The sequence below is a fragment of the Haloterrigena salifodinae genome, assembly GCF_003977755.1.
GTDB lineage: Archaea > Halobacteriota > Halobacteria > Halobacteriales > Natrialbaceae > Haloterrigena > Haloterrigena salifodinae.
Genome location: NZ_RQWN01000005.1, coordinates 111,714 through 167,962, shown reverse-complemented (window position 1 = coordinate 167,962; position 56,249 = coordinate 111,714). Strand labels below are relative to the sequence as shown.

Below are 56,249 nucleotides of genomic sequence, written 5' to 3'. Positions count from 1 at the left end.
ACCGGTCTGGAGACTGTCGACGACGCCGTTTCGGACGACGAGACGGAGCAGTCCAACGACGAGCCGACTGTCGACGCGGCAGATCCGCTCGCCGGCGACGTGGCCGCCTTCGAGTTCGACGACGAGGACCTCGAGGACGTGACGGTCGAGGAGGCCGTCGACTCGATCAACGAGGAGGCACCGGCGCCGGAGCTCTCGAGCCACCAGTTCGACGTCTCGGCGGAAGTCTACGGGACCGATGAGAGCGGCGACGGATCTGCTTCCGACGGCACGGAGCGCGACGACGGCGGCGAAAACACCGTCCTGACCTACGAATTCGAGACGGACACCGTCGAGATCAGCGGCTCGACGAAACGGCTGCTCCAGTACCAGCTGCGGAGCTTCGCCGACCGCGACGCGACGCCCGAAGCCGACGTGACGATCGGTCGGAACCGCATCGTCATCGAAATCCCCGACTCGGACGGCGACGCCGTCCAGCGCTGGAGTGAGGCGGCCGTCGACATCATCGACCGGACGCTCTACCTCTCGGACAACAGCTCCGACGACAGCTGATCTACGCGACGTTCCATCTTTCTCGAGCTGGCGACGCCCGATTCTCGGCCTGGCGCGTCGTCGATCCCGCTGCCGAACGGCCGTTCGATCGAGCCGTCGCCGTCGATCCAATCGCTTTTAGTTCGCTCGTCCCCCTCGAAGTGGTGTGCGAATCGAGAACAGTTTCATTCCCGTCCGCGGTGTCGGGGAGACCACCGAACGCAAACTCTGGCAACACGGAATCACCCACTGGGACGAGTTCGACGGCAGCGTCGTCGGCGACACGTTGGCCGACCGCATCCACTCGTTCATCGAGGAGGGGCGGACCCACCTCGAGCGCGGCGACGTCGCCCCGTTCGCGGAGCAGCTGCCGGCCGCGAGCCGCTGGCGGTGCTACGAGAACGTCCGCGAGGAAACCTGCTTTCTGGACATCGAGACGACCGGACTCGACGCATCCTGCGAGGACGTCACGACCGTCAGCGTCCACCGCGGCGGCGAAACCGAGACCTTCGTCAAGGATCGGGATCTGACCGCTCGTCGGCTGGCGGACGAACTCGAGGAGTCGTCGCTGTTGGTCACCTTCAACGGCCAGCGGTTCGACGTCCCGTTCCTCGAGACGTGCTACGACATCGACGTGACGACGCCCCACGTCGATCTCATGTACCCCTGTAAGCAACTCGGGCTCGACGGCGGGCTGAAGGCGATCGAGCGCGACCTAGGCATCGATCGGGACATGCCCGACCTCAGCGGCCGGGACGCCGTCCGGCTCTGGCACGAGTACGAACGGGGCGACGAGGCCGCCCTCGAGACGCTCGTGGAGTACAATCGGGCCGACACCCGAAACATGGAACCGCTGATGGAGATCGTCGCGGACCGTCTCCACGAGACCGTGTTCGAAGCGGCCTGCGCCGACGAGTAGCGACGTCGTCGGCCTCGCGCTGACCGAAGACGGACCCGTTTTTCGTGCCCGGAAATCGTCGGTACGTAGTCGAACGGCTAACTACGCGGAGCGAGTCGGGACCGACGCGGCCAGCGACCGATGCTCGCCGCTGACGGGATCGCGATCAGCTTCGATCGAACGACTGCTTATCGGCCGCCGGTTTTCTCGAGAACATCGACGTTGCCGTCGCTGGTGACGACGACGCGGTAGCCACAGAAGACGAATTCTACCCGGCCGGAGCCTCGACTCGAGCCATCCTCTCGGGGCGCAAAGAGGGAATCGAGGGCTTCCGGATTGATGACGTCGTACAGCGCGTCGTACTCCGGCGGTTCGATCTCCACCGGATCGATGCCCTCCTGTTCGGCGACAGCACTGATAACTTCAAAACTGAGCGAGTCTGCAGCGGTCGCCTTCGATGAATCGGCTGAGAGTAGCATTGCCCGGACGGTTACAGTCGTCGAATATAAATCCACCGGCCCTAATGGAGTGTTGCTGTACATCATTGGTCGGTAGAGTACAGAAATAAACATCAACCCTCATTTTTAGTAGTAATTATAGTTTAATATTATTATAGAGCTATGATCTGGAACGATTCAGGGAGTAATTTTCGCGGCGCAGGCGTCCCTTGCGAATGTCTAGAATTCGTTTTCAGGTAAGAATTGTGAGGAGGGACGTACGGTCTCGAACGGACGAAACGCGGCTACCGGACACCACACTGTCGGTCGCACCGGTGGCGACAACGGGGAATATGTTCGGGAGAGGGTTCTGGGCCGACGCGGCCGTTTTCGCTACTGTGATGAACCCCTTCACCCGGTCTACGACGCCCGGCGGCGACGGATTCGATTCGTGGGACGCGTTCGATCCGGACCGCGCACCGGCGCCCGGCCCGTTCCTCGAGGGCCATGACGTGCTCGCGGGCGACGACCACCTCGCCTTTCACCGGCTCACCCGCGAGTTGTTCGAGGAACGGGGCGTCTACGACGCGACGTTCGGCTACAACCTCGCGCGGCTCAACCTCGATCGGCGCCATCCCGACGCCGGGTTCCGGTACGCGGTCGACGCCGACGAGCCGTCGGTCCTGCGCGCAGAGTTCACGCCGACGACCGAGTTCTGCCCGCAAGCCGAGGCGCTCGTCACGGGCGCGTTCCGAGCGTGGAACGGACTCGCGGATCGCCACGAATACGATCTCGTGCGCGTGCGCGCCCACCCGACACACCATCAGTCCGACGCGCTCGACACCGAACTCGAGCGACTCGAGACCGAGTTCCGCGAGACGGGGACCGTTCCGGGTGCGGAGTCGGACGCCGACGCGGCTACGGGCGACGGAACGACCGCACAGTCGCCGTTCTGATCGGACTCGTCCCGAAACCGCCGTTTCGGGTCGCGCTCTCCTCCCTCGAAGGAATCAATCCGATCCGATGTCGCTCGCGACAATTTCTGCCGCTGATCCTCGACGCGGGCAACCGAGCCCGTACCGGACTTGCGAAGGACGGGAAGACGTTGATACGATTACTTCTGGACGATACGGTAAACCGGTCGCGAGATCGGAGACTCCGAGACGCGGCCCGTCACCGCCCGCACGGGCTACTCGAGGAGGATACCGACGGCTCGACCGGTTGCACGCGCAGTCGCGGTACGGGTCCCCGATCTGTGCGCGCGAGTCGACCCGGAGTTTCAACGATGTCAGACGACGACTCTACGCCCACCGAACGAGACGAAGAGCAGCCGCAAGCGACCGACGGCGGCGAGACCGACGAGTCCGACGAGTCCCGCTCCGACGCCGAATCCGGCCGGACCGGAACCAGCCGCGACGACGATATCGACGAGAACAGCAAACAGGAGCAACTCGACGACGTTCGCGAGAACCCCGAGGGTGAGCAGCTGACGAGTGACCACGGGGTCAAGATCAGCGACACGGACAACTCCCTGAAGGCCGGCGAGCGCGGGCCGACGATCATGGAGGACTTCCACTTCCGGGAGAAGATGACCCAGTTCGACCACGAGTCGATCCCGGAACGGGTCGTCCACGCCCGCGGGACGGGCGCACACGGCTACTTTCAGCCCTACGAGGATCCCGACCTCGGCGAGTACGACGATCTCTCCGAGCTGACCAAAGCCTCGTTCCTGCAGGATCCCGACCAGAAGACGCCCGTGTTCACGCGGTTCTCGACGGTCGTCGGCTCCCGCGGCTCGGCGGACACGGTGCGGGACGTCCGCGGCTTCGCGACGAAGTTCTACACCGAGGAGGGCAACTGGGACCTCGTCGGGAACAACATCCCGGTCTTCTTCATCCAGGACGCGATGGAGTTCCCCGATCTGGTCCACGCGATCAAACCCGAACCCGACGACGCCATCCCGCAGGCGTCGTCGGCTCACGATACCTTCTGGGACTTCGCCTCCCTCAAACCGGAGATTACTCACATGATCATGTGGGTGCTATCGGGACGCGCCCTCCCCCGCGCGTATCGGATGATGCAGGGCTTCGGCGTCCATACCTTCCGGCTGGTCAACGAAGAGGGCGATTCGAAGTTCGTCAAGTTCCACTGGACGCCGAAACTCGATACCAGTCAGTTAGTCTGGGACGAGACTCAGAAGATCGCCGGGAAGAACCCCGATTTCAACCGACAGGAGCTCTACGACGTCATCGAGGCCGGGTACGCGCCCGAGTGGGAACTCGGGGTCCAGATCTTCGACGAGGACGACGCCGCCGAATTCGACTTCGACATCCTCGATCCGACGAAGATCGTTCCGGAAACGGAGGTTCCCGTACGGCCGGTCGGAAAGATGGTGCTCAACGAGACGCCGGACAACTTCTTCGCGGAAGTCGAGCAGGTCGCGTTCCACCCGGGTAACGTCGTTCCCGGCATCGACTTTTCGAACGACCCCCTCCTGCAGGGACGGCTGTTTTCCTACCAGGACACCCAGCTTAACCGGTTCAACAGCGCCAACTGGGACGAGATTCCGATCAACCGTCCCGTCGCCGAACGCCACAACAACCAGCGGGCCGGATTCATGCGCCAGGAGATCAACGAGGGCAAAGCCTCGTACAAGCCCAACTCGATCGGCGACGATGACCCGCGAGAAACATCCGAGAACGAGGGCGGTTACGAGCACTATGCCGAGAAAATCGAGGGACAAAAGATCCGTAACCGGAGCGAGAGCTTCGAGGACCACTTCTCGCAGGCTCGGCTGTTCTGGAACAGCATGACCGACCCGGAGAAACAGAACATCGTCGACGCCGCCCGGTTCGAACTCAGCAAGGTCGACCGCATGGAAATCCGCGAACGGATGGTCTACGATCTGTTCAACAACGTTGATCACGGGTTCGCTAAACAGGTCGCCGAGGGGATCGGCGTCGAACCCCCAGAGGAACCCGGCGACGAGCTACCCGACCACGACGCCGAGGACCCCGCGCTCAGCATCAACGAGCGCCGAGACGCCGACACCATCGAGACGCGAACGATCGCCGTCCTCGCCGACGACGGCTACGATAGCGACCATCTCGAGACCGTCACGTCGACGCTAGAAGACCAGGGCGCTCGCGTGAAGGTCGTCTCGAAGATGCTCGGCGACGCGGAAGCCGAGAACGAGTCCACGGTCGAGGCCGACGAGAGCCACGCGACGGCCGAATCGGTGCTGTTCGACGCCGTCTTCGTCCCCGGCGGCGCGGACAGCGTCGACGCGCTCGTCGAACAGGGCGAGGCCAAACACTTCGTCACGGAGATGTTCAAGCACAAGAAGCCGATCGCCGCCGCCGGCGAGGGGACGGAACTCCTCGAGGCGGTCGACCTCCCCGACGTGGAGATCGCCGACGATGGCAAGACCGTCTCGTCGGACGGCGTGGTAACGGGGCAAAGCGACGACCTCGAGGAATTCGCCGAGGCGTTCGTCGACGCGATCGCCGAACACCGTCACTGGGAGCGGAGTCCGAAGGAAGTACCCGCATAGCGGGCGCTTCGACGAACTATCGACGGGAGCAACTCACTCGCGGGCTTCGGCCCGTTTCTCGAGCCAGCGGACCGCGGGCGTCGCGGTGATCCCGTGGACGAGGATGGAGATGAGGACGACGGCGCCGACGACCGCCCACAGCCGGTCGGCGTCGGGGAACGCGGCCTGGTTGAGGCCGTAGGCGAGGTAGTAGAACGAGCCGATCCCGCGGACGCCGAAGGCGGCGATCGTCGCCCGTTCGGCGATATCGCGGTCGAAGCCGAGGAATCCGACGATGCCGGCCAGCGGTCGAACCAGAAAGACGATCGCGACCGCTGCGGCGACCCCCTCGATCGTCAACGGCTCCAGGAGGCCGCCGACGATGGCGCCGCCGAAGAAGAGCATGATCAGTCCCATCATCACCTGTTCGGCGAACTCGCTGACCTCGTGGAGCGAGCGGTTGTAGTCGTGGGTGCGCTCGTAGTGGCGGACCATCAGCGCCGCGACGAAGACCGCGATGAAGCCGTAGCCACCGAGGAGTTCCGTCGCCCCGTAGACCAGCAGGGTACCGGCGACGGCCTCGAGTCCCTGCACCGACTCCGCGACGGGGGTGTCGGGCTCCGTCGCGAAGACGAGCCGCGCGGTCAGGTAGCCGAGGACGACGCCGACGATCACGCCGACGACGATCTTGTAGCCGACGTCGATCAGAAGCCACTCGCCGACCCAGTTGCCGGGCACGAAGCCAACGAGCGCGAACGCGATCGCCAGATTCGTAAAGGGAAAGGCCAGCCCGTCGTTCAGCCCGGCCTCCGAGGTGAGCGCGAATCGAACCTCGTCTTCCATCCCGGCCGTCTCTTCGGCCTCCTCCGCCTCGCTGCCCATTCCGGGACCGCCAACCTGAACCTCCGAGGCCAGCACCGGGTCGGTCGGGGCGAGACACGCACCCAGCAGAACGGCGGTCGGGATCACGAGGCCCAGCCACCAGCCCAGCAGCGCCGCGCCGGCGATCGACAGCGGCATCGTGATCGCGAGTAGCCGCCACGTCGACGCCCACGCGCGCAATCCCGGCGGTCTGTCGATCTTCAGCCCGACGCCCATCAGGGCGATGATGACGCCCAGTTCCGTGAGATGTTCCGTCGTCGTCCCCTGCTCCAGGGGATCCGGCGCCGGGAGCCCGATCGGCAGTCCGAAGGCGAGCATCCCGAAGCCGACGAAGAAGATCGGCATCGAGATCGCTCGGTCGGAGACGAACCGGGGGAGAACGGCGATGCCGAACAGCGCGATCCCGACGACGACGAGGCCGACGTTGTACAGCTCGAGTGCCATCTGGCTCGGTCGTGGACGTGCGTACGAGCAATCGATCCTTTAGCCCGGTGCCGGCGTTTGCCGAACGAATCCCTTTGCCACGAGGCGACGAGGACAGATGTATGAAGGGGTCACCGTCGGAGTCGACGGATCGGACGAGCCGACGGCGGCTGTTGCAGGCGAGCGCGGTCGCCGCGACCGTCGGCCTCGCGGGCTGTATCGAGGAGATGGGGACGGAGTTCCCGCAGAATACGAAGTGGCCGGTGTCGGAACGGATACCCGATCTCCCCGTCCGCGAGCGGGTCGAGATCATCGAGGAGCGGATTCACGAACTCGCCGAGGCGGATATCGCCGGCCCCGACGAACTCGTTTCGACGCTCGGCGAGTACGATCTGGCGGTCGAATCGATCGACCGCGAGCGAGACGTGCTGACGCTCGAGTACGTTAACACGGACCGCGCCGACGAGGGGAACCTCCACGACGTCGGGCTGCTCGCGGGCGGCTACGCGGCGCTGATCGATAGCGGGTTCGAGGCCGCCGCGCTGGGGGCGACGATCCTCGACGACGCGCCGGCGTCGTATGGCTCGGCGACGATCGAGACGCCGTGGGCCGTAGAGTACAATCAGGGTGAGCTGACGGCCGCCGAGTACGGCGAACACGTCGCGGGCACGATCGAATCGCAGCGGTACGAACCGGAAGTCGGAGTCGACCCCGAGGAGTAAGATCTCCGGAGTCACGGCGGTCCGCGCCCGGGAACGGTCACCGCTCCGGCGCGGGATCGACATCGGGTTCAGGATCGCCGCCACCAGTCCCGGCGCCGCTCGTCGACTCGCGGACGCCCGTCAGGACGCCCGCGAGGCCGTTCGGCCCGTGGCGGTGAATCGTCAGGAGCACGTTCGCTACGAACAGACAGAGCCCGAGCGCCGCGAGCGCGGTCCCGGCGGTCGCGACCGACTCGGGGAGATCGAACAGCGGAGCAGCGGCGATTCCGAGGAAGCCGACCGCGGTCAGCCCGAAGTCCGCGCGCTCGAGGCGGTCGTCGTAGAGGTCGTCGATCATCGGCACCTGCTCGAAACCGAGCCGGTCGCTGTAGCGCTCGTGCCAGATGATGAAGGGGACGATGTGGTACAGCGAGCCGACGACGACGAAGGCGAAGACGCCGACGACCAGCACGGCGCCGCCGTCGGGGTGGCCGAACAGCGTGCCGTACTCGAGGGGCTCGAGCCACCATGCCGGCGCGGTCAGCGCCAGCCAGGCCCACAGCGACGCGACGACGACCCAGTAGCGGTCGATCATCGGCGAGCGATCGACCGTCGCCCCCAGAAGCTGGCGGGCGACGACGACGGTGAACGCCGCGAGGCCGACGAGTACGGCGACGGCACCGACGCGAGCGAGCGGGAGCGACTCGAGCCCGCGTCCGGCGGCGAAGAGGACCACGCCGGCCGGGAAGGTCAGTTGCTCGAGACCGAGCAGCCGCTCGTCGACCGCGCCGCGCTCGGTCTGGGTGAACATCGTGACGAGTTGGGCGAGCGCGCCGACGACCGTCGCCGTGATCGCGCCGAGCAGCGCCAGCGTCGCGTGGACGAGCAGGATATCCCCCCGCGTCAGCGCGGTCGCGTCGAAGACGGGCGTCGTGAAGTCGACGGCCAGCAGGAAGCCCAACGGGACGACGAGCGCGAAGGCCCCGAGCGCGACCGCGAAGTGGCGCTCCGTGAAATCGAGCGGGCGGGCCCGCCACAGCGTCCGGCCAACGTTGTAGACGAACGTCCAGATCCCCAGCAGCAGCGCCGCGCCGGCGACGGGGAGGACGGACAGCGCGCCGGCTAGCAGCGCCGCGCCGAACCCGACCAGTCCGGCGGCGACGAGGGCGAGTTGGGCGACCGCGAGCCGTCTCGAGTAGATCGACACGCCGGACCAGACGGGGACGAACTGGGTCATCGCGCCCATGATGGTGATCGCGATCCAGCCGACCAGGAGGACGTGGACGTGCGCGAGGCTCGCGAGCACCGGCAGCGTCGTGACCGCCGTCGCGAGCTCCGCGCCGATCCCGATGACGAGGAAGGCGAGCCCGAGGACGAAGTGCCCGAGGGGGATCGCCATTGGGGGCTGCTGGTCGGTACGGAGACCGCCCGGAATTCGGTTCATATCTATCGGTACGCGCTCCACCGCCGTCCCGTTGAACCCGAACACGTTCGCACTAGAACGGTTGCTCGTCGCGGCCGTACGATCGCGTATGACCGCCGAAACCACCGAAGCGATCGAGACGGCTGCAGGCGAGAGCCGAGAGCAGCAAACAGCGCAGGAAGAGTCAACGGGGACGCGCCCGCAGACGACCGTCACCGTCCGCTGTACCGGCCACGTCCGCGACGCCGTCGGCGCCCACGAACTCGAGTACGGCTTCGCGGGGACGCGTCTCCGGGACTTCCTCGAGGCCTTCTTCGACGACTACGACGTCGAGGAGTTGCTGATCGCGGAGACTGAAGCGGACGCGACCCACAGCGGCTGGGCGCCGGTTCCCGACGACCTGCCCGGCACGTGGCGCAAGAACCCCGAGGGCGAACAGACCCGGCCGTTCGCCCGCGTCTGCATCAACGGCCGATTCAACGAACATTTCGAGGGATTCGAGACGGAACTCGAGGACGGCGACCGCGTCGCGCTGATCTACCCGTTCATGTTCTGCTGCTGAGCGGGGGCCGCGTCCGATCGCGCCGGGACCGACGACCGCCGTCGATGGCGGGCCGAACGTGTTCGTCTCAACCCTCACGTCCGCTCGAGCCCGACGAACGCGTATGAGCAACGGTAGTGCGGATTCCGACATCGAGCCCGTCACCCGCCGCGAACACGACGTCTCGTGGTCGGCGAACCTCGAGAAACCCCGCCACGCGGCGGACCGCGACCTCGTCGTCTCGCAGGCCAAAGGCGCGGTCGAGGCGACCGCAGCGGGCACCCACGTCAACCTCGTCACGCACGGCGACCACGGTCGGCCCGAAAACTACCTCTGGGACGAACTCGAGGCCGCGTTCGAGGGGATCGATCTCGAATACGTCGACCGCTGTGGCTGCGGCGGCCACGTGACTCGAGTCCACGTCGGCGACTGAGTCCCGATCACGTCGACGGCGACCGGGCGGACCGACCGTCGGCGATCGATTTCTCGGCCCGCGATTGCGAAATCGCGACAGAAAACGTCGAGCCCTCGCCAGGTTCGGAGTCGACGCGGATCTCCCCGCCGTGGCGCTCGACGATGCGTTTGCAGACCGCCAGTCCGATCCCCGAGCCGACGCTCTCTTCGACGGAGTGGAGCCGCTGGAAGAGCGCGAAGATCCGGTCGATGTCCGCGGGATCGATTCCGATCCCCTCGTCGCGGACCGAGATCACCCATTCGGAACCGGTCTCTTCCGCCGACACGGCAACGCGCGGTGGGTCGTCGCCGCTGTACTCCAGCGCGTTCGACAGCAGGTTCTGGAACACCTGCCGCAGTTGGCCGGCGTCGCCGGTCACCGTCGGGAGCGGGTCGCGAGCGATCGCTGCGTCGGTCTCCTCGATCCGAAACTGGAGGTCGGTGAGCACGTCATCGAGGACCGCGTCCAGATCGACGGACTCGAACGGATCGCCCTGCGTCTCGACCCGGGAGTACTCGAGTAAGCCGTCGATCATCCGGCGCATTCGGTCGGCGCCGTCGACCGCGAAGTCGATGAACTCCTGACCGTCCTCGTCCAAGGCGTCCGCGTACCGGCGCTCGATCAACTGCAGGTAGCTCGATATCATCCGCAACGGCTCCTGGAGGTCGTGGCTGGCCGCGTAGGCGAACTCCTCGAGGCGTTCGTTCGAGGCCTCGAGCCGGGCGTTGGCGCGCTCGAGTTGCGCCTTGGTCGCCTCCAGTTCGTCGTTGCGCCGCTCGACGGCGTGTTTCTCTTTGAGCTCCTCGTTCTGTCGCTCGAGCGTTCGGGAGTGGGTGATCGCGCGAGCTTCGTGGACGCCGACGGCCAGCCCGGCGATCGACCCGGTCGCGACCGACGCCGTCTGCGTGCTGACCGTAAACGTCACGTCGACGGCGGGATCGGCCGCGCGCAGCGCGATCAGGCCGACCATCACCGCGATCCCGCCGACGATCCACGCGGCGATTCGCGGATGGAGATCGGGGTCGATATCGGTCCCCGGCAGCCAGACGCCAACGGACAGCAGCACCAGCCCCGGGGCGCTGATCAGGAAGACGTCGAGTACCGCCTCGAGAGCGGTCCCGCCGTCGGCGAGCGTCGCGGCCGCGGTGGCGAGTGCGACGACGGCGAGGACGACCCCGGCTACGGTAATCACGCGGTGCCAACGAATCATCGTGGACGGTAGGCGATCCGGAGGCATCAACGGCGCGGATAGCGGGGATGAACGTCGCGAAACCGAGAGTATCGGCGCCGGTGCTCAGTCGGCAGCGCCGCCAGCGACCGATCCCGGGTGCTCGCCGCGGACCTCCTCGTCCCGGAGGTAACACTGCGGATCCGGCGCGAACAGGTCCCTCGTCGTCGCGAGCGCGCGCAGCCGCGACGCGCCCCGGCAGATCGACTTGTACCGACAGTCCGCACACTTCCCGGTGAGCCGATCCTCGCGCTCGCGCAGCGCCGACAGCAGCGGGTTCGACTCGTCCTCCCAGATCTCGCCGAACGGCCGGTCGCGGACGTTTCCGTGGCTGTAGCCCTGCCAGAACTGCGTCGGATGGACGTTGCCCGCGTAGTCGACGTCGGCGATCCGCTCGCCGGTCGGGTCGCCACCGTTTCGCTCGAGGTAGTCGTAGACCGCCCGCGCCTTCGCCTCGCCGAACTCCTCGCGGGCGTACTCGACGAGGAACGCGGCGTCGGCGTAGTTGCCCACGAGCAGAGTCTCGATCTCCTCGCCGCGGTCGTGGTACTCGAGCGTGAGGTCAGCGACCTGCTTGACCGCCTCGCGTTTCTCCTCGGGGGAGAGATCGGCGTCGACGATCTCGGCCCCGCGGCCGCCGTAGTCGAGGTGGTAGAAACAGAACCGGTCGAGCCCCTTCTCGGCCAGTAGATCGACGACGCCCTCGAGGTCCGGTGCGTTTGCTTCGGTGATCGTGTACCGCAGCCCCGTCTTGAGGCCGACGTCGAGACAGTTCTCGATGCCGCGGACGGCGGCCTCGAACGCGCCGTCCTTGCCGCGGAACTCGTCGTTGCGGTCGGGTAGGCCGTCGACGGAGATACCGGCGTACTGCAGCCCCGCTTCGTCGAGCGCTTCGGCCTTCTCCCGCGTCAGGAGGGTCCCGTTCGAGGAGAGCACCGGACGCAGGCCGAGGTCCGCGGCGTAGTCGACCAGCTCGATTAGGTCGTCCCGAACGAGCGGTTCGCCTCCGGAGAAGAGAATGACGGGCGCACCGAAATCGGCCAGTTGCTCGAGGAAGGTCTTCGCCTCGCTCGTCGAGAACTCGCCGGGAGCGGCCTCGAGGTCGGCGCCGGCGTAACAGTGCGAACAGTAGAGGTTGCACCGCCGCGTGGCATTCCAGACGACGACCGGCCGGCGCTGTTTCTCCTCGGTGATCTGGGGCTTCGAAGAGCCGTCGGCCGCGTCGTAGCGCAGGCCGTCCCCCTCGGCATCGAGATCACAGAGGAGTTTACTGATCGAGATCACAGGCTGTTCACCTCGGAGGCGCCAGCGGTTTCCTTGTAGACGCGGGGTTCTCCGTCGCCGCCGTCGCGGTCATCGTCTCCGTCGCCGTCGTCGGCATCGGTACCGTCGCCATCGTCGTCGGATCGCTCGGCCTCGGACTCGAGACCGCGCGTCGAGTACCGCCCGACCGCGTCGGCCGGGCAGAGCCAGACGTCGACGGCGTACCAGCCGAACAGCCGCGAGGCGTGTTCGTGGGCCTCGCTCTCGCTGGCGGCCGCGACGCTGCCGACGTGTCGCAGCGGATCGCCGAGCTCCTCGCGCAGGAACACTTCCCACTGCGGCGTCGGGTTCCCCCGTTCGTCGGCCTCGACCCGATCGCGTCGTGCTTTCTCGACCATACCGGCTCGTAGGAACCGGTGCCGTAGAACCGTCCCTCAAACTCCCAGGCCGTGGGAACACCTGCCCGCGCTGCCGAACCCGTTCGTCGCCGTTCCCGTCGTCCGGGAAATCCGGCGACCTTTTCGACTGTTTGGCGCCGACTCCCGATAATGCGCCCCGGCACGCTCGATACGTCCGACCGACCGATGGTCCTCATCTGGGAACTCACCCAGGCCTGCGGGCTGGCCTGCGATCACTGTCGGGCCGACGCCCAGCCGAACCGCCACCCCGACGAGCTCTCGACCGCCGAGGGAAAACGCCTGCTCGAGGATGCCGCCGAGTTCGGCGACGGACAGCTGGTCGTCCTCTCGGGCGGCGACCCCCTCGTGCGCGACGACGTCGAGGAGTTGATCGCCCACGGCGATGACCTGGGACTCCGGATGACGATCACGCCGAGCGGCACCGGCTCGCTGACTGCCAACCGCATTCAGGCGATGGCCGACGCCGGGCTCAAGCGGATGGCCGTCAGCATCGACGGCGCGTCCCCCGAGAGCCACGACGCGTTCCGCGGCGAAACCGGCAGCTTCGAAGAGACAATCCGCGCCGTCGAGGACGCCAAGGCGGCGGGCCTCCCGGTCCAGGTCAACACCACGGTCTGTCGCCAGACGGTCGGCGAACTCCCCGAAATCCGTGATCTTCTGCGGGAGATCGGCGCCGTGATGTGGAGCGTCTTCTTCCTCGTCCCCGTCGGCCGTGGCCGCATCTTAGAGCCGATCGATCCCGACGAGGCCGACGCCGTGATGGCCTGGCTCGACGAGGTCAGCGACGAGGAGCCGTTCGGCCTCAAGACGACGGAGGCGCCCCACTACCGCCGCGTCTCGATGCAACGACAGCGTGCTCGAGCGGACGAGAACGGCGAGGGCGGTGACGACGACGGCGGACCGCCCTCGCAGGGACTCAAGCGTCGCGGCGGGATCGTTGCCGGGGACGGCTTCGCGTTCGTGAGCCACACCGGCGAGGTCTTCCCCTCTGGCTTCCTTCCGGAATCCGCCGGGAACGTCCGCGAACAGCCTGTTACCGACCTCTATCGCGAGTCGGAGCTCTTCCGAAACCTGCGCGACCGCGATACCCTCACCGGCAAGTGCGGAGCCTGTCCGTACCGCCACGTCTGCGGCGGGAGTCGCTCGCGGGCGTTCGCGACGATCGGCGACCCGTTCGCGAGCGACCCGCTCTGTCCGTACGTTCCCGACGGCTACGACGGGGAGCTCCCGTGGGACGGCGACAGTGAGTGGGACACTGCAGTCGGGGACTGACCTCGAGTCGACAGCCGGCGGCGAGCCGTCGCCACATCGGTTCCGTTCGGCGCAGGCGCATATTCTACTACGGAGAGGGTATCATAGAACTGGTCTCATACCCACTACGCGGGCATCCTGATTCGATAAGTACAGGCGAAGGCGTTACCGGAGCAGCTCCCCATCTCTCGGATAGGCGTCAGAAACGACCTGCTGAATATAGAGGGTGAATGTAGTAAGCGGTCTTCGGTTGGTTCTAACAATCGGTGACCGGCTTATCGTTCGGCCGGAGAGGAAAATTGCTGCGTTAGGCCTGACTGGCCTGCTGACCATAGGATGTTAATATCTAGGGAGCGTCCTTCGAGACGATGACCATCACTACCGAGTTCGTTCTCCAGTCACCTTCACTTCCGCTTGTCAGCATCCCAAATACACTACAACCTGACGAAGTCGAATGTCTCCACGCACTCTGCCTCCAGCCGGACGTGCAAGTGTTCACTGTTCAGTTAGATCGAGACGATGGTGTCTCCAAGGAAGACCTGCTAACGCTTGATGAAGTTGTGGAGGTTGATTCGATCGGAGAGACGAGCGACAAGACGGTCTATAAGGTCATTGTTGAGTTGGAAGACGCCGTATCGGAGGCGTTCGCCCCAGACTTTGAAGGTGTACAACTTGAGCCAACGGTCATCACCACCGAGGGGTGGTACGAAACAAAGGTGTTCAAGCATTACGAGGGCTTCAACGAGTTCCGAAAGAGTTGCGAGAAACACGATATCTCTCTCGATCTTACCTCTATTTCACCTGATCCATCTACCTCCGATGACTCGTCACAAAATGGACTCACAGAGCGGCAACGAGAGGCACTCACGCTTGCGATTTCTCGCGGCTACTACGAGAGTCCGAGGCAGGTCACCGCCGAAGAGCTTGCCAACGAGCTTGGGATTTCGCAACCGTCGCTGTCTAGTCTCCTCCGCCGTGGGGAACGACGACTCATTACATCCTCGTTAGGCTCTGAGGCGCAATTACAGACGATCACCAGATAGCCAGGAAATCTCTAAGCCAACACTACGAGTGTTATCCTTCAGAGGCAGGTCAAGAGTTGGGTCTATATAAATGCCCTATCTGGATAGCATCAGTCCCATCCTGTCCAAAGGCGCACAATAGACTGTAATGAAAACAGCAGTCTACGGCGGCCCTGGCGAGATTCGGATTGAAGACAAACCCGAACCGGAACTCGAAGACTCGACGGATGCGATCATTCGTGTCACGCACACCGCGATCTGCGGGTCAGACCTCTGGTTCTATCGCGGCGACGACGAACCCGAAGTCGGCTCGCGTGTCGGTCACGAACCGATGGGCATCGTCGAAGAGATCGGCGACGATGTCCGGCATGTCGAACCTGGCGACCGTGTCTTCGCACCCTTCGCTATCAGTTGTGGTGAGTGCGAGTTCTGCCGCAAGGGACTCCATACCGCCTGTACGAACGGTGGGTTCTGGGCACCAGAAGGACAGAACGGCGGCGCACAGGCCGAGAAGCTCCGTGTCCCCCAGGCGAACGGCACGTTGGTCCGCGTCCCCGACCGGTACGCCGACAACGAGGAGGTTCTCGAGGCGTTGCTCCCCCTGACGGACGTGATGGGAACTGGTCATCACGCAGCCGTCTGTGCGGACGTTGAGGCCGGCGACACCGCCGTTGTCATCGGGGATGGCGCGGTCGGTCTCTGTGGCGTCCTCGCCTCCAAACGGCTCGGTGCTGAACGCATCATCGCGGTCGGCCATCATGAGGACCGCCTCGAGCTCGCCGAGGAACTCGGCGCAACTGACATCGTCTCCAGCCGTGGTCAAGAGGCTATCGAGGAGATCCAAGAACTCACGCACGGTGGCGCGAACCACGTCCTCGAATGTGTCGGCGCGGAGTCCTCGCTGGAGACTGCCGCGGCCGTTGTCCGTCCCGGTGGCAACATCGGCTACGTCGGCGTCCCGCACGTCGAAGACCCGTCGTTCCTCCAGCCGCTGTTCTTCAGCAATGTCTCGTTCACCGGCGGCCCGGCGCCCACGCGAGAATACGCCGAGGAACTTATGGAGGACGTACTTCAGGGCACTCTCGATCCGTCCCCGATCTTCACGAAGACCGTTAACCTCGACAACGTTCCCGAGGGGTACGAGGCAATGGATGAGCGTGAGGCAATCAAGACGCTGGTGAAGATCGACGAGTAAAGAGTCAGGGTCGAAACCTGTCAGGGGGTTCTTGTTTTCGGCTCGTACTGTCGGTTGAGATGTTTTCGCGGATGGTCGAGAACGTCCATCTCTCCAAAGAAGAGTCTGCGTCAGATGCAGTCTCTTAAACAGGCTTTCTTGATAGCATCGTTCTAAAGGAATTGACTGCGTCAATCATAGATGAGCTATGGATGTGACAAACCTTCCGTCCGCAAGTCGAGAAGAATCCGACCACCCGGTACAAGAGGGCTCACCGCTCGTATCCACAGGGGTCGAAAGTGCGTTTGACGAGACCAGTGTCACCGCTGCAGAAGTGACCTTTCGTCCGGGAGAGCGAACCAAGTTCCATGCCCACGCCGGCGTCCAGATCCTCTACGTCACCGCCGGTGTTGGGATGGTCGGCAATCGTAAGGGTGAACAAGAGGTATCTGAGGGCGATCTTGTCGTCTTTGACCCCGGAGAGGAACACTGGCACGGCACCGCTGAAGATGCTGACGAGCAGTTCAGTCACGTATACTTCCTCGCGGAGCCGGACGACGGCGAACTAACTATTCAAGAAGCTCGGTAGATGGAATATACGCCGAACGACTTGACCGAGTTGGGGAGGAGATGTCTTAAATACGCTTTCTAAATAGGACTGGAGTTAATCGATATGAGGGGTTGGTTTACATTGAGTACAAATCATGGATTATCCGATTGTCGAACTCAACAACGGCGTAGAGATGCCCATTCTGGGCTTCGGCACGTATCAGATAGACGACCTCGATGTGTGCGAGCAGAGCGTCTCTGAGGCGCTGGATACCGGCTATCGGCTGATCGACACGGCAGCGGCCTACCAGAACGAAGAGGCCGTCGGCAGCGCTATCGAGAACAGCGACGTCCCCAGAGAGGACATCTTCGTCACGACAAAGCTCTGGGTTCAAGACGCCGGCTACGAGAGCACGAAGAACGCCTTCGAACGGTCGCTGGACAGGCTGGAGCTCGACTACCTGGACCTGTACCTGATCCATCAGCCATACGGCGACGTTCACGGGTCGTGGCAGGCTATGGAGGACCTCTACGAGGAAGGCAAGGTCAGGGCAATCGGTGTCAGTAATTTCCACCCCGACCGCGTGATGGACCTGATCGTCCACAATGACGTCGTCCCCGCGGTCAACCAGATTGAAACCCATCCCTTCTACCAACGCGTTGATGACGCGGAGTTCCTCGATCAGTACGACGTCCAGCACCAGTCTTGGGGGCCGTTCGCTGAGGGGAAGAACGACATCTTCGAGCACGATGTTCTGACGTCGATCGGCGACCAGTACGGCAAGACAGCCACCCAGGTAGTGCTTCGATGGCTGATTCAGCGGGACATCGTGGCGATTCCGAAGTCCGTCCACGAGGAGCGAATTACTGAGAACTTCGATGTCTTCGACTTTGAACTGAGTTCCGAAGACATGGAGACGATCGCGGAGCTAAACGAAGGTGAGAGTCTGTTCTTCAGTCACCGCGACCCGGAGATGGTGAAACAACTGAGCGAGATCGAATACGACATCTAATCCACTCGCCCCATCTCCCACCGCGGCACCTCACTATGACGATTACCACCAACCTCCATCTCAGCTCGCCGTCGCTGCCCCTCGTCAGTATCGCCGAAGCTACTCATGCCGGCGAAATCGAGTGTATACACGGACTCAGCCTCCAGCCGGACCGCCAGCTATTCATTATCCAAATCGACACCGGGGAAGACCTGTCCGAAGAGCGTCTCGTGACGCTCGACGAAGTCGTGGAGGTGACGACACTCGGGCAGTCGAGCGGGAAAATGATCTTTAAACTGACTGTCGAGCTCAACGAGAAGATTGCGGACGCGTTCGACGGGAGCACCGATGGAGCGTTGATGGATTCGATACTCGTCACCTCGGAGGGGTGGTACGAGGAGAAGCTCTTTAAGGACTACACCGCGCTTAAGGAATTTCAATCGACGTGCGAGGAGAACGGTATTACAGTCGAGATCATCGCTCTCACCCACGATTCGATGTCCTTCGAGGACGACTCACCGTACGGATTGACAGAGCGACAGCACGAAGCACTGTCCCTCGCACTCTCCCGTGGCTACTACGAACGGCCACGCAAGACCACCGCCGAGGAACTCGCCGACGAACTCGGCATCTCACAACCTTCCATGTCGGACCTCCTCCGTCGGGGTGAGCGCCAACTGCTCACTGCAACGCTCGACTCATGCGGGTACATAAAGACGCTTTCCAGATAGTATCGAACCCAAGTGAATCGCACTCATTTCTCTTTCTGTCTTTAACCATGGAATACACAACCCTCGGTTCGACCGGAATGGAAGTCAGCCGTATCTGTCTTGGCGGCATGAGCTTCGGGTCGAATGGTCATCACGAGTGGGCCCTTGACGAGGAGAACTCGCGCGAGATCATCGAACGAGCGATTGACCTCGGGATCAACTTCTTCGACACCGCGAACGCCTACTCGAACGGAAGGTCCGAAGAGATCATCGGGGATGTCCTCTCGGAGTACGACCGCGACGAGCAGGTCGTTGCGACGAAGGGGTTCTTCCCCACGAATCTCATGTCTGACAAGGACGAACCCCACCCGAACGCGTCTGGGCTCTCTCGGAAGGCCATCGAGCAGGAACTCCAGAACTCTCTGGACCGGTTGGGGATGGACACCATTGACCTCTATCAGATTCACCGTTGGGACTACGACACGCCCATCGAGCAGACACTGCGCGCACTTGACGACGCCGTCCGCCGAAACCAGATCCGGTACACTGGGGCGTCGTCGATGTGGGCACACCAATTCCAAGACGCGTTACATACTAGCGACTGTCTTGGCCTCGAGCGGTTTGCGACGATGCAGAACCACTACAACCTCTTCTACCGCGAGGAAGAGCGGGAGATGCTTCCACTCTGTCGGAAGGAAGGAATTGGTTGTATGCCGTGGAGCCCGCTGGCCAGAGGATACGGGGCTCGTCCCCACGAAGAATACGAATCGACCGAACGCGGGAGTGACGATGCAGACTCTTGGAGCGACCGGTTAGCGATCTATCGAGCGGGTGGTGGCGTCGAAATCAACAATCGGATCGAGGAACTCGCCGAGGAGAAAGGCGTGACGATGGCACAGATCTCGCTAGCCTGGTTACTGCATCAGGATGCTGTCGATGCGCCGATCGTTGGCACGACAAGCGTCGACCACCTAGAGGACGCCGTCGAAGCCATCGACATTGGTCTCTCAGACTCGGATATCGAGTACCTCGAAGAGCCCTACGAACCGGTGCCGATCGAAGGACACGAGTAGCTCCTAATTGTCCCATTTCGAGAGCGCGTAAAGGACTCTCCTCCCGCGGCACTCAATTCTCATAATGACCAACGTCCACATCCTCAGCAAGCATGGGCAAATCGCACGTATCCCTACCAAACTCTTCCTCGAAGAGACTGATGTTAAACTCACCCTCTACCTCCGTCGTGCCGAGTGCCTCAGTGCGCTCCGTGATCACGATACCTTAATATTTCTCCGATCACCGTTCTCGTAGATCGGTCACGATCCCGTGCCGCATTCGCGCTCTGTATTCAGCAAGGCTCTGCCAACATCCCAGATATATAATGGAATTATCAGTATTAGATTCGCATACCTACGCGTCAATCAATTCAACACCGAAGTGAGTGTGATAAAACCGAGAGAGGAATTCTATGACACCCTCGTCCGGAGCCAAGGGTCGAGACCGAAAAAACCGGAGTCGCGGGCGAAAGCCCAATGACTGACCAAAGTCCGTCGGGTTCGGGCACCACCCCGAACCGACGCGGCTCCACCCTGCAAGTCGTCCGGCTCGAGACCGCATCGACGCGCCGACCGTCCCGTCGTCGATCCGGTCGCGCGGCCCTGTCACGGGAGCGGTCCCGAACGCGTCGGCGCCGCGCATGGGACCGTTCCGAGGGCGGCTACTTGGCGGTTCGTCCGCACATATTCACCGATGTCGTATGGTGCCGACGTGGATGAGCGAGCGTCGGCAGCGCCGCCGCTCGATCTCGAGGCGAAAACGGAAAAGTCGACCGCGCGGGCTTACTCGAGGACGACCAGCGTATCGCCCATATCGACGCTCTGGTCTTCCTCGACGGCGATCTCGGTGACAGTGCCGCCCTTGGAGGCGACGATGTCGTTTTCCATCTTCATCGCCTCGAGGACGACCAGCACGTCGCCGGCGGCGACCTCGTCGCCGACCTCGACCGTGACGTCGAGGATGGTGCCCTGCATCTCGGCATCGACGGTCTCGCCGCTGCCCTCGAGTTCGTCGCCACCGCTGGAGCCGCCGCCGGGTTGTGGTCGTTCGGCCTGTCCGCCGCCGACGTCGACGTCGCCGGCTGGGATGGCTGGCGCGCCGTGTTCCTCGAGTTCGACCTCGAAGCGCTTCCCGTTGACCTCGACGGTGAACTCGCGTTCGACGGACTCCTCGTCGTCGCCGGCTCCGTCGCCGGTGTCGCCGCCCCACTGTTCTTGGGCCTCCTCGATGCGGGTCTCGTCGAGTTCCTCGTCCAGGTATTTCGTCGTGTGCGTGCTCGCGACGAACTCCTCGTCGGTGAGCATCAGCCGGTGGAACGGGATGATCGTCGGGATTCCCGCGATCTCGTACTCTCGCAGCGCGCGCAGCGAGCGCTCGATACACTCGTCGCGGTCCTCGCCCCAGACGACCAGTTTCGCGATCATCGAGTCATAGTCGGTGACGAGGTCGTCGCCCTGCCGGAGGGCGTCGTCGAGTCGGACGCCGATCCCGCCCGGCGGGTCGTAGGTCTCGAGGGTTCCGCCGGTCGCGGGTGCGAAGTCCTCGGCCGCGTTCTCGGCGTTAATCCGGAACTCCATCGCGTGACCGTCGATGTCGACGTCGTCCTGTGCGAAGTCGATCTCCTCGCCGGCGGCGACTTGGATCTGACGCTTGACGATGTCGTAGCCAGTGATCTCCTCGGTGACCGTGTGCTCGACCTGGATGCGCGTGTTGACCTCGAGGAAGTAGAAGTTCGCGTCGGGACCGAGCAGTTCGCCCGCCTCACGGTCCTCCTCTTCGACGAGGAACTCGACGGTGCCGGCGTTGGTGTAGTCGGCCGCGGCGACGCCGCGGCGGGCGGCCTCGCCGATCTTCTCGCGGAGTTCGTCCGAGAGGGCAGCCGACGGCCCCTCCTCGATGACCTTCTGGTGACGGCGCTGGAGCGAACAGTCCCGCTCGCCGAGATGGCGGACGTTACCGTGTTCGTCGGCCAGAATCTGGACCTCGATGTGACGGGGTTGCTCGAGGTAGCGCTCGAGGTAGACCGAATCGTTATCGAAGTAGGCCTCGCCCTCGCGCTGGGCGCTCTCGAGTTGGTCCTCGACTTCGCTTTCCTCCCAGACGACCTTCATCCCGCGGCCGCCACCGCCGCCCTCGGCCTTGATGGCGATTGGGTAGCCGTGTTCCTCGCCGAAGGCCTTGACCTCCTCGGGGTCGGTGACGGGGTCCGTGGTCCCGGGGACGATCGGCACGTCGGCCTCGCGCATGATCGTGCGGGCCTTGGTCTTCTCACCCAGCGACTCCATCGCCGAACTCGAGGGACCGACCCAGGTGATCCCCTCGGCGTCCTCGACCTTGCCCGCGAACTCGGCGTTCTCCGCGAGGAAGCCGTAGCCGGGGTGGATGGCGTCGGCGTCGGCCTTCCGAGCGGCCTCGATGACGGCCTCGTGATCGAGATACGAGTCGGCCGCGCGGGCCGGCCCCACGTTGTACGCCTCGTCGGCGTAGCGGACATGCCCCGAGTCCTTGTCGGCCTCGGAGTAGACGGCGACGGTCCCGATGTTCAACTCCTCGCACGCCCGCATCACTCGAACGGCGATCTCCCCTCGGTTCGCCACGAGGACCTTCCGAAACATTCCTGATTAAACCACATGCGAACCCACTACGTTACTTTTTCGCAACGGGTCGTCTACTGATGAGGGTTCGCGAAACCGACAGTCGTCGCCGCCGAACGCGCCGCTTCTCGAGCGAGGTGAATCACTGAAAGGGACGTGGACGAGGGAGAGGCGGAGATGTGGACGCGGGCGAGAGGTGCTCGTTCCCGGGAACGAGCATGCGACGGGCCGGAGCGACGCGCAATGCCGGTCGTGACGTGAAAAGCGCCGTAAACCGGCATCCGGACAAATGCCGCGACGGAATAAAAAGTCAGCGGTCGGCGAATCGCTGAAAGCTCTGCGACGAAGAGCTACTTACCATGAGCACGGATGCGTGGCGCTACGCGCCGCGGAACGACGAGCGGCGCAAGCCGCGAGTCAGTGAGCGAGCGGGCCGACGACTGATGTGAACGAGCGACGACGGGACGCGAAGCGTCGCTACCGAGCGAGTGAACGGAAGGAGGAGGCTTTTCATCAACGCTAAGCGGGATCTTCGATCCCTCGCTGTCCGAGAGAGCGCGTCGCGCTCTCTCGAGATGTTGCCGAGTGCGGTCGCGAAGCGACCGTACGTGGTTCGAGACGCCTTCGACGTCTCGTCATCAATCGAGACCGAAGGTCTCGCGGACCTCGCGAATCTCCGATTCGCTCAGTCACGGAAGACGCTTTGCGTCTTCCGAACGACAGCGCAAAAGGGTGGCTAGAGGCGACGGTCCCGAAGCGCCGGAAACTCCTCGCGAACCCGATCGACCGCGCCGAGGTCGAGGTCGGCGACGACCAGCGTCGGATCGTCGCCGCTCGAGGCCAGCGTCGTCCCCCAGGGGTCGTAGACTGTCGAACGACCGAGCAGCGTCGCGTCTTCGTCGGGGAACCGACCCGAGCCGTTGATCGTCGCGACGAAGGCCTGGTTTTCGATCGCTCGCGCGCGCGAAAGCGTCTCCCAGTGTTCGGTCCGCGGATAGGGCCACGCACTCGGGACGAGGACCAGTTCCGCGCCGGCGTCGATCAGCCGCCGGTACAGTTCCGGAAACCGCAGGTCGTAACAGGTCGTCGCGCCGACGGGGACGCCGGCGACGGTCGCCGTCTCGATGCGCTCGCCGGGGACGAGCAACTCCGACTCGGCCGACTGGTAGCCGAAGAGGTGGTGTTTCCGGTAAACCAGTTCCAACTCGCCGTCGGCGTCGAACAGCGCCGCCGTGTTGGCGAGCCCCTCTTCGGCCGGGGTGTCTGCGGTTTCGGTGGCCGCGAGATCCTCGACGATACTCCCCGCCAGGACGGCGATCTCGTGGTCCGCCGCGGCCTCGCGAAGTCGCGTGAGTGTCTCCCCCTCGAGAGGTTCGGCGAGACGGTTGTAACTGTCGAACGCGAAGTAGCCCACGTTGAACAGCTCCGGGAGCGCGACGAGGTCAGCGCCCCGCTCGGCGGCCCGGGAAATCGCCTCGAGCGCCCGCTCGACGTTCGCGTCGACCGCGGTCGGTTCGACCTCGAGCTGTGCGAGCCCGAGCCGCAGCCGCTCGTCGGTCGCCCCGGTCATGGTTCCTCGGAGGGGGACGACTGCAGATCGCGTTCGAGCGCCCGCTGGAGGTTCCGGAGCTCGTCGTCCAGGTTGCGCTTGAAGAACTTCTCGACGCCGGGCAGTTTGCCGTCGACGACGAAGTGGTTCTCGAGGCGGGTACCGTCGTCGGTCTCGACGATCTCGTGTTCGCCGGTGACGTCCAGCACCTTCGACTTGCCGACGAACTTGACGTACGACGGCGGCTCCCGCGCGACGTCCTCGGTGTTGACGGCGACCGTCTTGCGGATGAGCGGGATCGGGAGTTCGACGTGCCAGGTCACCCGCCGCGCCGCCGAATCCTCGACGGTGTAGCGCTGGACCACGCTGATCGCCTGGGCGCGGTTCTCCGGATCGGCGATGAATTCCCAGACGCGCTCGGGCGAGGCCGCGAGTTCGAACGAGCGGTCGACACGTACAGTCATGGCACTAAGTGAGAGAGTCGGTAATAAAAAGACCGCGGACCGGGAGGCAACCGCCGTTCGGGTCGGCTACCGCTCCCGACGCGAGCGGGCCGCGGGCGAGCTCAGCTGAGGGAGACTCTCCAGGTCGTCGACCGAGCGCGTCCCCATTTCTCGATGTCGACGTCGTCTGATTTCTCCGCCAGGTGTGGGAGTCGCACGCCGACCTGTTTCGACGAGAGTCCGATCGCGTCCGCGATATTCTTCGCCCGGAAGTACTGTTCACCACGGGCGGCACTCTCCCGGAGGTACGAGAGAATTCGTTGCTCTTCGTCGGAGTAATCGGTCATCGTCCGTACGTCCCCTAGGGCGTCAGTGCTCTTAACTGTTAACGGTCGTTTCAGTCTCGATGGCGCTCGAGACGTCCCGACTCGAGTGCGATCAGTCCCAGTAGAGGTGGATACCGACGACGGCGAGTGCGCTAAAGCCTATCGCCGCGGCGAATCCCCAGGCGGCGGTAACGTCCGGAGCGCCGGTGAACATCACCAGCGCACCGATCGTCGCGACCGCGCCGAGTGCGAGCGCCAGTCCAACACCCATGTCCGTCGTTGACTCGGTTTCGGTGGCCATGTCAGGGGATTGCGTACGGGGTCTCTTAAGCGCGTTCATTCAGCGTCGGCGAAACGAACGCCGAGTCGGCCACAGAAAACGACGCCGCTCTCGAGGGGACAGCCGGGCGACGGGGATGAGAGCAGTGGCGACCGGTGAAATCGCAGCCGCGGCGATCAGAACCGGTCGGTGCGACCGGCGGCCGTCCACGGATCGGTCGGCGTCTCGCGCGGGACGCGGACGGTCCGGTGTTGCTGGGAGCGGACCCGACCGGCGAACGACCAGCGTTTGTCGTCCCAAGTCTCCGCCCCGTCGGCCGCCGCTGCGGCGGCCGCGAGCGCCTGATCGTGGAGGTGGGCGCCGATCGCGGCCGCGATCGCCGCGGTCTCCTCGTCGTTCGCATCGTCGGGAACGTCGAGTTCGACGTCCGAGAGGAGATCGCCCGCGTCGGCGGCCGCGGCGTCGCCCGGCGTCGCCTGGGTCGCGTCGGCCGACCCCTCCTCGAACTCGACGTTCGACTGGTTGGTGGTCATTGGTTACAGCGGGATGTTGCCGTGTTTCTTGTCCGGGTTGGTCTCGCGTTTCGTCTCGAGCATCTCGAGGTCGTCGATCAGCCGTGGCCGCGTCTCCGTGGGAACGATTACGTCGTCGAGGAAGCCTTTGTCCGTTGCAGTGTACGGGTTGGCGAACTCCTCGCGGTACTCCTCGATGAGTTCGTCCCGGAGCTCGTCGGGGTTGTCGGACTCCGCGAGCTCCTCCCGGTAGAGGATGTTGACCGCGCCCTGTGGCCCCATGACCGCAATTTCGGCGGTCGGCCAGGCGTAGTTGACGTCGGCGCCGAGATTTTTGGAGGCCATGACGCAGTAGGCGCCGCCGTAGGCCTTCCGGGTGATGACCGTTAGCAGGGGGACGGTCGCTTCCGCGTACGCGTAGAGGAGCTTCGCGCCGTGGCGGATGATCCCGCGGTGTTCCTGATCGGTGCCGGGCATGTAGCCGGGGACGTCGACGAAGGTGACGATGGGGATGTTAAAGGAGTCGCAGAAGCGGATGAACCGCGACCCCTTCATCGAGGAGTCGACGGTGAGCGTGCCGGCGTTGACGCGGGGCTGGTTGGCGACGAGGCCGACCGAACGCCCGTCGAGGCGGCCGAAGCCGACGACCAGTTCCTTGGCGAAGTTCTCCGCGACCTCGAAGAACGAACCCTCGTCGACGACACTGTCGATGACGTCGACCATGTCGTAGGGTTTCTGGGGACTCGGCGGGACGATCGACTTCAGCTCCTCGGCCCGGCGGTCGGGGTCGTCCCACGGCTCGACGCGCGGCGGATCCTCCATGTTGTTCTGCGGGAGGTAGGAGAGCAGGCGTTTGATGTCGTCCAAGGCCTGTTCCTCGCTCTCGCAGGCGAACTGGGCGACGCCGGTCCTGCCGGCGTGGGTCATCGCACCGCCGAGTTCCTCGTGGGTGACTTCCTCACCGGTGACGGTCTTGGTGACGCCGGGCCCGGTGATGTACATGTGGCTCGTGTCCTTGACCATGAAGATGAAGTCGGTAATCGACGGCGAGTAGACCGCGCCGCCGGCGCAGGGGCCCATGATAGAGGAGATCTGAGGAACGACGCCGCTGGCTTCCTGGTTGCGCCGGAAGATTTCGGTGAACCCGGCCAGACTCTTGACGCCCTCCTGAATGCGTGCGCCGGCGGAGTCATTGAGCCCGATGACGGGGGCTCCGACCTCCATGGCCATGTCCATGACCTTGCAGATCTTCTCGGCGAAGACCTCGCCGAGCGAGCCGCCGAAGACCGTGAAATCGTGGGCAAAGACGAAAGTGGTCCGCCCGTTGACCTCGCCGTAGCCCGTGACGACGCCGTCGCCGGGAATCTTCTTCTCTTCCATCCCGAACTGGCTCGTCTGGTGGGTCCGGAGCTGGTCGAACTCCGTGAAGGTACCCTCGTCGAGGAAGTAGTCGATCCGCTCGCGGGCGGTCATCTTCCCCTTATCGTGTTGCTTCTCGATGCGGTCCTCGCCGCCACCCAGCTCGGCCTCCTCGCGAAGGTCCTGGAGTTCGTCGATGCGATCTTCCATCGTCATTGTTGATGAACCCTCCCGCTCATTGCCCGAGGAAACGACCACATCCCCCAAAAACGTTCGGTAAATCTGAGTGATATCCCGCCGGAGGTGTGTGAAATTATGCCACGATAGTTCGGTTACGCTTACCGTCGGATTCGGTGACTCGTGAACGGACGCGATTGTCGCCGCAGACTCGTTACAGCACAAACATCTATATAGGATAGCTTGTCACTATTACCCATGGTAAGGCAAGTCAAGCGGAGGTGGGTGCTCAGTGGGATCGGTAGTGCAGGTGCGATCGGTCTCGCCGGATGTATCGGCGACGAGGGGAACGTCGAAGGAGGCGGTCCGGGCGTCCTGAACGTCATCGGCTACCCGGAGAGCGGCATTCAGATCTTCCGGGACTTCTACGCCGACTTCGACACCGGAACGGAGATCATCGTTCCCGACGGTCTGCAGGACGGCGATCTCCCCGACGAAGTCGGGAACGACATGACGAACGTTACCGGAACCGCGCCGGCGTCCCAGGGCCCCCACGAAGACGCCTTCGCAGAGCTCTACGAGGACGAGTACGGCGAATCACCGGGCGTGTTCACCTCGCACACGTTCGACGCCATCGCGGTGTGTACCCTCGCGAACGTCGCGGCCGGCAAGAACGACGGCCAGACGATCCGAGATCAGATGCGCCGGGTCGCGAACCCCAACGGCGACGAGTACGGACCCGGAGAACTCCAGGCGGCCGCTGAAGCCGCCGCGGCCGGCGACGAGATTACCTATCAGGGCGCGTCGAGCGCGGTCGACTTCGACGACGTCGGCGACCCCGCGGAGGCCGCCTACGACGTCTGGGAGTTCAGCGACGGTGACATCGAAACGGTCGATACGGTCACGTTCGAGGGGGACGGCCCCGGCGGCGAGATGGCCGACAAGTCGCCCGGCGGGACTGGTCGCGACGTGATGGTCGCGATGTTGCTCCCCGAGACGGGGGACCTCGGCGAACTCGGCACCCCGATGATTGACGCCGGCCGCCTGGCTATTCAACGGATGGAGGGAGTCGACCTCACGTTCGATCTGCAGATCGAGGACACGGAAACCGACGAGGACACGACCCTCAGCAACGGCGGGGCGCTCATCGACGCGGGGTATCCCGCGATCGTCGGCGCCGCGTCGTCCGGCAACTCCGTCCCGCTGGTCGGCGAAACCAGCAGTGCGGGCGTCGTCCAGTGTTCGCCGGCCAGTACGGCGCTGTCCCTGTCGAACGTCGAAGACGACGGCTACTTCTTCCGGACCGCACCGAGCGACCTGCTGCAAGGGCAGGTGATGGCGGCGGTCTCCGCGAATCGCCTCGAGGCGGACCAGGTGGCCACGCTGTACGTCAACAACGACTACGGGCAGCAGCTCTCGGAGCAGTACGTCGAGTCCTTCGAGAACGATCAGGACGGCGAGGCGCTCAACGAGGTCTCGTTCGAGCCCGGACAAGGCACGTACACCGGCGAACTCGAGTCCGCACTGGCCGAGTAGTAACGCGGCGCCGCGGCGGCCGGTCGCGGCCGGACTCCGCTTTCGTCGCCCGCTGATACGCGTCGATACCATCCGACGACCGCCGAGTCGCGCGCGGACCGCGAGCTACCCGCCGAGGAACTGCTGGCGGACCTCGTCGTCGTTCAGCAGGACCTCACCGGCGTCCTCGTATCGGTTCGAGCCCTGAACGAGGACGTAGCCCCGGTCGCAGCGGCGCAGCGCCTCCTTCGCGTTCTGCTCGACGACCAGGACGGCGGTGCCGCTGGCGTTGATCGCGTCGACGTGGTCGAACATCTCGTCGACAAGGTCGGGGGCCAAGCCCGCGCTAGGTTCGTCGAGCAACAACAGGTCGGGATCGAGCATCAGCGCGCGCCCCATCGCGACCATCTGCTGTTGGCCGCCGCTCATCGAGCCTACCTTCTGGTCCTGTCGGTCGCGTAGTACGGAGAACTGATCGAACACGTTCTCGAGCGCCGCTTCCGGCACCTCGTCGAGGATGTACGCGCCCATCTCGAGGTTCTCGCGGACCGTCAGCGACGGGAAGACGTTGTCGTTCTGGGGCACGTAGCCGATTCCCTCGTGGATGATTTCGTCGGGCGAGCGGCCGGTGATGTCCCCCCTTTTGAACTCGACCGTCCCCCCCATGTACGTCGTCAGTCCGAAGACGGACTTCATGGCCGTCGACTTCCCGGCGCCGTTGGGGCCGACGATAACCACGTACTCGTCTTCGGCCACCTCGAGATCGACGCCGTGCAGGATCTGTAAGTCCCCGTAGCCGGCGTCGAGGTCCCTGACGTCGAGCATCGCCATCAGACCTCACCCCCGAGATAGGCCTCGATGACCCGCTCGTTCGAGGTGATCGCTTCCGGGGCGCCCTCGGCCAGCACCGACCCCTGGTGCATGACGATGACCCGTTCGCAGTTCTCCATGATGAGGTCCATGTCGTGTTCGACGATCAGGAACGTGTACCCCTCCTCGCGGAGGCCGTGGACGTGTTCGAGCAACTTCTTCTCGAGCGTGGGGTTGACGCCCGCGAACGGCTCGTCGAGCAGGAGCATCTCCGGGTCGGTCATCAACGCGCGCGCCAGTTCGAGGAGCTTCCGCTGGCCGCCCGAGAGGGTCCCCGCTTTCTCCGCCGCGAGGTGCTGAATCTCGAAGAACTCGAGGGTATCCCACACGCGCTCTAGGAGTTCGCGTTCCTCTCGGACGACTTCCCGGCGGGTGACCGGCAACACCGATCGCCAGAGCGCTTCGCCCCGCTGGCGCTTCGCCGGCAGCATCAGGTTCTCGAGGACCGTCATGTTCGCCATCTCGCGGGCGATCTGGAACGTCCGAACGAGCCCGTATTCGGCGCACTGGTAGGGCCTGATGCCCGTGATATCCGCTCCCTGAAACGTCACCGTTCCGGCGTCGGGTTCGTGGATCCCCGTGATGCAGTTGAACGTCGTCGACTTCCCGGCGCCGTTGGGACCGATCAGTCCGGTCATCGATTCCGACTCGACCTCGAACGTCGCGCCGTCGACGGCCGTGATCCCGCCGAAGCGCTTGACCAGGCCGTCGACGGCCAACTCGACGCCGTCCGTCGGTCGATCCGGACGCTCGTTCGTCAGGGAGTCGGTCGGTTCGGCGGTCGTATCGCTCACTGGGAATCACCGCCGTGATCGGAATCTGTCCCTTCGGGACGGGGTCCGGCTCCGGTCTCGGCGACGGGTCGATCCGTCAGGGGGATCGCCGCCGCCGTCTCCTCTCGATGGCCGAGCAGCCCGTCGGGCCGTCGATGCATGAGGAGGACGAGCGCAACGCCCATCAGCACGAACTGCAGCGTCAGGAACTCGTCGAAGGTGTACCGCAGGAACGGCGCCGGGTTCGCCGAGAGCAGCGGCGCCACGGCGCCGGCGAACGTATTCGGCGCGTCGCCGACCGTGATGACCTCCTCGATCAGGCGGCGCACGTAGCGTGGTCCCTCGAACAGCACCGCGACGAAGAGCCCGGAGCCGAGGACGCTGCCGGTGTTCGAACCGGCGCCACCGATTATCAGCGCGATCCAGATGTAGAACGTGACGTGCGGTCGGAACGCCGTCGGCGTCACGCCGGTGCGGCGGAACCGCCAGAGGATGCCGGCCAGGCCCATCAGGGCACAGCCGAGCACGAACACCTTGATCTTGAATCGGTTCGTGTTCTTCCCGAGCGATTGGGCGGCCTCCTCGTCCTCGCGGATCGCTTTGAGGACGCGTCCGAACGGCGACCGACTGGTCCGCTGGATGAGCCAGTAGAACCCGATCAGGACGAGCACGAGCACGATCGAATAGGCCAGCGCCCGCGCCTGCGTCGGCCCGAACCCGAACAGGGCGTTCGTGAGGTCGACGAACGAGGAGAACGCCTCGAGCTCGAAGATGACGTTCATTGGATCGCCGTAGTTTCGAGTGAGACCGCGACCGCCGCCGGTCCCCAGTTCGGCCCCGAAGACGCTGAACTGCTGGGCCATACCCGAGGTGAGCCCCAGCCGGACGATCTCCGCAAAGGCGATCGTCGTGATCGCGAAGTAGTCGGCCCGGAGGCGCAACGCGGGGATCGCGACGACGAGGCCCGCAAGGCCGGCGGCGACGACGCCGCCGGCGATCGCGATCGGCATCGGGAGCCCGAGTCCCGGGTACTGTGCGGCGCCGGTCGGGTCGACCGGTTTCGCCAGCATCATCGTCACGTACAGACCGATCGCCATGAACCCCGCGACGCCGATGTTGAACAGACCGGTGTACCCCCAGTGGAGGTTCAGCGCCAGCGTGACCATCCCGTAGACGGCGATCAGGTAGGTCATCCGTCGCAAGGTGTTGACGATTCCGTCGAGGGAGTAGCCGAGCGCGAGTCCGATCGCCGCGTAGACGAGATAGATCGCCGCAAAGGCCACGAAGATCTTCACGACGTCCCGTTCCCAGAGCGCTTCCAATCGGGTCCGTTCGTCCGTCGCGTTCGCGGTCGTATTCGCGCTCATGCCGTCGTCTTCCCTCCGAAGAGTCCGGACGGTCTGATCAGCAGGACGAGGATCATCAGCAGGAACGCGGTGATCGTCGTGAAGTCACCGCCGGGGAGCCAGATCATCGACATGTGCATGCCGACGCCGATGACCAGGCCGCCGAAGATGGCCCCGTAGATCGAGCCGATCCCGCCGAGGATCACGGCCGCGAAGATCAGCAACAGTAGCAACCACCCGAACTGCCAGTCGATGGTTCCCGTCCACAACACCATGAGATAGCCCGCGGTGCCGGCGAGGCCGCCGCCGATCATCCAGGTCCACCGGATCACCCGTTCGGTCGGGATGCCGGTGACGAGGGCCAGGTCTCGGTTGTCCGACATCGCTCGCATCGCTTTCCCGAGTTTCGTCCGCTGGAGCAGGAAGTGAACGCCGAGCATCAGCGCAACCGCGGCGACGATCAACGTTGCGTCGTGGGCGCCGATCGACACGTAGCCGTCGACCAGGAGGAAATCGACGGACGGTACGCTCGCGGTCGTGCCGCGCGTGCTGCTCGAGTAGACGAACACGAGGACATACCGGAGCGCGAACGCCACGCCGACGCTCGTGATCAGCAGTGGAATACCGCCCGAACCGCGGACCGGTTTGAAAGCCAAGCGGTCGATCAGCAGCACGAAAAGTGCCGTCGCGACGCCGGCTACGAGGAGGCCGGCGAGGACGGCGATCGGCGTCGCGGTGATCGCGACGTCGAGTTGCGCTCCGGAGACCTCGCGTTGAGGTGCGACGAGGACGAGCGGACCGACGCTCGCGACGCCCCAGCCAGCGACGAGGTACGTGACACCCCACCCGAAAAACGCCCCCGTCGTCACGTAGTCCCCGTGAGCGAAGTTCGCGAAGTTGAGGATGCTGTAGGTCATCGAGAGCCCGATCCCGGCGAGCCCGATAATCAGCCCGTAGAGGATCCCTTCCGTCACGTATCGGGCGACACGTGAGATGCTGTACGTCCCGCTCGCGAGGCCGAGAACTAGGTCCCCCAACAACGCCACGGCACCGATCCCCACGACCAGTAACAGGAGCTGCTCGGACGAAAGATTTCGACCCCGATTGACCGCCTCATCTACTGTGGACATGCGCAGGCCTCCGTACGAGTCGATACTTTCAGCGCACCGTGTTATATGTTATGGAGGACCTTGGTAATGTATGCCGACCTGGCGACGAGTGAGAAATTTGCTCACAGATACGCCCGTGAGAAAACGCTCGAGAAGGACCGCGGTCGGTGTTTCCCCGCTACTGCCTAGATGCAGGCCTGTCGAAGTGTTCACTGACAACCCCATTATTTATAATGATTGATGTCCATTATCAGCGATGATAAATTCGGGCCGCGAATGTAAGTCTTTAGGACCCCGGGGGGCAGTCGCATAACGTATGGCACAACGTGAGTCATGGGCAACGAGAGCAGGGTTCATCCTCGCTGCGGTCGGGAGCGCAGTGGGGCTCGGAAACATCTGGCGGTTCCCGTATCAGGTGGGAGAATACGGCGGCGCAGCGTTCCTCGTCGTCTATCTCCTGTTGGTCGCACTGATCGGATTCCCGGTGATGCTGGTCGAATTTACGATCGGGCGACGCACAGAACGCAATCCCGTCGGGGCGCTCAAACAGATCGGTGAAGGTGCGTGGACGAAAGTCGGATGGGTGTTCGTTCTCGCCGGATTCGTCATTCTGTCGTACTACAGCGTCGTCGCCGGCTGGATTCTCCGGTACACGGCTATCGGACTGCAGGGCAATTACGCGGCCGGCGGCGCCGGCGCACAGTTCATGTCGGTCGCCGGTGGGATGGATTCCGTCGTGACCCACGCCATCTTCATGGCTGCCATCGTCACCGTCGTCGCGTTCGGCATCCAGCAGGGTATCGAGTTCTCCGTGAAGCTCATGGTCCCCGCGATCATCGCGCTACTGATCGGTCTGGCGGTGTACGCCGGAACGCTCTCCGGTGCCGGAGAAGCGTACGCGTACTACCTCTCTCCCGATCTGGGAACGATCGCGGCGAACTGGACCGAGATCCTCCCCGCGGCGGCCGCACAGGCGTTCTTCACGCTGTCGCTCGGGATGGGCGTGATGATTACCTACGCGTCGTATCTCGGCGAAGACCGAAATCTCGCCAAGGACGGCACCATCATCGTCGCGCTCGACACGGCGATCGCGTTTACCGCCGGTCTGGTCGCGTTTCCGGTGCTTTACACCGCCGAGTTGACGGACGTCGCTGCCGGACCGAGTTTCATCTTCGTCAGCCTCGCCCAAGCCTTCAGTAACATTCCGTTCGGCGGGCTCATCGGCGCCATCTTCTTCGCCATCGTCACGATCGCCGCGCTCTCGAGTGCGATCAGCATCATGGAGGTTGTCGTCTCGTACCTGATCGACGAACACGACGTCGCCCGGCTCCCGGCGACGGTCGCGCTCGGCGTCGCGATCTTCTTCGTCGGCCTACCGGTGGCCTACGAACCGGAGGGGCTGAACTGGCTTACCATCTACGACGGGTTCGCCAACTCGATTCTGCTCATCCTCGGCGGCCTGCTGCTCGCCGTCTATATCGGGTGGGTCGCGACCGACCTCGGGCTCACGGAACTCGGCAAAGGGATTCAGAACCTCGGATCGTGGGGAACGGCCTGGATCTGGACGCTCCGAGTGCCGGTAATCATCGTGTTGCTCGTCGTCCTCGCGCAGAACACGATCAACTATTACGAGAGTCTCGTCGGTATCTTCGGCTGAGCGGCGGTCGGCCGCCGAGCCGCTTCGGTATCGACTTCTACAGTTTTCAAAATCTAGTGACCTTCGTGTGCCGCTCGCACCGAGCGATTGCCGTTCGCGGCAGTGTCGGATCGATGATCGCACGTCGCGCACAGTCCGTCTGCCGTCGACGCGGCGCGTTCTCAGGCCTCGCCGTACACCGGCACAGCGGCGCCGCTCGTCACCGCCGCGCCGTCGCTACAGAGGAAGGCCATCACGTCCGCGATTTCGGCGGGATCGACCCACGAGTCGTGATCCGCGTCGGGCATCATCTCGCGGTTCATCGGCGTGTCGATCACGCTGGGCATCACGCAGTTCGCGCGGACGGTACCCTTGTTCTCCTCGGCCAGCGTCTCCGTCAGCAGCCGGATGCCGGCCTTCGTGATCCGGTAGGGGCCGTCGCCCTCGCCGCCCTCGAGCGAGGAGCGCGCGCTGACGCTCACGATCGAGCCCTCGCTGTCCTGGAGGTGTGGGAGCGCGTGTTTCGAGGCCAGAAACGCCGTCTTGAGGTTGATATCGACGAGCAGCTCGAACGTCTCGAGATCGGTTTCCTCGACGTGGTCGCCGCCGCGCCACGTCCCGGCGATGTTCACCAGGTGATCGATCCGGCCGTGATCGTCGACGACGGCGGTCACCAGTTCCTCGACGTCGCGCTCGTCGGTCAGATCGGCCTCGTAGAAGTGCGTCTTCGAATCGGGCTCGAGCAAGCTGTCCTCGTCGTCCGGCGCGACGATGTCGACGGCGCAGACGGTCGCGCCGGCCGTCCGGAACCGCTCGACGGCGGCGCTGCCGAGCGCGCCGCTCGCGCCCGTAACCACGGCGACGGTATCGTCAAAGTCGACGGAGTACGCTCTCGTCGGTGCCATGTCTTCCCGTGCGACGGCGAGCGACGTAATAGCTCGGCCTCCGTCAGTCGGAGACGAGAAGCGGCGGCGAGGGTGTCGGCACGATCACGCCGACATCGGCGGCAGCGCGGCCCGCTGGAACCAGAAGTCCGCGACGGCCTCGACCATCTCGGTGTACTCGATCGGATCGGTCGGTTTGGTCAGGTAGGCGTTGGCCGCGAGTTCGTAGCTCTCGTGGATGTCCTCGACGGCCTCGGAACTGGTGAGGACGAGGACGGGGATGCGGGCGAGTTTCGGCTCCTCCTGAATCGATTCGAGGAACTCGAGGCCGCCCATCCGCGGGAGGTTCAGATCGAGGAGCACGAGGTCCGGCAGCGGGGCGGAGCCGTCGTCGCAGCGCTCCGTGAGGAACTCGACTCCCTCGTCGCCGTCGGTCGCGACGTGGATTGTCGTCTCCGTGGACAGTTGCCGGAACGCTTCCTGGGTGAGGCGGACGTCGCCGGGGTTGTCCTCCACCAGGAGGATGTCGATCTGCTCGTCGCGTCGATCGTTCATGGGTTGGTTACCTCCAGCAGCGGTCTTGTCGCAGTCGGTGAGAATACGGTCGGGACACTAACGAATGCTCCTAACGGAAGTACCCGTATAACAGTACTTGCTAAAGGCTTTGGAACCTTCGCCGATTCCGTGCCGACAGGAGCTATAAGTCTCGATTCTCGCGACCGCCTCGACCGCTGGTTGGGAACGCGAGCGAGAATCGGCGACCGACTGAAGCCCCTCGCCGCTCTTTCTCCCACCGAATGCGTCTGATCGCCCACCGCGGATTCGCCGCGACCGCGACCGAGAACACGATCCCGGCGCTCCAGTCGGCCGCCGACCGCGCGGACGCCGTCGAGTTCGATGTCCGCCGCTGTGGCTCGGGCGAACTCGTCGTCGTTCACGACGAGACGATCGACCGCGTGACCGACGGAACCGGCGCAGTCGCCGACAGCAGCCTCGCCGCGCTCAAATCCCACACCGTCCTCGACTCCGGCGAGCGCATTCCGACCCTCGAGGAGGTGCTCGAAGCGCTTCCGCCGACGGTCGAACTCAACCTCGAACTCAAGGACGACGGCATCGCGGCGGACGTCCTCGAGGCCGTCGACGGCGCGGAGAGCCGGATCGTCGCGACGTCCTTCCTGGCGTCGGAACTGCGGACGATCCGCGACCTCGATCCCGACCAGCCGATCGGACTGCTGGTCAGTCGGCGCCTCGAGACCCCGGTCACGACCGCTGTCGAACTCGACTGCGACGTCCTCGGCGCGAGCTACTGGCGCTGTCTCGCGACGGGCGTGGTTCCCCGGGCGAAATCCGTTGGTCTCGAGATTCACGCCTGGACGGTCGAGCGGCCCACGCTGGCGCGGCTCCTCGAGTCGCGGGGGGTCGACTGCGTCTCCGCGGATCGGCTGCTCCCGGTGTGACGACGGAGAGACCGCAGGCTGATCCGACTACTCGCCGACGGTCGTCACGGAGACCGTCCGCGACCGTGGTCCGTCGCACTCGACCAGGAAGACGGACTGCCACGTGCCGAGCGCCAGCTCGCCGTCTTCGACCGGAATCGTCACATCTGGTCCGACGAGCGTTGCCCGGAGGTGCGAATCCGCATTCCCGTCTAACCGGTCGTGGGCGTGGCCCTCGTCGGGAACGAGATCACGGAGGAAGGTCTCGAGGTCGCCGCGCAGCCGCGACTCGTTCTCCTGGACGGCGAGTCCGGCCGTCGTGTGCCGGACGAACGCGGTCGCGGTGCCCGACTCGAGGTCGTCGGGGACGGCCGCGGCGACGCGATCGGTCACGTCGACGGTCGTCAGGCGCGCGTCGGTCTCGACGGAAAACGTCGACTGGCTCATACCCGACTCGAGGCGGGCCAGCCACCACTGTCTTGCGGTCGCGCGCCTCGCCTACGCCGACGAGACTTGATCCAGCGCCCAGCTCGCCCGCTCGCGAACGTCCGGATTCGGATCCTCGTGGGCCAGCGTCGAGAGTCGGTCCGTGGCCGCGTCGACGCGGCCGTAGCCGAGCGCGACGGCGGCGTTGGCCCGCACGCGGTCGTGGTCGTCGTCCAACCGCTCGAGCAACGGCTCCCGGACCGGCTCGAGAACCGACGTGAGCTCCGCCGTCACGCGCGCGATCGCGACGGCGGCGTTGGCCCGGGTCTCCCCGTCGTCGTGCTCGAGTGCGGTCGCGAGCTCCGGGATGGCCGGTTCGACCGCGGTGGGCGTCCGGCGGGCGACGTCGGCCAGACAGCCGACGGCGTTCCGGCGGAGGGGGACGGCGTCGTGGTCGACGAGTTCCAGCGCCGGGTCGACGAACTCGAGGGTCGGCAGCGGCGTCTCCGACCGGGCCAGTCGGCCGACCGCCGACAGCACCGCCACGCCGTGGCGCTCCGGATCGTCCTCGAGGGCCGCGGTGAGAACCGGGACGGCCGACTGAATCGCGCCGGGTTGCGCCGCCGATAGCTGCTGGAATATCTTCAGTCCCCGGCGATCGTATCCCGGGCGGCGGTCGATCACGCCGGCGACCGCGTCGGCGTCACCGACGACGGCGGAGGGCTGGTCGGCCGCGATCGTCGCGAGGCAGCGAAGCAACTCGGCGGTCGCCGGTCGTTCGGGGTTCTCGACGGCGAATGCGGCGATCTCGTCGGTCGACGGTGCGACGTCGGCGGTCGATTCGGTCGCGAGTTCGGCCAGACAGTAGGCGACCTCCCCGTAGAAGTCGACGTCGGCGTCGCCGAGCAGCCGGCGCAGCTTCGGGACAGTCGGGAGACAGACGGCCGGATCGTCGGCCAGCGTGTCGCGAACCGCCGCGACGGCGGCCCGCTGTTCGTCGCGGTCGTCCGCATCGAGTCGTGCGAGGACGGCCGGCAGTTCGAACGCGCCGTCGTCGGCCTGCGGCGTTCCGACTGTCCGGCCCCCTTCCCCATCCATTGTATCCCGAGGATGTGCGATGGAGAGTAAAAGCCTTCCGAGTGTTTCGTGCTCTCGTGAAAATGAGAAACGAATATCAGGCGAGCCATTCGTCCGGTTTCGTGTCGTAATCGACGTCGTCGGCGGCGAGGTGGTCGACCTCCTCCCAGGGGACGTCCTCGACGGTCACCTCGTCGCCATCGTACCGGATCAGTTTCCCGCGCTCTTCGGGTTCGGGCTCGCGGTTCCGACGCTTGGCGACCTCGATGTCGTGGTCGTCGATCTCCTTGACGATCGTCAGCAGGTTCACCGGCCGGCCCCAGAGCTCGAAGATCCGTTTCAGGGTCTCCCTGGCCTGACCGAGGTCGAGCATGACGCCGTTGTACTGGTGGCCGATCAGGAGTTCGTTGGCGTTGTTGTAGTTGCCGTCGTAGACCGCGATCGTCGGCTTCCCGAAGTTGGTGAACTGCAACAGGAGTTTCTTCTTGACGTCCTCGGCGGCGTCGCTGGCGACGTGGAACTGGCCGGTCGCCTGCGAGTGCTCGTAGGTGAAGTAGTTGTTCTCCGTGATGAACTCCTGGGTGAGGAACTCGTCCAGGAAGGTCACGTCGTTGTGGTTCTCGCGGATGTCGAACATGCGGTCCCAGCCCGCGCTGAAGTCGACGTCCGCGAGCGCCTCCTCGACGGTCTCGTAGCGGGCGTCGTCGAAGAGGTAGCGCCCGATCTGCTCGAGGTCGTTCTGACTAACCCGGGTCAGGAACCCGCGATTCTGGCGCTTGACCAGCGAGTAGTGACGGCGAGCCAGCCCCGCCTCGGTCAGGACCTTCCACGGATACTTCGCGACGTCGATCTCGCCATCGCGGGCGGCCTCGAGCGCCTCGCGGTCGACCCACTCGTCAGGCATCTCCTCGAGTTGGTCGAGCGTCTCGGACGTGATCGTGTCGATCGCTTCCGGCGGCTCGAGGGTTGCGAGCACCTCGTCGAAGTCGACGACGTCCATCAGGTTCCGCCAGGAGATCCCCTCGACGCGCAGCAGGTGCTCTAAGACCTCGCGACGGTTCGTCCGGTTCTCGACGTACTCCCAAAGCTCCATCCCGAGGCTGTAGGGGTTGAGCCCGCCCGACGCCAGAACCTTCGCCATGTGGTCGGCGTAGTTCATGAACTCGTCGTCGCCGGCGAAGGCCTCGTCGGTCATCATCGTCGACTCCCAGTAGGCGGCCCACCCCTCGTTCATCACCTTCGTCATCTTCTGGGCGGCGAAGTAGTAGGCCTCCGCGCGCATCATGTCGAGCACGTCGCGTTGCCACTCCTCCATCTCGACGGCCCGACCGGCCTCGTCGTCGTACTGCTTACCGTGCTCGCGGACGAACGCGAGAACGTCCTTCTGGGGCTCCTCAGGGAAGCTGATGGCCTCGTCGGCGTCCTCGAGCTTTTCGAGCCACTCCTCGTCGAAGACCTCACCCTTCACTTCGTCGGAGAGGCCGAGTTCGTCCAGCTTCTCCGCGAGGTCGTCGTCCAGATCGTCGGTCGGCCCGTCGACGTCGAGCCGGCGCTCGAAGACGCGGTGCTGGTCGATGTTGTCCTCGAGCGAGAGGCAGTGGTCGATCCACTTCTCGACCTCGGCGCGGTCGATCTCGGGGTCGGCCATGTACTCGTCGATCGCGCGTGCGTGTCGCTCGAGCATGGCCGCCGCGTTGACCTGATCCTCGTCGGCGCGGCCGCTGGTGAACATGCCGAACCAGTCGTTGTTCGCGAAGAAGTCCGAGTGGGCCTCGACGTGGGTGATGACCGCCTTCTGGTCGGCCACCGTGTTCGACTCCTGTAAGAACGCGTGGGCGGGGTTGTCGTTGTTGACGATCTCGAAGGCCTTCCCGCCGCCGTACTGGCCCTGCTTTTGCTGCTTGTCGTACTGCATGCCCCACCGCCAGTGGGGGTACCGGCTCTGAAAGCCCCCGTAGGCGATGAGTTCGTTCATCTCGTCGTAGTCGATGATCCAGTACTTCACCGGGTAGGGATCGAGGCCGAGCTTCCGGGCCAGGTTCCTGGCCTCCGAAACCGGTTCCTCGAGGTCGCCGGCGATCGCCTGTTTGCGGAATCGGTCCGCGTTGGAGTTTCGTTTACTCATGAAAGCCACCGGTTTTCGTGAGTTCGATGCGCGCTTTGCGTGCATCGTTACTCGACCGAACGCACCGCGTTCGGTCGTGTTCGAAGCGAACACAGTTCGCTTCGTTACTCATCTGCGTCACCTTCCGTGGAGAGGATCTCGTAGATCGCGTCGGTCACGTCGTCCTTGCTGTTGACGTAGGCCACCGCGACGTCGTCGGCGTCGGTGCCGAAGTGGCGCTCGAGTTCCTCGGCGTGAGTGGCGTTGATCGCGTTGCCGCTGGGTTGGGTCTCCACGTAGGCGTGAAGGTTCGCCGGGATCTGCTCCATCATCGGGACCACGCGCTCTTCGGTGTCGTTCGAGGAGTTCTCGGAGTCGCCCGCGGCGAACACGTAGCGGTTCCAGTCGCTCCAGGGGTACTCCTCTAACAGCTCCTGGGCGAGTTCGTAGGCGCTCGAGATCTTCGTCCCGCCGCCGCTGCGGATGCCGAAGAAGTCGTCGCGTTCGACCTCCCAGGCGTCGGCGTCGTGGGCGATGTAGACGAACTCGGCGTTGTCGTACTTGCCCTGGAGGTACCAGTCCAGCGGGGTGAAGGTTCGCTCGACGAGTTCCCGCTTCTTCTCGCGCATCGAGCCGGAGACGTCGCGGATGTTGACGACCACGACGTTCTTCTCCTTCTCCTCGATGATCTCCGGGTGGCGGTAGCGCTCGTCCTCGCGGCGGAAGGGAACCTGCTTGATCCCCTCGCGGCGGATCTTCTGCTGGACGCTCTCGCGCTCGACGTTCTCCTCGACCTCCTCGATGGAACCCCACTTCCCGCGTTCGTCGGAAACGTCGCCGTAGGCCTCTTCGACCCAGGCCATCGAGACCGGCAGGTTCTCGCCGCGGGCCCACTCGAAGACCTCGCGGGGCTCGATCCCCTCGACCTTGCAGAGTTCCCGCAGGAACTCCTCGTCGAAGTCCATCGCGAGCTTCCGCTTGAGCCCCTCCTTGAACATCCGCTCGAAGTCGAGCGTGCTGTCGGGGCCCGTCCGTGTCATGTCGGTGAAGGGACCTTCCTTCTCCTCGACGACCTTCTTCCCCTTCGGATCCAGATCGAGGCCGAGTTCCTCGTCGAGTTCCTCGGCGAACTCGTCTGGGTCCATCTCGTAGTACTCGTGGTCGCCGCCCTCCTCGCCGGGTTCGCCGTCCTCGCCGTCGTCGTCGCCCGGCTGGGGTTGGGGCTGGCCGACCGGCTGGCCGGGCTGGGGCGTGCCGTCCTCGCCCTGTCCGACGCCGCCCTTGTCCCGCTGATCGTACTCGAACTCGGGCAGCGAGACGATCTTGACCGGAATCTGGATGTCGCTGCGGCCGCCGCCGCTCAGATCGCCGTACTGGATGAAGTCGGCCAGATCCTCGCGGCGCTGTTCGCCCACTTCGCGGAATCGCTCGAGGTCGTCTTTCAGTCCCATCTGTAGCTCACCTGTCCCATGACGTGTCGGCTGGTTAGCTCGGCCGAGGCCGCCGAGTAGTCGAAGAGGTCGACCATCGTCTCGATCGTTCGCTCCTTGACCGACGCCGTCTGCGTGCCGCTCGGCGGGTCGTCCCACTGGCGCGGATCGAAGTCCTCGAAGGTCCGCTGGACGTCCTCCCAGTCGTGGCTCTCGAGGACGGTCTTGATCACCGGGATCGCGGTGAGGTCGACGTCCTCGACCGAGAAGTCCTCGTTGCGGTGTTCCCACGCGTGGCGGTTCAGCGAGGTGATCACCTTCTCGCGGCGGAAGTTCCGGACGCTCTCGCGGGGGAGGTTGCCCTCGTACTCGCCCTCGGAGAACCGGCCGAGGTGTTCGATCTCGAAGAGCTTCATCTTCAGCGGGTCCGGCTCGACGCGCTCGCCGCGGTCGTTGTACAGCGGCTCCTCGGTCTCCCAGGCGTAGACGTGTTCGACGTACTCGGCGACGGTCTCCTCGTCGACCCGCTTGTCGTGCATGATCGCCTCGATGACGTCCGATTCCTGCTGGTCGAACAGATAGTTCTTCACGGGCACGATTCGGTTCTCGAACTCCGAGCGCTCGCCCGTCGAGAAGACGGGAGCGTCGGCCAGTCCTTCGGCCATCGCGTTCAGGACGTCCCGGGGCATGACGACGTTCTCGACCGGCAGGTCGGGGTGGTGGCGATCCCGCTCGGTCTGGAGCAGTTCGGCGAGGGTGTCCCGCGTGTAGGTCACCGGGATGCCGTGTTCGCCGTCGTGGGCCTCGCCGTCGAAGTCGAAGTCGTCCTTCTCGCGGCGGGAGTCGCCCTCCTGGAGGTAGCCCTGGTCATAGATCAGGGCCTTGTCGACGAGATCCAGCCCGTTGGGGAGGTTCTCCTCGTCGAGGCGCGTGACGACCGCGTACAGGCCGGCCGCCTCGATCGCGTGGGGCGCGAACTCCCGCGTGTGCGTCTCGCCGTCCTGATCCTTTACCGTCACCGACACCGGTTCGCGGATGCGATCCTCGAGTTCGTCGTAGCTCTCGGCCTCCCAGACTGAGGTCTCGTTGGTCAGTTCGCGCCGGATGAGTTCACACTCCAGCGAGAGGTTCGTCAGGTAGCCGAACTGGTGTTTGTCCAGCCGGCGCTTGAGGGCTTTCAGGGGATCCATGCCATTGCGGTCGGAGTGCTGGTTGAGCTGGGCCTCGAGGTCGGGATTCGAGATGATCAGCAGTTGGGAGTCGACGTCCATCCCGATCCCCTTGTCCAGCTTGACGGACTGCTCGTCGGGGACGTTCAGCAGCTTCTGCAGGAGGTCGGCGTGTTGGGCCGCGTCCTCGACGATCGTGAGGACGCCGTTGCCCTGTGAGAGCACGCCGTCGTAGCTGAACGCCTGCGGGTTCTTGCGCCCGCGAGAGTCCAGTTCCTGGAGCATGCCGTGCATCCAGGAGCCGACGAGCCGTTCCTTCGGTCGGCCCTCGTCCTCCGAGTGGAGGACGCCGACGCCCTGGCCGACGTCGACGACGTAGTTCTTCACGCGGAGGTGGGCGTCGTCGGTGATCGCCGAGAACAGTTCCTCCTCGCCCTCCCGGCGGTAGCGCTCTTCTAAGAAATCGTAGGCCTCCCGGGAGAAGGGGTCGAGTTCCGCGTCGACCTGGACGGGGACGTGGTCGTCGAGTTCGGCGTTCAAGTCCTCGAGCAACCGCTCGCGGACGTTCTGGGGGAACACCGACAGCGGGTGAGTCTGGACGGGACTCTCGTACCAGTGCTGGTCGTCCGTCGCGGTCGGATCACCGCTGCCGTAGCTCAGCCCGCGGTCGTCGGCCTCGGCGGTCGTGACGTTCCACTCGACTGTGTAGCGCCGTCCTTCGGGGGTCTTCGAGTACTCGCGTAATCCGTTGACCAGACAGCGCTTGAGTTCGGACTTGCCCGTCGCCGTGGGTCCCTCGAACCAGATGATCTTCTCGTCTTTCGCCCGCCCCGCCGCGATCGAGCGGAGGTCGTCGACGAACCCGTTTAAGACCTCGGTGTTGCCGAGGATCGCGTGTTCGCCGTCGTTGTGCGGATCGTCGAAGAAGCGGTAGCGCTCCTTCTCCTCGCCCTCCTCGACGACCGTTCGGGTGCCGGCGACCTCGATCGCCTCGAGCAGGTACTTCGAGGCGTGGGAGGCGATGGTCGGATTCTCGAAGATCCGATCGACGTAGGTCGCGAGATCCATCGGCTCCTCGTAGGTCTCCTCGAGGGTCCGATCGGCCTCGGTGACGTAGTCGTCGCCCGTCATGTTAGTCGACCCCGATCATGTTAGTCGTCCATCTCCGCTTTGGCGACCTCCGCGCCGGCGAACTCCAGGACCTCCTTGGCGCCCGCCTCGGAGTAGCCCTGTTCCATCAGGGCGTCGATCCACGCGGAGCGCTCGTCGTCGTCGAACTCGTTGGCGCTGACCAGCGCGGAGAAGTTGATGTTGTGCTTTTTGTCCTCCCAGAGCTTGCGCTCTAGGGCGCGGCGCAGGCGCTCGTTGTCCTGCGGGTTGAACGCCTCGCCCTCGCGGGCCCGGCGGGAGACCCAGTTGGAGACCTCCTGGCGGAAGTCCTCCTTGCGGTCCTCGGGGATGTCGAGTTTCTCCTCGACGGAGCGCAGGAACGTTTCGTCGGGCTCCTGTTCGCGGCCTGTGAGGTCGTCCTCGATGGTGTCGTCGTCGATGTAGGCCATTACGTGGTCCATGTACTTCTCGCCCTGGCGCTGGATCTCGTCGATGTCGTAGGCCAGCGCGTGGCGGACGTCCTCGATGGCCCGCTCCTTGTACTCCTCGCGGACCGTCTCGAGGTAGCGGTAGTACTTCTCGAAGTTGTCTTCGGGGATGGAGCCGTGGTGCTCTAAGTTCTCCTCGAAGAAGTTGAACACCGTCAGCGGCGAGAGGAACCCGCGCTGGCGGTGTTTCGAGTCCATGATGGCCTCGGCGATCTCGTCGCCGATGAACCGGGGCGAGACGCCGACCATGCCCTCGCCGATCTCGGCCTTCTCGGCGGCCTCTTCACGAAGCTTCTTCGTGTCGATGTCGTCGCCCTCGTCGATCTCGCCGTTGTAGGCTTTGGCCTTCGAGAGCAGATCGATCGTCTCGGTGTCGGGCTCCTCGACGCGCGTGAGGACGCCGAACAGCCCCGCCATCTCGAGCGTGTGGGGCTCGACGTTGATGTCGGGGACGTCGGCGTTGGAAAGCATCTTGTTGTAGATTTCGGCCTCGTCCTCGTAGGAGAGGACGTACGGGAAGTCGATCCGCTTGGTGCGGTCGTTGAAGGCTTCCATCTTCTCGTCGCCCTTCTTGTCCTTGTACTCGGGCATGTTCGTCCGCCCGACGATCACCTGGTCGATGTCGATCCGCGGGTTATTCTTCGGCTTGATCGTCTGCTCCTGGGTCGCGTGCAGGAAGTCGTAGAGGAACTCTCGCTGGAGTTTCAGCAGCTCCTCGCCGGAGAAGATGCCGCGGTTGGCGTTACAGAACGCCCCCGAGTAGTCGAACGCGCGCGGGTCCGACTCGCCGTAGATGGCGATCTTCGAGTAGTTGACGTCGCCAGTCAGCTCAGTCTCGTCTTGGTTCTTCTTGTCCTTTGGCTCGAAGGTCTCCAGTCCCTGGCGCTTGTTCTCGTCGGCGACGAACCGGACGATCTCGACGTGGTTCTCTAAGACCTGCTGGAGGTCGTCGTCGTAGTAGGCCAGCAGCTTGTCCATGTAGAACTCGCTTTCCGGATCCAGCGCCTGCTCGTTCTGGATCGTGTAGGGCGCGTCGAGATTCTCGTTGAGATCGTCGATCACGCGCTGGCGTTGCTCCAACGGTAGCAAGACGAGGGGATCCTGGTTCATCGGGGACCGGACGGTGTCGTCCGCGGGGTCCTGATCCTGGATGACGTCACAGAGGTTGGTCCACCGGAACGTGTACATCCGGCCCTCCTCGCGGAGCGTGTAGTCCTCGAAGTACTTGCGGACCTGCTTGTCGAAGTGGGACTTCCCGGAACCGACCGGGCCGAGCAGCAGCTTGATACGCCGCTCGGGGCCGAGCCGTCGGGCGCCCGACTTGACCTTGTTCACGAACTCGTGGATCGACTGGTGAATCACCCGTCCGTAGAAGGTGTTTTCACCGTCGTTCAGCGGATCCTCGCTCGCGAGGAGGTACTCGACGACGCCCTCGGTCTCGTCGTAGGTCGTCCCGTAGTAGTCGAACATGTCCGCGACGCGCTGGTGGGCGTTGCGGGTGATCTTCGGGTCCTCGTAGCACTCTTCTAGGTACCAGTCGAAGGACTTGGTCTCCCGCAGGTCTGCGGGCATCGATTCCTTGTAATCCGTGCTGAGCGTCTCGAGTGTCTCGATGTCACCGGTCATGGTATCATTGCCAGTTACGGGTCCCCCGTCTGCAGCGTCCGTTGTCACACGGACCGTCAGTCGCGCGGACGTCGTTCGACCAGCCGTGGCGTCGTGGCCGAACCGTCGGAATCCGTCGAACCGCGTCACCCGACAGCACGACGTCGCTACCGCCGTCGCGTCGCTCCGAGAGCGGGGCGCTCCCGGAACGGACCGAACGGCGGCGGGCGGCGGTCTGTCGTGTCATGTGTGATCGTGTACCACTCTCCGTTGCGCATCGAGCGCGTCGAGGACTCGGGCAACGGTGCGCCGGGGACGGGCGCGGAGTGGATCGGCCCGGCGAACGGATACCGATAGTATTTAATGAGTGAGTAATCCAGCTACTTAGCCTTGGCCCCAAAAGGTATTTACCGGGACTTTATTACGGGCAAATTCTACCAGTATCGTATTATGATACTCGATACCACACCTCATCTTCGGAGGTCAGCGGCATAAACCACCGGCCAGCAATGGCCAGTCGCGCTCGCGCGCGCTGGTCGCGCGGCTCGCGCGACACGGTCCTGTCGCCGCATTCACACAAATCCGGGATGATCGCCGCCGAATCGGCGTCCGACGACGAGGCTTTATGAGTGCCGTCCGTAACATCGCCCATGACCGACCCGGCTGTCGACGCCGATTCCGACGCGCTATCACCGCTTCCGGACGGTTGGGACGTCTGGAATCGAAGTGAGGACGGCCGACTCGTGCTCGCCTACCGGCCGGACGTCTTCGACGGCGACGCCTTCCCGGCGGCCTGTCTACCCACGCTCTACCTGACACACGGGAAGCGGACGCGCCGGCCCGGAACCAACCCAACCAGTACGGCCGACGACGACTGGTACGTCAACCTCTACCTCGAGCCCGACGTCTCGGCCGACACCGAACGGTTCGCGACGCGGGAGGCGGCGCTCGAGCGAGTCGGCGAACTCGCGTGGGCGTTCGACGGCGGCGAGATCGACTACCGCGGGCTCTACCAGGTCCCGCGCGAAACGTACTTCGAGCGGCTGGACGAGCTGACGAGCGGGGACGACGCGGAGACCGCTTCCGGAGAGTGAACGCGCGATAGGTTTCACCGATCGATCGCAGCGGGCCGTCAGCGACGGTCGGGTTCCGCCGGCATCGGATCCGCTAACGCGTGAGTCTTAACCGCTGGCGCCGACTACGTAGTGCTATGTCGACCGTCACGCTCGTCGGAACCCGGCTGGCCGAACCGGGAACCGAGTTCGTCTACCACGGCGAGGCCGACGCCTGCGCCGGCTGTCCCTACCGAAGCCAGTGTCTCAATCTCGAGTCCGGCACCAAGTACCGCATCACGTCCGTCCGAGAGAACGCCCAGACCTTAGAGTGCGCCATGCATGACGGGGGCGTCCGCGCCGTCGAAGTCGAACCCGCCGACGTGCGCGCGAACATCACGTCGAAGGGCGCCTTCGCCGGCAGCAAGACCAGCCTCCCCGGCCCCTGTCCCTACGTCGAGTGTCCCAGCCACGAGTACTGCGAACCCGACGGAGCCGAGTTCGACACGGAGTATCGCATCCGCGAGATCCTCGGCGACCCGCCACACGACGTCTGCCACCTCGACCGCGCGCTCGAGCTAGTCGAACTGGACACCGACGACTGACGACTGCGTCGATCCGCTCGTAGCGTCCCGTAGACGGCGTTCCGTCGCTCCAGAGGGCCTTCTCTTCCGTTTCGATTCACGTCGCTCGATCACGGCCGAGTCAGCATCCGAGCTCGGAGCCGTTTCGTTGCGTCTCATCTCACTCAAGCAGACGTCCTATTCGTGCATGGCGTGCGCTGGCAACTGGCCGAGTGATAGCGAGGCCAGTCGCTGAAATCGTGCGAGGGAAAGCGAGTAAGTGGATCGGCTGGGGAGGGAGCGGCGAGTCCCAGTTGCCAGCAGAAGAAGTCCACCCGTTTCATCTCGGTCGTCTCGAGTAGAACAGTCAGTCCCATCAGTACGTGTGAATTGAACATAGATCGGAACGACCGAACACGAAAACGAGCGTTCTGCTACCGTGGCAGCGAGGAGTTCCTCCTCTACCCCAACCGACTCGCTCACTCCGTTCGCTCATCCCTCGCGCAGCTTCGACCTGCGCCTCACTCACCGTTCGGCGCAGGACAGCGCGCGCCACCGCACGTCGTCGTGGCGTCTCGAGTGAGACGGAACCTCACGAAACCCGGTTACGCTCACAATCGATAGTCACGGACGACGCGACTCGTCCGGGCGGACCGAGGTGTTTTTGATCGATCCACCCTAACGCCGAGACAGACACGTGCTGTCGGTTGAACTCCACACTCATTCGTCGCTGTCCTACGACGGCCGCGACCCGGTCGAACTCATCCTCGAACAGGCCGACGCCGTCGGGTTGGACGCGATTGCCGTCACCGACCACGACGAGATCGACGCGAGCCTCGAGGCCGCCGAACGCGCCGCCGACTACGGGCTGCTCGGGATCCCCGGCATGGAGATCTCGAGCAAGGCCGGTCACATTCTGGGCTTCGGCCTCGAGGAGGCCGTCCCGCCGGGGCTCTCCTACGAATCGACGCTCGAAGCGATCTGGGAACAGGACGGACTGGCCGTCATCCCACACCCCTTCCAGGAGTCGCGCCACGGCGTGATGGCCCGCATCTCTCGCGAGGAACTCGCCCGGGGAGACGCCATCGAGGTCTACAACTCCCGGCTCCTGACCGGCCGCGCGAACCGCCAGGCCGAACGGTTCGCCCGCGACCACGACCTGCCGATGACCGCCGGCAGCGACGCCCACATCAGCGAGATGGTCGGTCAGGCGGTCACCCGCGTCGACGCTGACGAACGCTCCGTCGACGCCGTCCTCGAGGCGATCCGCGAGGGACGGACCACCGTCGAAGGCAAACGGACGCCCTGGCACATCAGCTTCCGGCAGGCCGCCGGCGGCGTCACCCGCCGCGTCAGAAACACCATGCTCGGGCTGTTCCGATGACGCTGTGCGGCGCCGATTCCGACACCGTCCGCGCAGCCCTCGAGAGCGGCGTTTCCCTCCCCGGGACGAGCGGCTTCGCCGGGGAGTTCGAAGGAACGCTCGTCCGGGATGTCCTCGGCCGCGTGCCGGTCTACATCGAGACCGACGGTGAGGCCGGACTCGAGACCGGCGGACGCGCCACGCCGAGCACGAACGACGCCGGCGAAGTCCGCGAGACCCACGAGTGGGCCTTCGAACCCGGCGCGCTCGAGGCGCCGGAACTCCTGCCGGCGGGAACGACGCTCGATCTCGCTGGCCCTGGCGCCGCGCCCGAGCGCCGCTGGACGCTTCCCGACCCGACGCCCGAGAGCGATCCCGAGGCGGCACTCGAGGCCCTCTCCGACGCGATCGAGACCGCCGCGGCCGACGCGCTCGCCGCCGATCGAGAGATCGCCGTCGCCTTCTCCGGCGGCGTCGACTCGGCGCTGGTCGCCGAACTGCTCGACGCGCCGCTGTACGTCGTCGGCTTCCCCGACAGCCACGACGTCGAGGCCGCCCGGACCGCCGCCGACGCGATGGGACGGGAACTGACCGTCGTCGACCTCGAGCCGGCCGATTTAGAGCGGGCCGTCCCCCGCGTCGCGGCGGCGACCGGGCGCACGAACGCGATGGACGTCCAGATCGCGCTGCCGCTGTACCTGGTCGGCGAGCGCGTCGCGGCCGACGGCTTCGACGCGCTGGCGATCGGCCAGGGTGCCGACGAACTGTTCGGCGGCTACGAGAAGGTCGTCCGCCTCGATCACCGGGTCGACGCCGAGACGACGCGGGCCGCGGTGCGCGAGCAGATCGCCTCCCTGCCCGACCAGCTCCCCCGGGACGTCCGCGCGATCGAGGCGACCGGGCTCGAGCCGGTCGCGCCGCTCTTACATGATACCGTCGTCGACGCGGCGCTACGGCTCCCGGATTCGCTGCTGGCCGACGAGGACGAGCGGAAGCGCGCGCTTCGACGCGTCGCAGCCGACTACCTCCCCGAGGAGATCGTCTCGAGGGAGAAGAAGGCCGTCCAGTACGGGAGCCTCGTCGCCCGCGAACTCGACCGCCTCGCCAGACAGGCTGGCTACAAGCGCCGCATCGACGACCACGTGACGAAGTACGTCCGCTCGCTGACGCCCGACGTCGAGGCGCCCGAACCGCCGACGGACTCCTGACGCTCTCGAGCGGTGATAGCTCGCCGGGGGAACGCCCTTGAGGCCGGCCCTGCCTGCCGATTCCCAGCCAATCTATTTACATCCGCTCGGTGGCCGTTCAGCCATGGCTGAGAAAACCGCCACCGAACAAACCGTGACGCGAGAGGAGGCCGCGGACCTCGTTCAGGAACTCGCTCGCGAACTGCGCGACCAGGGCCCCGCCGAGGTACGGGTGGGGAACAAGATGTTGACGCTCTCGCCGACGCCCGAAGTCGACTACGGAATCGAAGTCCAGGAACGATCGCCGATGCTCGGGGGACCCCGGGAGGAGATTACGGTGACCCTCGAGTGGGAGGTCGAAGAAGAGCCCGCGCCGTGACGCAGCGCGGACGTATCGCATCTCGAACGGCGTCGTCGATCGAACGGTCCTCGAGTCGTTAGTCTTCGGTCTCGGTCGGGAGTTGGTTGTCCGGACTGCCCTCAGTGTTGTCGGCGACCCGCTGTCGATTGGTCATCCCGACGCGGTCGGAGACGTCCGCGACGAGGTCCGCGAGGGTCTCCTGTACCTCGCTCGTCTCGTCCTTGACGAGCGCGCCCTCGCTGCCCTCGGCGCCGAAGTCGGGGTGGATCGGGATCTGACCGAGCAGCGGCGTGTCGTACTTGTCGACGATCGTCTGTGCCCCCTCGGTGCCGAACAGGCCGTGCTGGTCGCCACAGGACGGACAGATGAACGAGCTCATGTTCTCGACGACGCCCAGCACGGGCGTGTCGTGCTTCTGGAACATCTGAATCCCCTTTCGGGTGTCGTCCAGAGACATCTCCTGGGGCGTCGTGACGACGACCGCACCGGTGACGGGCATCGACTGGAGCAGGTTCAGCGTCGCGTCGCCCGTCCCCGGCGGCAGGTCGACGACGAGGTAGTCAAGGCGACCCCACTCGACGCCCTCGAGGAACTTCAGCATGAACTTGTTGACCATCGGGCCGCGGAGGATCGCGGGGTCGTCCTCGTCTTCGGTCAGCATGCCCATGCTGATAACGCGGACGCCGTCCGAGCGGGGCGGGACGATGTCCTCGTTGGGCGTGACGCCTGGTTCGCTCTCGGGCGGGAGGATCCGCGGGATGTTCGGCCCGTGGATGTCGGCGTCGAGCAGACCGACCATCGCGCCGCGCTTCTCGAGGCCGGCCGCGATGTTGGCGGCGACCGTCGTCTTGCCGACCCCGCCCTTCCCGGAGGCGACGGCGATGACGTTGCGGACCCGCGGGAGGACCTCGTCGTCGAAGCCATGTTCCTCGCCGACGTGGGCTCGCAGATCGGCCTCGAGGCCGGCCTCGTCACAGACCTCGCGGATCCGGTTGCCCAGCTCCATCTCGGCGGGCGCGTAGGGCGCGTTCAGCGCGAGGTCGATCCGCGCCGTTTCGTCCTCGATACGGACGTCGTTGACCAGGCCGAGCGAGACGATATCGTCGCCGAGATCCGGATCCTCGATGTCCTCGAGTTTGATCTTGAGTTCGTGCTCTGTGATGCTCATAGCGGATGTTACTGCACGTAAGGCATCGGAACGGGATACGTGTGATGGTTCGAAACTCGAGCCCCGCCGCTGGCGTCGATTCCGGCGTCAGTCGAGGGGATTGGGACACCGTACGGATCGATATCGCCGGTCGTTACTGCCCCGGTAGTTCGCCGAAGAAGACGAGCCCGAGTATCACCGTGAGAACGAGCATTGAAACCCACATCGACGTGGTGATTCCGACGAGGTAGGAGACGCCGAGCAGTCCCGTCCTCGTATCCCGCGGGGTGCCGACGAACCACGCGACGAGCATCACGTAGACCGGAACCAGAATAACCGCGAAGATGATCCAGGTCCCCTCGTTAGCGAAGCCGGTCCAGCCCTGCGTCCCCTCGTATCCGTGATAGAGGACCGTCGCTAGCGCGTCGACGAGCGTCATAGGGGAGGTTTTCCGTTCGACGGGGTCGTGGTTTCCCCTGCCTGTGCATGGTTATCATAGCGCACTTCGAATTCGTCGCTCGCAGACGTCGATGACGAGCGACTAAAAAAGCGAATCGCGAAATCGGAGCGTCGAGCGGTCGTTACGGGCCGGGAGCGGCGACCGGTTCCGGCGCGCCGCCGTAGAAGACCAGCCCGATGATCACGGTCAGCACGAACATGCCGACCCACATCGACGTCGTCAGCCCGACGAGGTAGCCCATACCGAGCAGTCCGGTTTTCGTATCGCGCGGTTCGCCGGTAAACCACGCGACCAGCATGATGTAGACCGGGACCAGGACGATCGCGAAGATGACCCAGGTCCCCTCGTTGACGAACCCGGTCCACCCTTCGGTACCGTTGTAGCCGTGGTAGAGGAGTTGCTGTGAGAGACTCAACAGTGACATTAGGCCTTCACCTCCGGTTCCGTAGCGTGTTCATCGTCCTCGTCGTGACCGTGCTCGCCACGCATGTGTTCGACGGCGTGGAGTTCGACCACGGGAACGAGCTTCGAGAGGTTGAGGAACAGCAGTGCGACTAGACCAGCCGTTCCGGCGAGCGACATCCACTCGATCAGACTCGGGAAGTAGGACCCGGGCGTCGCCGCGTAGATGTTGAACACGGGGTCCATGAACCCTTCGACGACGAACAGGACCTTCTCGGTCAGCGTTCCCGTCAGGATGATCCCGCTGGCGAGGAGTGCCCGTTTCTTGCTGAACAGCGACGGCCGAATTCCCTGCAGGAAGATGTACACGAGCGTGCCGAAGATCATCGTCATCGCGACCTGATAGGCCGGATGCGCCATCTTCGCCTCGGCCGCGTGTTGGCTCGCGAGCGGCCCCATGAATACGCCGTTGAGGACGGACTGGAGCTGGAACCACAGGAACAGCAGGGTGAAGAAGCCCAGCCACAGCAGCAGGCCGCGGAAGATGTCGTCGGTGATAATGTGCTCCCAGTCGTAGGCGCGGCGGAACGAGTAGGAGATGATGGTCACGCCGCTAATCGCCGACATCAGCGCGATAGCGAGGAACATCGGCCCCTGAATGCCGCCGGACCAGGCGGGCATCGCCGGGAGCAGCGCGAACAGCCACGGAATGACGCCGCCGTGGAGCAGGAGCGGAGCCATGATGATGACCGCCGCTGCGAGCCACCAGACCATCCGGTCGATGACCTCGTCTTCCTCCTCGGTGTAGCCGATCGTCATCAGCTTGTAGATCGGCTCGAAGCGGTCCGGAAGGTCGTCGCGCAGTCGGCTCACGTCGTAGCGAAGCGTCAGACCGAGGTACGTCGCCGACAGCACGAAGTACGCCGTGATGACGGTCACGTCCCACACCAGCGGCGAGTTGTTAACCGTGATGTGGTAGTGACCCAGCACGCTCGTGACCATCCGGTCCGGACGACCCATGTGGACCAGAATGTAGAATCCGGCTGCCGAGAGGCCGCCGATCGTGGTCATCTCCGCGAGTCGGGCGATCGGCATGTATCGATCCATGCCGAGCAGGCGAACGGCGGCCGAGAGGATGATCCCGCCGTGTGCCACACCGACCCACCAGATGAACGCCCCGATGTACAGGCCCCAGGTCGAACCGCCGCCGGACCCCCAGTCGCCGAGACCAGTGACGATCAGTCCCTTCTGGAGCTGGTACGCCCAGCCCACGAGGAACGCCAGCAGCGCCAGCGAGGCGATCCCGTACAGGATGAAGTACTTCTTCGTGAGGGTGTTGATCGGCCGGAGGATGTCCTCCTCCGTGGGCAGTTTCGTGCTCACAGCGACCACCCAACGTCACCGACGGTCCCCTCGTCAAGGATCTCCTGGCGCTTGTCGACCAGATCGACTTCGGAGCCGTCCGAACGCTCGTAGGAGATATCGCTGTACTCCGACGGCCCTTCGACCTGCTCGGCTTCCGGACCGGGTTCCTGACCGATGTACGTGATGTTCGGGTGCGTCCCGATGTCCTCGAGCAGCTTGAACTTCGAGCTGGGGTTGCCGGCGAACTCCCGGAGTCGAGCGTTGGCGTCGTCCTCTTCGCCGTCGCCTAGTCGGAGTTCCGTCAGCGCCGCCTCGCTCTCGAGGTCGACGTACTGTTCGAGCGCGTTGAGCGACTCGAGGATCGTCTCCTCGCCCTCGAGGATACTGTTGTTCTCCTCGTCGCCGGATCCGAGCCCCTCGCTGGCGATACCGATCGCCTTCATGATGCTGACCACTTCGGCGTCGAGATCGAGTTCCTCGTTGTTGAGTACGGTCTCTAAGTCGGCACCGTCGCTGAGCTGCTCGTCGATCGTCCCGGGATCCGGCACGCCGCCGCTGATCTCGATGATCGCGCGGCTCTTGCTCGGGTGTTCGCCGTGCTGGTAGGCGTCGCTGTGTTCGTCTTTGACGTTCCCGAACTGAATCGCGTTCGGCGGACAGGCGCGTTCACAGGCGGTCGTCCCGACCCGTTCTTCGCCCTGTCGGCCGTCCTGCATCGACGGGCACATCGTACACTTGCTCATCGTGCCTCGGGGCGAGCGGCTGTCGACCCACCGTTCGGTGCCGTTCTCGTACTCGGCGTGGGTGATCTCTTTGGGATCGTCGACTTCCACGCCGTCTCCGGTGATTTCTTCGTGGGGCACGTCGGGTTCGTCCCACTGGAAGTAGTTGACGCCGTACGGACAGGCGACCTGACAGTATCGGCAACCGATACAGACGTCGTAGTCGGTCAGCACCAGCCCGTCCTTGTCGCGGGTGTGACGGGCCGTGGTCGGACACACCTTCTCACAGGGGGCGTCCGTACAGTGCTGGCACGGCCGGACGAGCATATTGTGGTCGCTCGTTCCGCCGACGATGTTGTCGGGTGCCGGAGAGCCGCCGGACGTGAGCTCGTCCTCGAAGGCCATGACGTACATCCAGTTGACGCCCTGGTCCAGGTCGTTCTCGCTGGCGCAGGCCTCCATACAGGAGAGACAGCCGTCGCAGCGCTCGAGGTCGATGGTCATCCCCCACTGCAGGTCCTCGTTCTGCTCCGCCTGGGAGTGGCCGCCACCGTGGCCCTCCCCCTCCCCGGAGAGCGAGGGTTTCCCGTCGATGGTGCCCCCGAACGCACCCATTCCGACGGCGGCCGCACCGACGCCCATCTTCTTCATGACGTCCCGGCGACTCTCCTCGCCGTCGCCGTCGAACGCGGAGAGCATGCGGGAGACGGTCCCCTTGGCTTCCTCCTGAGCCGCTTCGAAGGCTTCCTGGGTAGGACGCTGGTCCTCGCCGAATTCCTCCATCACGTCGTCGTGATACATCTCGTGGAATTCGGCTTCGGAGAGCTCGCCCTTCGTGACCCGCATTGCGTCCTGGGCCATCTGCATACCGAGATCCGTATCGTACTCGGTATCGTCGAGCATATTCTCGAGCTCGCCCTCCCACTCCTGACCGAGCGGGTGGAAAGATTCATCGTCCGTGCTCATGCCGTGAGAACACCTCTGGACGAGAATCCGTACGATGCAAAGCGATTACACGCCGACACGCACGTTAATATGGTCATATATGGATCCTCTACCCCGGACTCACAACTAGACGACGTTGAAATATAGAGCCGATTTCCATCGCGTGAGAATCGACGCGAACATGTTCGTGGATATAATACGTGACTTAATAGCTTTCACTTGTTCCAGCCTGCATTCCGAATCGCGCGGTAGTATAGACGGCTGATATGACGGAGGTGAAATTCCCTCGAAAACTCCGCAGAAGTTTTTCGAACGCGATCGAGTTCGTCACAGTTCGGAGTCGAGATATCGGCCGGTATATGGATCGCCGAACCTGTTCGCGGCAGTTCTCACAGATGTCCGTCCCAACACAGTAACCGTATGACCGACATCGATCAACTGACGACGCGGACGGAACGCCGACGCCTCGACGACCTCGTGGAGACGCCCCACGCGCACGTGTTCGACGAGCCACGGACGGTGCGACTCGAACTCGCCGCTGGCGAGGGCGTGCCGTCGCATCGACATCCCGAACGCACGATCGTCTGTCACGTCCTCGAGGGGACCCTCGAGATGCGGCTCGGCGACGAGGAGTACGTGCTCGAGGCGGGAGAGGTACTCAGGTTCGATGGGCGACAGGAGATCGCACCCGAGGCCCGAACCGACGCGACGGCGCTACTCGTGTTGGCGCCCCGAGACGACTAACGCGTCGCGAGCTGTTCCTCGAGGGTGTCCCCCTCGACGCCCGGTAGATCCTCGACGAATCGCTTGATGATCGCCTCCTCGGCCCGGTGGAGGGTCTCGCTACAGGTCGACTTCGCGATATCCAACTGCTCGGCGAGTTCCGTCAACGAGGACTCTCGAGGGGTGTCGTAGTAGCCTTCCTCGACGGCGGCGACGACCACCTCGAGCTGGCGGTCCGAGAGCAGTTGGCTCTCGTGG

General features: G+C 64.5%; 54 protein-coding genes (2 of these 54 cut by a window edge). 23 read left to right on the top strand and 31 right to left on the bottom strand.

Translation table 11 applies throughout. The features are described from left to right. Both EH209_RS20985 and EH209_RS20980 read left to right on the top strand, forming a co-directional pair. Window positions 1-552, top strand: partial view of an AAA family ATPase gene (locus EH209_RS20985; protein WP_126664761.1) — the final stretch only. The gene continues 1,434 nt to the left of window position 1, outside the view; the window shows 552 of its 1,986 coding nt (coding positions 1,435-1,986); its start codon lies beyond the left edge, outside the window; it ends in the stop codon at window positions 550-552. A gap of 145 nt (window positions 553-697) precedes the next feature. Next, the gene (locus EH209_RS20980) at window positions 698-1,450 is read left to right on the top strand and encodes a ribonuclease H-like domain-containing protein (RefSeq protein WP_126664760.1); all 753 of its coding nucleotides are present in this window, start codon (window positions 698-700) and stop codon (window positions 1,448-1,450) included. A 167-nt stretch (window positions 1,451-1,617) separates the two neighbouring features. Here EH209_RS20980 and EH209_RS20975 read toward each other — a convergent pair whose 3' ends face one another. Beyond that, window positions 1,618-1,908: a HalOD1 output domain-containing protein gene (locus EH209_RS20975; protein ID WP_126664839.1), complete on the bottom strand. Its 291-nt coding sequence runs from the start codon at window positions 1,906-1,908 to the stop codon at window positions 1,618-1,620. A 311-nt stretch (window positions 1,909-2,219) separates the two neighbouring features. On the opposite strand from EH209_RS20975, the gene EH209_RS20970 reads away from it, so the two are divergent. Next, entirely contained in the window at window positions 2,220-2,822 is a 603-nt protein-coding gene (locus tag EH209_RS20970) for a hypothetical protein (RefSeq protein WP_126664759.1), read from the top strand. Window positions 2,823-3,151: 329 nt separating this feature from the next. Then, on the top strand, window positions 3,152-5,419 hold the full coding sequence (locus EH209_RS20965; RefSeq protein ID WP_126664758.1) for a catalase: 2,268 nt from the start codon (window positions 3,152-3,154) through the stop codon (window positions 5,417-5,419). Between the two features lie 33 nt (window positions 5,420-5,452). Here the strand turns inward: EH209_RS20965 and EH209_RS20960 are convergent, their stop codons facing one another. After that, a complete protein-coding gene (locus EH209_RS20960; protein ID WP_126664757.1) occupies window positions 5,453-6,724 on the bottom strand; it encodes a cation:proton antiporter in 1,272 nt (423 codons plus the stop codon). A gap of 101 nt (window positions 6,725-6,825) precedes the next feature. Here EH209_RS20960 and EH209_RS20955 point away from each other — a divergent pair, with 101 nt between their 5' ends. Then, complete coding sequence (locus EH209_RS20955; RefSeq protein WP_126664756.1) at window positions 6,826-7,425, top strand: hypothetical protein; 600 nt, start codon at window positions 6,826-6,828, stop codon at window positions 7,423-7,425. A gap of 37 nt (window positions 7,426-7,462) precedes the next feature. Here EH209_RS20955 and EH209_RS20950 read toward each other — a convergent pair whose 3' ends face one another. Continuing rightward, window positions 7,463-8,848, bottom strand: a complete 1,386-nt coding sequence (locus EH209_RS20950; RefSeq protein WP_126664755.1) for a hypothetical protein — start codon at window positions 8,846-8,848, stop codon at window positions 7,463-7,465. An 88-nt stretch (window positions 8,849-8,936) separates the two neighbouring features. On the opposite strand from EH209_RS20950, the gene EH209_RS20945 reads away from it, so the two are divergent. Continuing rightward, window positions 8,937-9,389, top strand: coding sequence for a MoaD/ThiS family protein (locus tag EH209_RS20945; RefSeq protein ID WP_126664754.1), 453 nt, complete (start codon window positions 8,937-8,939; stop codon window positions 9,387-9,389). 103 nt (window positions 9,390-9,492) lie between these two features. After that, window positions 9,493-9,801 carry a CGCGG family putative rSAM-modified RiPP protein gene (locus tag EH209_RS20940; protein ID WP_126664753.1) on the top strand — a complete coding sequence of 103 codons (309 nt, stop codon included), beginning with the start codon at window positions 9,493-9,495 and terminating at the stop codon, window positions 9,799-9,801. A 7-nt stretch (window positions 9,802-9,808) separates the two neighbouring features. On the opposite strand, the gene EH209_RS20935 is transcribed toward EH209_RS20940, so the two are convergent. The 3 genes from EH209_RS20935 to EH209_RS20925 form a co-directional block, all read right to left on the bottom strand. Then, the gene (locus EH209_RS20935) at window positions 9,809-11,032 is read right to left on the bottom strand and encodes a sensor histidine kinase (protein ID WP_126664752.1); all 1,224 of its coding nucleotides are present in this window, start codon (window positions 11,030-11,032) and stop codon (window positions 9,809-9,811) included. 84 nt (window positions 11,033-11,116) lie between these two features. Next, on the bottom strand, window positions 11,117-12,334 hold the full coding sequence (locus EH209_RS20930; protein WP_126664751.1) for a TIGR04347 family pseudo-SAM/SPASM protein: 1,218 nt from the start codon (window positions 12,332-12,334) through the stop codon (window positions 11,117-11,119). Further along, window positions 12,331-12,711, bottom strand: coding sequence for an Htur_1727 family rSAM-partnered candidate RiPP (locus tag EH209_RS20925; protein WP_126664750.1), 381 nt, complete (start codon window positions 12,709-12,711; stop codon window positions 12,331-12,333). Before EH209_RS20925 ends, EH209_RS20930 begins: the two co-directional genes overlap by 4 nt. A 150-nt stretch (window positions 12,712-12,861) precedes the next feature. Between EH209_RS20925 and EH209_RS20920 the strand changes: the two genes are divergently transcribed. The 7 genes from EH209_RS20920 to EH209_RS20890 all read left to right on the top strand — a co-directional run bounded on the left by EH209_RS20920 (window position 12,862) and on the right by EH209_RS20890 (window position 19,503). Then, complete coding sequence (locus EH209_RS20920; RefSeq protein WP_126664749.1) at window positions 12,862-14,004, top strand: TIGR04053 family radical SAM/SPASM domain-containing protein; 1,143 nt, start codon at window positions 12,862-12,864, stop codon at window positions 14,002-14,004. Between the two features lie 347 nt (window positions 14,005-14,351). Beyond that, the gene (locus tag EH209_RS20915) at window positions 14,352-15,026 is read left to right on the top strand and encodes a helix-turn-helix domain-containing protein (RefSeq protein WP_126664748.1); all 675 of its coding nucleotides are present in this window, start codon (window positions 14,352-14,354) and stop codon (window positions 15,024-15,026) included. A 127-nt stretch (window positions 15,027-15,153) separates the two neighbouring features. After that, the gene (locus tag EH209_RS20910; RefSeq protein WP_126664747.1) at window positions 15,154-16,200 is read left to right on the top strand and encodes a zinc-dependent alcohol dehydrogenase family protein; all 1,047 of its coding nucleotides are present in this window, start codon (window positions 15,154-15,156) and stop codon (window positions 16,198-16,200) included. A 187-nt stretch (window positions 16,201-16,387) separates the two neighbouring features. After that, window positions 16,388-16,768 carry a cupin domain-containing protein gene (locus EH209_RS20905; RefSeq protein ID WP_126664746.1) on the top strand — a complete coding sequence of 127 codons (381 nt, stop codon included), beginning with the start codon at window positions 16,388-16,390 and terminating at the stop codon, window positions 16,766-16,768. Between the two features lie 115 nt (window positions 16,769-16,883). Beyond that, window positions 16,884-17,741: an aldo/keto reductase gene (locus EH209_RS20900; protein ID WP_126664745.1), complete on the top strand. Its 858-nt coding sequence runs from the start codon at window positions 16,884-16,886 to the stop codon at window positions 17,739-17,741. A 35-nt stretch (window positions 17,742-17,776) separates the two neighbouring features. After that, window positions 17,777-18,451 (top strand): helix-turn-helix domain-containing protein, encoded by a 675-nt coding sequence (locus tag EH209_RS20895; RefSeq protein WP_211338403.1) that lies wholly within the window; start codon window positions 17,777-17,779, stop codon window positions 18,449-18,451. Between the two features lie 47 nt (window positions 18,452-18,498). Then, complete coding sequence (locus tag EH209_RS20890) at window positions 18,499-19,503, top strand: aldo/keto reductase (RefSeq protein ID WP_126664744.1); 1,005 nt, start codon at window positions 18,499-18,501, stop codon at window positions 19,501-19,503. Between the two features lie 762 nt (window positions 19,504-20,265). Here EH209_RS20890 and EH209_RS20885 read toward each other — a convergent pair. The 7 genes from EH209_RS20885 to EH209_RS20855 all read right to left on the bottom strand — a co-directional run bounded on the left by EH209_RS20885 (window position 20,266) and on the right by EH209_RS20855 (window position 26,756). Next, the gene (locus EH209_RS20885) at window positions 20,266-22,098 is read right to left on the bottom strand and encodes an acetyl-CoA carboxylase biotin carboxylase subunit (RefSeq protein WP_126664743.1); all 1,833 of its coding nucleotides are present in this window, start codon (window positions 22,096-22,098) and stop codon (window positions 20,266-20,268) included. A 715-nt stretch (window positions 22,099-22,813) separates the two neighbouring features. Then, window positions 22,814-23,647, bottom strand: coding sequence for a carbon-nitrogen family hydrolase (locus tag EH209_RS20880; RefSeq protein ID WP_126664742.1), 834 nt, complete (start codon window positions 23,645-23,647; stop codon window positions 22,814-22,816). Beyond that, window positions 23,644-24,090: an SRPBCC family protein gene (locus tag EH209_RS20875; RefSeq protein WP_126664741.1), complete on the bottom strand. Its 447-nt coding sequence runs from the start codon at window positions 24,088-24,090 to the stop codon at window positions 23,644-23,646. Before EH209_RS20875 ends, EH209_RS20880 begins: the two co-directional genes overlap by 4 nt. Before the next feature lie 101 nt (window positions 24,091-24,191). Further along, on the bottom strand, window positions 24,192-24,416 hold the full coding sequence (locus EH209_RS20870; protein WP_126664740.1) for a DUF7123 family protein: 225 nt from the start codon (window positions 24,414-24,416) through the stop codon (window positions 24,192-24,194). A 91-nt stretch (window positions 24,417-24,507) separates the two neighbouring features. After that, complete coding sequence (locus tag EH209_RS20865; protein WP_008895391.1) at window positions 24,508-24,696, bottom strand: DUF7525 family protein; 189 nt, start codon at window positions 24,694-24,696, stop codon at window positions 24,508-24,510. Between the two features lie 155 nt (window positions 24,697-24,851). Further along, window positions 24,852-25,208, bottom strand: a complete 357-nt coding sequence (locus tag EH209_RS20860) for a hypothetical protein (RefSeq protein WP_126664739.1) — start codon at window positions 25,206-25,208, stop codon at window positions 24,852-24,854. A gap of 3 nt (window positions 25,209-25,211) precedes the next feature. Continuing rightward, on the bottom strand, window positions 25,212-26,756 hold the full coding sequence (locus EH209_RS20855; RefSeq protein ID WP_126664837.1) for an acyl-CoA carboxylase subunit beta: 1,545 nt from the start codon (window positions 26,754-26,756) through the stop codon (window positions 25,212-25,214). A gap of 225 nt (window positions 26,757-26,981) precedes the next feature. Between EH209_RS20855 and EH209_RS20850 the strand changes: the two genes are divergently transcribed. Continuing rightward, the gene (locus EH209_RS20850) at window positions 26,982-28,259 is read left to right on the top strand and encodes an ABC transporter substrate-binding protein (protein ID WP_126664738.1); all 1,278 of its coding nucleotides are present in this window, start codon (window positions 26,982-26,984) and stop codon (window positions 28,257-28,259) included. A gap of 105 nt (window positions 28,260-28,364) precedes the next feature. Here the strand turns inward: EH209_RS20850 and EH209_RS20845 are convergent, their stop codons facing one another. The 4 genes from EH209_RS20845 to EH209_RS20830 are packed head-to-tail and all read right to left on the bottom strand — an operon-like array spanning window position 28,365 to window position 32,357. Beyond that, complete coding sequence (locus tag EH209_RS20845; RefSeq protein WP_126664737.1) at window positions 28,365-29,069, bottom strand: ABC transporter ATP-binding protein; 705 nt, start codon at window positions 29,067-29,069, stop codon at window positions 28,365-28,367. Next, window positions 29,069-29,869, bottom strand: a complete 801-nt coding sequence (locus tag EH209_RS20840) for an ABC transporter ATP-binding protein (protein ID WP_249038872.1) — start codon at window positions 29,867-29,869, stop codon at window positions 29,069-29,071. The genes EH209_RS20845 and EH209_RS20840 overlap by 1 nt, the downstream gene beginning before the upstream one ends. A 29-nt stretch (window positions 29,870-29,898) precedes the next feature. Continuing rightward, the gene (locus EH209_RS20835; RefSeq protein WP_126664735.1) at window positions 29,899-31,248 is read right to left on the bottom strand and encodes a branched-chain amino acid ABC transporter permease; all 1,350 of its coding nucleotides are present in this window, start codon (window positions 31,246-31,248) and stop codon (window positions 29,899-29,901) included. After that, entirely contained in the window at window positions 31,245-32,357 is a 1,113-nt protein-coding gene (locus EH209_RS20830; RefSeq protein ID WP_126664734.1) for a branched-chain amino acid ABC transporter permease, read from the bottom strand. The genes EH209_RS20835 and EH209_RS20830 overlap by 4 nt, the downstream gene beginning before the upstream one ends. A 295-nt stretch (window positions 32,358-32,652) precedes the next feature. Here EH209_RS20830 and EH209_RS20825 point away from each other — a divergent pair, with 295 nt between their 5' ends. After that, window positions 32,653-33,993, top strand: a complete 1,341-nt coding sequence (locus EH209_RS20825; RefSeq protein WP_126664733.1) for a sodium-dependent transporter — start codon at window positions 32,653-32,655, stop codon at window positions 33,991-33,993. Window positions 33,994-34,154: 161 nt separating this feature from the next. Here EH209_RS20825 and EH209_RS20820 read toward each other — a convergent pair whose 3' ends face one another. Together EH209_RS20820 and EH209_RS20815 are read right to left on the bottom strand one after the other, a co-directional pair. Next, entirely contained in the window at window positions 34,155-34,877 is a 723-nt protein-coding gene (locus tag EH209_RS20820) for an SDR family oxidoreductase (protein WP_126664732.1), read from the bottom strand. 84 nt (window positions 34,878-34,961) lie between these two features. After that, window positions 34,962-35,411 (bottom strand): response regulator, encoded by a 450-nt coding sequence (locus EH209_RS20815; RefSeq protein WP_126664731.1) that lies wholly within the window; start codon window positions 35,409-35,411, stop codon window positions 34,962-34,964. Window positions 35,412-35,653: 242 nt separating this feature from the next. On the opposite strand from EH209_RS20815, the gene EH209_RS20810 reads away from it, so the two are divergent. Continuing rightward, window positions 35,654-36,313 (top strand): glycerophosphodiester phosphodiesterase, encoded by a 660-nt coding sequence (locus tag EH209_RS20810; RefSeq protein WP_126664730.1) that lies wholly within the window; start codon window positions 35,654-35,656, stop codon window positions 36,311-36,313. Between the two features lie 27 nt (window positions 36,314-36,340). Here EH209_RS20810 and EH209_RS20805 read toward each other — a convergent pair whose 3' ends face one another. The 6 genes from EH209_RS20805 to EH209_RS20780 all read right to left on the bottom strand — a co-directional run bounded on the left by EH209_RS20805 (window position 36,341) and on the right by EH209_RS20780 (window position 45,722). Further along, window positions 36,341-36,739 carry a secondary thiamine-phosphate synthase enzyme YjbQ gene (locus EH209_RS20805; protein WP_126664729.1) on the bottom strand — a complete coding sequence of 133 codons (399 nt, stop codon included), beginning with the start codon at window positions 36,737-36,739 and terminating at the stop codon, window positions 36,341-36,343. A gap of 51 nt (window positions 36,740-36,790) precedes the next feature. After that, on the bottom strand, window positions 36,791-37,816 hold the full coding sequence (locus tag EH209_RS20800) for a HEAT repeat domain-containing protein (RefSeq protein WP_126664728.1): 1,026 nt from the start codon (window positions 37,814-37,816) through the stop codon (window positions 36,791-36,793). A 76-nt stretch (window positions 37,817-37,892) separates the two neighbouring features. Next, window positions 37,893-39,920 (bottom strand): SpoVR family protein, encoded by a 2,028-nt coding sequence (locus EH209_RS20795; RefSeq protein WP_126664727.1) that lies wholly within the window; start codon window positions 39,918-39,920, stop codon window positions 37,893-37,895. A gap of 104 nt (window positions 39,921-40,024) precedes the next feature. Next, window positions 40,025-41,350, bottom strand: a complete 1,326-nt coding sequence (locus tag EH209_RS20790) for a YeaH/YhbH family protein (RefSeq protein WP_126664726.1) — start codon at window positions 41,348-41,350, stop codon at window positions 40,025-40,027. Further along, window positions 41,341-43,629, bottom strand: coding sequence for a PrkA family serine protein kinase (locus EH209_RS20785; protein ID WP_126664725.1), 2,289 nt, complete (start codon window positions 43,627-43,629; stop codon window positions 41,341-41,343). The genes EH209_RS20790 and EH209_RS20785 overlap by 10 nt, the downstream gene beginning before the upstream one ends. Before the next feature lie 20 nt (window positions 43,630-43,649). Continuing rightward, window positions 43,650-45,722 (bottom strand): PrkA family serine protein kinase, encoded by a 2,073-nt coding sequence (locus EH209_RS20780; RefSeq protein ID WP_126664724.1) that lies wholly within the window; start codon window positions 45,720-45,722, stop codon window positions 43,650-43,652. 629 nt (window positions 45,723-46,351) lie between these two features. Here EH209_RS20780 and EH209_RS20770 point away from each other — a divergent pair. From EH209_RS20770 to EH209_RS20750, 5 genes are all read left to right on the top strand, one after another. After that, entirely contained in the window at window positions 46,352-46,795 is a 444-nt protein-coding gene (locus EH209_RS20770) for a DUF5820 family protein (protein WP_126664723.1), read from the top strand. A 116-nt stretch (window positions 46,796-46,911) separates the two neighbouring features. Further along, window positions 46,912-47,358 (top strand): UPF0179 family protein, encoded by a 447-nt coding sequence (locus tag EH209_RS20765; protein WP_008895372.1) that lies wholly within the window; start codon window positions 46,912-46,914, stop codon window positions 47,356-47,358. Between the two features lie 655 nt (window positions 47,359-48,013). Next, window positions 48,014-48,700, top strand: a complete 687-nt coding sequence (locus EH209_RS20760) for a PHP domain-containing protein (protein ID WP_126664722.1) — start codon at window positions 48,014-48,016, stop codon at window positions 48,698-48,700. Next, the gene (locus EH209_RS20755) at window positions 48,697-49,887 is read left to right on the top strand and encodes an asparagine synthase C-terminal domain-containing protein (protein ID WP_126664721.1); all 1,191 of its coding nucleotides are present in this window, start codon (window positions 48,697-48,699) and stop codon (window positions 49,885-49,887) included. Before EH209_RS20760 ends, EH209_RS20755 begins: the two co-directional genes overlap by 4 nt. Window positions 49,888-49,990: 103 nt before the next feature. Next, window positions 49,991-50,245: an amphi-Trp domain-containing protein gene (locus EH209_RS20750; RefSeq protein WP_126664720.1), complete on the top strand. Its 255-nt coding sequence runs from the start codon at window positions 49,991-49,993 to the stop codon at window positions 50,243-50,245. Between the two features lie 58 nt (window positions 50,246-50,303). Here EH209_RS20750 and EH209_RS20745 read toward each other — a convergent pair whose 3' ends face one another. The 5 genes from EH209_RS20745 to EH209_RS20725 all read right to left on the bottom strand — a co-directional run bounded on the left by EH209_RS20745 (window position 50,304) and on the right by EH209_RS20725 (window position 55,289). After that, the gene (locus EH209_RS20745) at window positions 50,304-51,395 is read right to left on the bottom strand and encodes an Mrp/NBP35 family ATP-binding protein (RefSeq protein ID WP_126664719.1); all 1,092 of its coding nucleotides are present in this window, start codon (window positions 51,393-51,395) and stop codon (window positions 50,304-50,306) included. A gap of 133 nt (window positions 51,396-51,528) precedes the next feature. Further along, entirely contained in the window at window positions 51,529-51,813 is a 285-nt protein-coding gene (locus EH209_RS20740; protein WP_126664718.1) for a hypothetical protein, read from the bottom strand. 142 nt (window positions 51,814-51,955) lie between these two features. Next, window positions 51,956-52,258 (bottom strand): hypothetical protein, encoded by a 303-nt coding sequence (locus EH209_RS20735; RefSeq protein WP_126664717.1) that lies wholly within the window; start codon window positions 52,256-52,258, stop codon window positions 51,956-51,958. Beyond that, window positions 52,258-53,619, bottom strand: coding sequence for an NrfD/PsrC family molybdoenzyme membrane anchor subunit (nrfD, locus tag EH209_RS20730; protein WP_126664716.1), 1,362 nt, complete (start codon window positions 53,617-53,619; stop codon window positions 52,258-52,260). Before nrfD ends, EH209_RS20735 begins: the two co-directional genes overlap by 1 nt. Next, window positions 53,616-55,289, bottom strand: coding sequence for a 4Fe-4S ferredoxin N-terminal domain-containing protein (locus EH209_RS20725; RefSeq protein WP_126664715.1), 1,674 nt, complete (start codon window positions 55,287-55,289; stop codon window positions 53,616-53,618). Before EH209_RS20725 ends, nrfD begins: the two co-directional genes overlap by 4 nt. A gap of 399 nt (window positions 55,290-55,688) precedes the next feature. Here EH209_RS20725 and EH209_RS20720 point away from each other — a divergent pair, with 399 nt between their 5' ends. Continuing rightward, window positions 55,689-56,012 (top strand): cupin domain-containing protein, encoded by a 324-nt coding sequence (locus EH209_RS20720; RefSeq protein ID WP_126664714.1) that lies wholly within the window; start codon window positions 55,689-55,691, stop codon window positions 56,010-56,012. Here the strand turns inward: EH209_RS20720 and EH209_RS20715 are convergent. Next, a protein-coding gene (locus EH209_RS20715) for a helix-turn-helix domain-containing protein (RefSeq protein WP_126664713.1) crosses the window boundary here: on the bottom strand, window positions 56,009-56,249 show its end. Its footprint extends 431 nt past the window's final position; the window shows 241 of its 672 coding nt (coding positions 432-672); its start codon lies off the right edge, out of view; the stop codon is at window positions 56,009-56,011. The two genes, EH209_RS20720 and EH209_RS20715, sit on opposite strands and share 4 nt — an antisense overlap.

Excerpts from the sequence above, each read along its gene's own strand:
- EH209_RS20975 (WP_126664839.1), bottom strand. The coding sequence starts at position 1,908 with ATGCTACTCTCAGCCGATTCATCGAAGGCGACCGCTGCAGACTCGCTC.
- EH209_RS20970 (WP_126664759.1), top strand. The coding sequence starts at position 2,220 with ATGTTCGGGAGAGGGTTCTGGGCCGACGCGGCCGTTTTCGCTACTGTG.
- EH209_RS20965 (WP_126664758.1), top strand. The coding sequence starts at position 3,152 with ATGTCAGACGACGACTCTACGCCCACCGAACGAGACGAAGAGCAGCCG.
- EH209_RS20960 (WP_126664757.1), bottom strand. The coding sequence starts at position 6,724 with ATGGCACTCGAGCTGTACAACGTCGGCCTCGTCGTCGTCGGGATCGCG.
- EH209_RS20955 (WP_126664756.1), top strand. The coding sequence starts at position 6,826 with ATGAAGGGGTCACCGTCGGAGTCGACGGATCGGACGAGCCGACGGCGG.
- EH209_RS20950 (WP_126664755.1), bottom strand. The coding sequence starts at position 8,848 with ATGAACCGAATTCCGGGCGGTCTCCGTACCGACCAGCAGCCCCCAATG.
- EH209_RS20945 (WP_126664754.1), top strand. The coding sequence starts at position 8,937 with ATGACCGCCGAAACCACCGAAGCGATCGAGACGGCTGCAGGCGAGAGC.
- EH209_RS20940 (WP_126664753.1), top strand. The coding sequence starts at position 9,493 with ATGAGCAACGGTAGTGCGGATTCCGACATCGAGCCCGTCACCCGCCGC.
- EH209_RS20935 (WP_126664752.1), bottom strand. The coding sequence starts at position 11,032 with ATGATTCGTTGGCACCGCGTGATTACCGTAGCCGGGGTCGTCCTCGCC.
- EH209_RS20925 (WP_126664750.1), bottom strand. The coding sequence starts at position 12,711 with ATGGTCGAGAAAGCACGACGCGATCGGGTCGAGGCCGACGAACGGGGG.
- EH209_RS20920 (WP_126664749.1), top strand. The coding sequence starts at position 12,862 with ATGCGCCCCGGCACGCTCGATACGTCCGACCGACCGATGGTCCTCATC.
- EH209_RS20915 (WP_126664748.1), top strand. The coding sequence starts at position 14,352 with ATGACCATCACTACCGAGTTCGTTCTCCAGTCACCTTCACTTCCGCTT.
- EH209_RS20910 (WP_126664747.1), top strand. The coding sequence starts at position 15,154 with ATGAAAACAGCAGTCTACGGCGGCCCTGGCGAGATTCGGATTGAAGAC.
- EH209_RS20905 (WP_126664746.1), top strand. The coding sequence starts at position 16,388 with ATGGATGTGACAAACCTTCCGTCCGCAAGTCGAGAAGAATCCGACCAC.
- EH209_RS20900 (WP_126664745.1), top strand. The coding sequence starts at position 16,884 with ATGGATTATCCGATTGTCGAACTCAACAACGGCGTAGAGATGCCCATT.
- EH209_RS20895 (WP_211338403.1), top strand. The coding sequence starts at position 17,777 with ATGACGATTACCACCAACCTCCATCTCAGCTCGCCGTCGCTGCCCCTC.
- EH209_RS20890 (WP_126664744.1), top strand. The coding sequence starts at position 18,499 with ATGGAATACACAACCCTCGGTTCGACCGGAATGGAAGTCAGCCGTATC.
- EH209_RS20885 (WP_126664743.1), bottom strand. The coding sequence starts at position 22,098 with ATGTTTCGGAAGGTCCTCGTGGCGAACCGAGGGGAGATCGCCGTTCGA.
- EH209_RS20880 (WP_126664742.1), bottom strand. The coding sequence starts at position 23,647 with ATGACCGGGGCGACCGACGAGCGGCTGCGGCTCGGGCTCGCACAGCTC.
- EH209_RS20875 (WP_126664741.1), bottom strand. The coding sequence starts at position 24,090 with ATGACTGTACGTGTCGACCGCTCGTTCGAACTCGCGGCCTCGCCCGAG.
- EH209_RS20870 (WP_126664740.1), bottom strand. The coding sequence starts at position 24,416 with ATGACCGATTACTCCGACGAAGAGCAACGAATTCTCTCGTACCTCCGG.
- EH209_RS20865 (WP_008895391.1), bottom strand. The coding sequence starts at position 24,696 with ATGGCCACCGAAACCGAGTCAACGACGGACATGGGTGTTGGACTGGCG.
- EH209_RS20860 (WP_126664739.1), bottom strand. The coding sequence starts at position 25,208 with ATGACCACCAACCAGTCGAACGTCGAGTTCGAGGAGGGGTCGGCCGAC.
- EH209_RS20855 (WP_126664837.1), bottom strand. The coding sequence starts at position 26,756 with ATGGAAGATCGCATCGACGAACTCCAGGACCTTCGCGAGGAGGCCGAG.
- EH209_RS20850 (WP_126664738.1), top strand. The coding sequence starts at position 26,982 with ATGGTAAGGCAAGTCAAGCGGAGGTGGGTGCTCAGTGGGATCGGTAGT.
- EH209_RS20845 (WP_126664737.1), bottom strand. The coding sequence starts at position 29,069 with ATGGCGATGCTCGACGTCAGGGACCTCGACGCCGGCTACGGGGACTTA.
- EH209_RS20835 (WP_126664735.1), bottom strand. The coding sequence starts at position 31,248 with ATGAGCGCGAATACGACCGCGAACGCGACGGACGAACGGACCCGATTG.
- EH209_RS20830 (WP_126664734.1), bottom strand. The coding sequence starts at position 32,357 with ATGTCCACAGTAGATGAGGCGGTCAATCGGGGTCGAAATCTTTCGTCC.
- EH209_RS20825 (WP_126664733.1), top strand. The coding sequence starts at position 32,653 with ATGGCACAACGTGAGTCATGGGCAACGAGAGCAGGGTTCATCCTCGCT.
- EH209_RS20820 (WP_126664732.1), bottom strand. The coding sequence starts at position 34,877 with ATGGCACCGACGAGAGCGTACTCCGTCGACTTTGACGATACCGTCGCC.
- EH209_RS20815 (WP_126664731.1), bottom strand. The coding sequence starts at position 35,411 with ATGAACGATCGACGCGACGAGCAGATCGACATCCTCCTGGTGGAGGAC.
- EH209_RS20810 (WP_126664730.1), top strand. The coding sequence starts at position 35,654 with ATGCGTCTGATCGCCCACCGCGGATTCGCCGCGACCGCGACCGAGAAC.
- EH209_RS20805 (WP_126664729.1), bottom strand. The coding sequence starts at position 36,739 with ATGAGCCAGTCGACGTTTTCCGTCGAGACCGACGCGCGCCTGACGACC.
- EH209_RS20800 (WP_126664728.1), bottom strand. The coding sequence starts at position 37,816 with ATGGATGGGGAAGGGGGCCGGACAGTCGGAACGCCGCAGGCCGACGAC.
- EH209_RS20795 (WP_126664727.1), bottom strand. The coding sequence starts at position 39,920 with ATGAGTAAACGAAACTCCAACGCGGACCGATTCCGCAAACAGGCGATC.
- EH209_RS20790 (WP_126664726.1), bottom strand. The coding sequence starts at position 41,350 with ATGGGACTGAAAGACGACCTCGAGCGATTCCGCGAAGTGGGCGAACAG.
- EH209_RS20785 (WP_126664725.1), bottom strand. The coding sequence starts at position 43,629 with ATGACGGGCGACGACTACGTCACCGAGGCCGATCGGACCCTCGAGGAG.
- EH209_RS20780 (WP_126664724.1), bottom strand. The coding sequence starts at position 45,722 with ATGACCGGTGACATCGAGACACTCGAGACGCTCAGCACGGATTACAAG.
- EH209_RS20770 (WP_126664723.1), top strand. The coding sequence starts at position 46,352 with ATGACCGACCCGGCTGTCGACGCCGATTCCGACGCGCTATCACCGCTT.
- EH209_RS20765 (WP_008895372.1), top strand. The coding sequence starts at position 46,912 with ATGTCGACCGTCACGCTCGTCGGAACCCGGCTGGCCGAACCGGGAACC.
- EH209_RS20755 (WP_126664721.1), top strand. The coding sequence starts at position 48,697 with ATGACGCTGTGCGGCGCCGATTCCGACACCGTCCGCGCAGCCCTCGAG.
- EH209_RS20750 (WP_126664720.1), top strand. The coding sequence starts at position 49,991 with ATGGCTGAGAAAACCGCCACCGAACAAACCGTGACGCGAGAGGAGGCC.
- EH209_RS20745 (WP_126664719.1), bottom strand. The coding sequence starts at position 51,395 with ATGAGCATCACAGAGCACGAACTCAAGATCAAACTCGAGGACATCGAG.
- EH209_RS20740 (WP_126664718.1), bottom strand. The coding sequence starts at position 51,813 with ATGACGCTCGTCGACGCGCTAGCGACGGTCCTCTATCACGGATACGAG.
- EH209_RS20735 (WP_126664717.1), bottom strand. The coding sequence starts at position 52,258 with ATGTCACTGTTGAGTCTCTCACAGCAACTCCTCTACCACGGCTACAAC.
- EH209_RS20725 (WP_126664715.1), bottom strand. The coding sequence starts at position 55,289 with ATGAGCACGGACGATGAATCTTTCCACCCGCTCGGTCAGGAGTGGGAG.
- EH209_RS20720 (WP_126664714.1), top strand. The coding sequence starts at position 55,689 with ATGACCGACATCGATCAACTGACGACGCGGACGGAACGCCGACGCCTC.